General features: G+C 57.6%; 58 protein-coding genes and 1 pseudogene (1 of these 59 running past the window's edge). 24 read left to right on the forward strand and 35 right to left on the reverse strand.

What is annotated here, in order from left to right; genetic code table 11:
- Positions 1-314, forward strand: a pseudogene (locus tag ACR0J0_RS18020) (hypothetical protein); the annotation flags it as partial.
- 556 nt (positions 315-870) lie between these two features.
- Positions 871-1,329 (forward strand): hypothetical protein, encoded by a 459-nt coding sequence (locus ACR0J0_RS18025; protein WP_170337121.1) that lies wholly within the window; start codon positions 871-873, stop codon positions 1,327-1,329.
- Between the two features lie 187 nt (positions 1,330-1,516).
- Here ACR0J0_RS18025 and ACR0J0_RS18030 read toward each other — a convergent pair whose 3' ends face one another.
- Positions 1,517-2,473, reverse strand: coding sequence for a helix-turn-helix domain-containing protein (locus ACR0J0_RS18030; protein ID WP_480665416.1), 957 nt, complete (start codon positions 2,471-2,473; stop codon positions 1,517-1,519).
- Between the two features lie 276 nt (positions 2,474-2,749).
- Between ACR0J0_RS18030 and ACR0J0_RS18035 the strand changes: the two genes are divergently transcribed.
- Positions 2,750-4,423, forward strand: a complete 1,674-nt coding sequence (locus ACR0J0_RS18035) for a sulfatase-like hydrolase/transferase (RefSeq protein WP_170554587.1) — start codon at positions 2,750-2,752, stop codon at positions 4,421-4,423.
- A gap of 95 nt (positions 4,424-4,518) precedes the next feature.
- Complete coding sequence (locus ACR0J0_RS18040; RefSeq protein ID WP_170477049.1) at positions 4,519-5,256, forward strand: hypothetical protein; 738 nt, start codon at positions 4,519-4,521, stop codon at positions 5,254-5,256.
- A gap of 564 nt (positions 5,257-5,820) precedes the next feature.
- Here ACR0J0_RS18040 and gyrB read toward each other — a convergent pair.
- Together gyrB and ACR0J0_RS18050 are read right to left on the reverse strand one after the other, a co-directional pair.
- On the reverse strand, positions 5,821-8,238 hold the full coding sequence (gyrB, locus tag ACR0J0_RS18045; RefSeq protein WP_480665417.1) for a DNA topoisomerase (ATP-hydrolyzing) subunit B: 2,418 nt from the start codon (positions 8,236-8,238) through the stop codon (positions 5,821-5,823).
- Between the two features lie 125 nt (positions 8,239-8,363).
- Positions 8,364-8,936: a TetR/AcrR family transcriptional regulator gene (locus tag ACR0J0_RS18050; protein ID WP_480665418.1), complete on the reverse strand. Its 573-nt coding sequence runs from the start codon at positions 8,934-8,936 to the stop codon at positions 8,364-8,366.
- A 99-nt stretch (positions 8,937-9,035) separates the two neighbouring features.
- Here ACR0J0_RS18050 and ACR0J0_RS18055 point away from each other — a divergent pair, with 99 nt between their 5' ends.
- Entirely contained in the window at positions 9,036-9,602 is a 567-nt protein-coding gene (locus tag ACR0J0_RS18055; RefSeq protein WP_480665419.1) for a carboxymuconolactone decarboxylase family protein, read from the forward strand.
- Here the strand turns inward: ACR0J0_RS18055 and recF are convergent.
- From recF to mutM, 6 genes are all read right to left on the reverse strand, one after another.
- Entirely contained in the window at positions 9,599-10,696 is a 1,098-nt protein-coding gene (recF, locus tag ACR0J0_RS18060) for a DNA replication/repair protein RecF (RefSeq protein ID WP_480665420.1), read from the reverse strand. The two genes, ACR0J0_RS18055 and recF, sit on opposite strands and share 4 nt — an antisense overlap.
- A 59-nt stretch (positions 10,697-10,755) precedes the next feature.
- Positions 10,756-11,877, reverse strand: coding sequence for a DNA polymerase III subunit beta (gene dnaN, locus ACR0J0_RS18065; protein WP_480665421.1), 1,122 nt, complete (start codon positions 11,875-11,877; stop codon positions 10,756-10,758).
- A gap of 228 nt (positions 11,878-12,105) precedes the next feature.
- A complete protein-coding gene (gene dnaA / locus ACR0J0_RS18070) occupies positions 12,106-13,491 on the reverse strand; it encodes a chromosomal replication initiator protein DnaA (protein WP_480665422.1) in 1,386 nt (461 codons plus the stop codon).
- Positions 13,492-14,043: 552 nt separating this feature from the next.
- Complete coding sequence (gene rpsT, locus ACR0J0_RS18075) at positions 14,044-14,307, reverse strand: 30S ribosomal protein S20 (protein ID WP_480665423.1); 264 nt, start codon at positions 14,305-14,307, stop codon at positions 14,044-14,046.
- Positions 14,308-14,537: 230 nt separating this feature from the next.
- Positions 14,538-15,314, reverse strand: coding sequence for an enoyl-CoA hydratase (locus ACR0J0_RS18080; protein WP_480665424.1), 777 nt, complete (start codon positions 15,312-15,314; stop codon positions 14,538-14,540).
- A 66-nt stretch (positions 15,315-15,380) separates the two neighbouring features.
- On the reverse strand, positions 15,381-16,232 hold the full coding sequence (gene mutM / locus ACR0J0_RS18085) for a bifunctional DNA-formamidopyrimidine glycosylase/DNA-(apurinic or apyrimidinic site) lyase (RefSeq protein ID WP_480665425.1): 852 nt from the start codon (positions 16,230-16,232) through the stop codon (positions 15,381-15,383).
- A gap of 86 nt (positions 16,233-16,318) precedes the next feature.
- Here mutM and ubiE point away from each other — a divergent pair, with 86 nt between their 5' ends.
- Together ubiE and ubiB are read left to right on the forward strand one after the other, a co-directional pair.
- Positions 16,319-17,071 (forward strand): bifunctional demethylmenaquinone methyltransferase/2-methoxy-6-polyprenyl-1,4-benzoquinol methylase UbiE, encoded by a 753-nt coding sequence (gene ubiE, locus ACR0J0_RS18090; RefSeq protein ID WP_480665426.1) that lies wholly within the window; start codon positions 16,319-16,321, stop codon positions 17,069-17,071.
- Positions 17,071-18,600, forward strand: coding sequence for a 2-polyprenylphenol 6-hydroxylase (ubiB, locus tag ACR0J0_RS18095; protein WP_480665427.1), 1,530 nt, complete (start codon positions 17,071-17,073; stop codon positions 18,598-18,600). Before ubiE ends, ubiB begins: the two co-directional genes overlap by 1 nt.
- A gap of 97 nt (positions 18,601-18,697) precedes the next feature.
- On the opposite strand, the gene ACR0J0_RS18100 is transcribed toward ubiB, so the two are convergent.
- The gene (locus ACR0J0_RS18100; RefSeq protein ID WP_480665428.1) at positions 18,698-19,873 is read right to left on the reverse strand and encodes an acetyl-CoA C-acyltransferase family protein; all 1,176 of its coding nucleotides are present in this window, start codon (positions 19,871-19,873) and stop codon (positions 18,698-18,700) included.
- 118 nt (positions 19,874-19,991) lie between these two features.
- Here ACR0J0_RS18100 and ACR0J0_RS18105 point away from each other — a divergent pair, with 118 nt between their 5' ends.
- The 5 genes from ACR0J0_RS18105 to ACR0J0_RS18125 all read left to right on the forward strand — a co-directional run bounded on the left by ACR0J0_RS18105 (position 19,992) and on the right by ACR0J0_RS18125 (position 24,671).
- On the forward strand, positions 19,992-20,555 hold the full coding sequence (locus tag ACR0J0_RS18105; RefSeq protein WP_480665429.1) for a helix-turn-helix domain-containing protein: 564 nt from the start codon (positions 19,992-19,994) through the stop codon (positions 20,553-20,555).
- Between the two features lie 110 nt (positions 20,556-20,665).
- Positions 20,666-21,850, forward strand: a complete 1,185-nt coding sequence (locus ACR0J0_RS18110; protein ID WP_480665430.1) for a glycine C-acetyltransferase — start codon at positions 20,666-20,668, stop codon at positions 21,848-21,850.
- Positions 21,851-21,864: 14 nt separating this feature from the next.
- Positions 21,865-22,893, forward strand: a complete 1,029-nt coding sequence (tdh, locus tag ACR0J0_RS18115) for an L-threonine 3-dehydrogenase (protein ID WP_480665530.1) — start codon at positions 21,865-21,867, stop codon at positions 22,891-22,893.
- Between the two features lie 62 nt (positions 22,894-22,955).
- Positions 22,956-23,840 (forward strand): tryptophan 2,3-dioxygenase, encoded by an 885-nt coding sequence (locus tag ACR0J0_RS18120; protein WP_480665431.1) that lies wholly within the window; start codon positions 22,956-22,958, stop codon positions 23,838-23,840.
- 3 nt (positions 23,841-23,843) lie between these two features.
- Complete coding sequence (locus tag ACR0J0_RS18125) at positions 23,844-24,671, forward strand: alpha/beta hydrolase (RefSeq protein WP_480665432.1); 828 nt, start codon at positions 23,844-23,846, stop codon at positions 24,669-24,671.
- Positions 24,672-24,722: 51 nt separating this feature from the next.
- Here the strand turns inward: ACR0J0_RS18125 and ACR0J0_RS18130 are convergent, their stop codons facing one another.
- The 9 genes from ACR0J0_RS18130 to pip form a co-directional block, all read right to left on the reverse strand.
- On the reverse strand, positions 24,723-25,448 hold the full coding sequence (locus ACR0J0_RS18130) for a class I SAM-dependent methyltransferase (RefSeq protein WP_480665433.1): 726 nt from the start codon (positions 25,446-25,448) through the stop codon (positions 24,723-24,725).
- 290 nt (positions 25,449-25,738) lie between these two features.
- Entirely contained in the window at positions 25,739-28,213 is a 2,475-nt protein-coding gene (gene infB, locus ACR0J0_RS18135) for a translation initiation factor IF-2 (RefSeq protein ID WP_480665434.1), read from the reverse strand.
- 8 nt (positions 28,214-28,221) lie between these two features.
- Positions 28,222-28,845, reverse strand: coding sequence for an RNA-binding protein (locus tag ACR0J0_RS18140; protein WP_480665435.1), 624 nt, complete (start codon positions 28,843-28,845; stop codon positions 28,222-28,224).
- A 22-nt stretch (positions 28,846-28,867) separates the two neighbouring features.
- Positions 28,868-30,487 carry a transcription termination factor NusA gene (gene nusA, locus ACR0J0_RS18145; protein ID WP_480665436.1) on the reverse strand — a complete coding sequence of 540 codons (1,620 nt, stop codon included), beginning with the start codon at positions 30,485-30,487 and terminating at the stop codon, positions 28,868-28,870.
- Positions 30,487-31,077, reverse strand: coding sequence for a ribosome maturation factor RimP (gene rimP, locus ACR0J0_RS18150; protein WP_480575208.1), 591 nt, complete (start codon positions 31,075-31,077; stop codon positions 30,487-30,489). The genes nusA and rimP overlap by 1 nt, the downstream gene beginning before the upstream one ends.
- A 164-nt stretch (positions 31,078-31,241) precedes the next feature.
- Entirely contained in the window at positions 31,242-31,412 is a 171-nt protein-coding gene (locus ACR0J0_RS18155) for a hypothetical protein (RefSeq protein WP_480665437.1), read from the reverse strand.
- Between the two features lie 9 nt (positions 31,413-31,421).
- A complete protein-coding gene (locus ACR0J0_RS18160; RefSeq protein ID WP_480665438.1) occupies positions 31,422-32,339 on the reverse strand; it encodes a hypothetical protein in 918 nt (305 codons plus the stop codon).
- A gap of 93 nt (positions 32,340-32,432) precedes the next feature.
- A complete protein-coding gene (locus tag ACR0J0_RS18165; RefSeq protein WP_480665439.1) occupies positions 32,433-33,254 on the reverse strand; it encodes an ABC transporter substrate-binding protein in 822 nt (273 codons plus the stop codon).
- The gene (gene pip / locus ACR0J0_RS18170) at positions 33,251-34,228 is read right to left on the reverse strand and encodes a prolyl aminopeptidase (RefSeq protein WP_480665440.1); all 978 of its coding nucleotides are present in this window, start codon (positions 34,226-34,228) and stop codon (positions 33,251-33,253) included. The genes ACR0J0_RS18165 and pip overlap by 4 nt, the downstream gene beginning before the upstream one ends.
- Before the next feature lie 48 nt (positions 34,229-34,276).
- Between pip and ubiG the strand changes: the two genes are divergently transcribed.
- Positions 34,277-35,023 (forward strand): bifunctional 2-polyprenyl-6-hydroxyphenol methylase/3-demethylubiquinol 3-O-methyltransferase UbiG, encoded by a 747-nt coding sequence (gene ubiG, locus ACR0J0_RS18175; protein WP_480665441.1) that lies wholly within the window; start codon positions 34,277-34,279, stop codon positions 35,021-35,023.
- A gap of 106 nt (positions 35,024-35,129) precedes the next feature.
- Here the strand turns inward: ubiG and ACR0J0_RS18180 are convergent, their stop codons facing one another.
- The 5 genes from ACR0J0_RS18180 to ACR0J0_RS18200 form a co-directional block, all read right to left on the reverse strand.
- The gene (locus ACR0J0_RS18180) at positions 35,130-35,795 is read right to left on the reverse strand and encodes a hypothetical protein (RefSeq protein WP_480665442.1); all 666 of its coding nucleotides are present in this window, start codon (positions 35,793-35,795) and stop codon (positions 35,130-35,132) included.
- Between the two features lie 61 nt (positions 35,796-35,856).
- The gene (locus ACR0J0_RS18185; protein ID WP_239344125.1) at positions 35,857-36,297 is read right to left on the reverse strand and encodes a MarR family winged helix-turn-helix transcriptional regulator; all 441 of its coding nucleotides are present in this window, start codon (positions 36,295-36,297) and stop codon (positions 35,857-35,859) included.
- A gap of 14 nt (positions 36,298-36,311) precedes the next feature.
- Positions 36,312-37,142 (reverse strand): carbon-nitrogen hydrolase family protein, encoded by an 831-nt coding sequence (locus tag ACR0J0_RS18190; RefSeq protein ID WP_480665443.1) that lies wholly within the window; start codon positions 37,140-37,142, stop codon positions 36,312-36,314.
- Positions 37,142-37,399 carry a glutaredoxin 3 gene (gene grxC / locus ACR0J0_RS18195; RefSeq protein ID WP_480665444.1) on the reverse strand — a complete coding sequence of 86 codons (258 nt, stop codon included), beginning with the start codon at positions 37,397-37,399 and terminating at the stop codon, positions 37,142-37,144. The genes ACR0J0_RS18190 and grxC overlap by 1 nt, the downstream gene beginning before the upstream one ends.
- A gap of 37 nt (positions 37,400-37,436) precedes the next feature.
- The gene (locus tag ACR0J0_RS18200; protein WP_480665445.1) at positions 37,437-38,165 is read right to left on the reverse strand and encodes a ComF family protein; all 729 of its coding nucleotides are present in this window, start codon (positions 38,163-38,165) and stop codon (positions 37,437-37,439) included.
- Positions 38,166-38,181: 16 nt separating this feature from the next.
- Between ACR0J0_RS18200 and ACR0J0_RS18205 the strand changes: the two genes are divergently transcribed.
- Positions 38,182-39,012, forward strand: a complete 831-nt coding sequence (locus ACR0J0_RS18205) for a methyltransferase domain-containing protein (RefSeq protein WP_480665446.1) — start codon at positions 38,182-38,184, stop codon at positions 39,010-39,012.
- Between the two features lie 56 nt (positions 39,013-39,068).
- Positions 39,069-40,118, forward strand: a complete 1,050-nt coding sequence (gene hemH / locus ACR0J0_RS18210) for a ferrochelatase (RefSeq protein ID WP_480665447.1) — start codon at positions 39,069-39,071, stop codon at positions 40,116-40,118.
- 75 nt (positions 40,119-40,193) lie between these two features.
- Here hemH and ACR0J0_RS18215 read toward each other — a convergent pair whose 3' ends face one another.
- Positions 40,194-40,376 carry a hypothetical protein gene (locus ACR0J0_RS18215; protein ID WP_170379961.1) on the reverse strand — a complete coding sequence of 61 codons (183 nt, stop codon included), beginning with the start codon at positions 40,374-40,376 and terminating at the stop codon, positions 40,194-40,196.
- A gap of 139 nt (positions 40,377-40,515) precedes the next feature.
- Positions 40,516-41,115 (reverse strand): L,D-transpeptidase, encoded by a 600-nt coding sequence (locus ACR0J0_RS18220; protein WP_480665448.1) that lies wholly within the window; start codon positions 41,113-41,115, stop codon positions 40,516-40,518.
- A gap of 169 nt (positions 41,116-41,284) precedes the next feature.
- On the opposite strand from ACR0J0_RS18220, the gene dalA reads away from it, so the two are divergent.
- Entirely contained in the window at positions 41,285-41,800 is a 516-nt protein-coding gene (gene dalA / locus ACR0J0_RS18225; protein ID WP_480665449.1) for a divisome-associated lipoprotein DalA, read from the forward strand.
- A gap of 61 nt (positions 41,801-41,861) precedes the next feature.
- Here the strand turns inward: dalA and ACR0J0_RS18230 are convergent, their stop codons facing one another.
- From ACR0J0_RS18230 to ACR0J0_RS18260, 7 genes are all read right to left on the reverse strand, one after another.
- Positions 41,862-42,326 carry a PTS sugar transporter subunit IIA gene (locus ACR0J0_RS18230; RefSeq protein ID WP_480665450.1) on the reverse strand — a complete coding sequence of 155 codons (465 nt, stop codon included), beginning with the start codon at positions 42,324-42,326 and terminating at the stop codon, positions 41,862-41,864.
- Positions 42,327-42,386: 60 nt separating this feature from the next.
- Positions 42,387-42,950, reverse strand: coding sequence for a ribosome hibernation-promoting factor, HPF/YfiA family (gene hpf, locus ACR0J0_RS18235; protein ID WP_058273067.1), 564 nt, complete (start codon positions 42,948-42,950; stop codon positions 42,387-42,389).
- 253 nt (positions 42,951-43,203) lie between these two features.
- Entirely contained in the window at positions 43,204-43,962 is a 759-nt protein-coding gene (gene lptB, locus ACR0J0_RS18240; protein ID WP_480665451.1) for an LPS export ABC transporter ATP-binding protein, read from the reverse strand.
- Complete coding sequence (locus ACR0J0_RS18245) at positions 43,962-44,453, reverse strand: LptA/OstA family protein (protein WP_480665452.1); 492 nt, start codon at positions 44,451-44,453, stop codon at positions 43,962-43,964. Before ACR0J0_RS18245 ends, lptB begins: the two co-directional genes overlap by 1 nt.
- Positions 44,454-44,456: 3 nt before the next feature.
- Entirely contained in the window at positions 44,457-45,056 is a 600-nt protein-coding gene (locus tag ACR0J0_RS18250; RefSeq protein ID WP_480665453.1) for an LPS export ABC transporter periplasmic protein LptC, read from the reverse strand.
- 15 nt (positions 45,057-45,071) lie between these two features.
- Positions 45,072-46,034 carry a KpsF/GutQ family sugar-phosphate isomerase gene (locus ACR0J0_RS18255; RefSeq protein ID WP_480665454.1) on the reverse strand — a complete coding sequence of 321 codons (963 nt, stop codon included), beginning with the start codon at positions 46,032-46,034 and terminating at the stop codon, positions 45,072-45,074.
- Positions 46,031-46,645 carry a ribonuclease D gene (locus ACR0J0_RS18260; RefSeq protein WP_480665455.1) on the reverse strand — a complete coding sequence of 205 codons (615 nt, stop codon included), beginning with the start codon at positions 46,643-46,645 and terminating at the stop codon, positions 46,031-46,033. The genes ACR0J0_RS18255 and ACR0J0_RS18260 overlap by 4 nt, the downstream gene beginning before the upstream one ends.
- A gap of 134 nt (positions 46,646-46,779) precedes the next feature.
- Between ACR0J0_RS18260 and ACR0J0_RS18265 the strand changes: the two genes are divergently transcribed.
- From ACR0J0_RS18265 to ACR0J0_RS18300, 8 genes are all read left to right on the forward strand, one after another.
- Entirely contained in the window at positions 46,780-47,043 is a 264-nt protein-coding gene (locus ACR0J0_RS18265; protein ID WP_480665456.1) for a metal-sensing transcriptional repressor, read from the forward strand.
- A gap of 3 nt (positions 47,044-47,046) precedes the next feature.
- Positions 47,047-48,279: an MFS transporter gene (locus ACR0J0_RS18270; RefSeq protein ID WP_480665457.1), complete on the forward strand. Its 1,233-nt coding sequence runs from the start codon at positions 47,047-47,049 to the stop codon at positions 48,277-48,279.
- Between the two features lie 34 nt (positions 48,280-48,313).
- Positions 48,314-48,742, forward strand: a complete 429-nt coding sequence (locus ACR0J0_RS18275; protein WP_480665458.1) for an Lrp/AsnC family transcriptional regulator — start codon at positions 48,314-48,316, stop codon at positions 48,740-48,742.
- 73 nt (positions 48,743-48,815) lie between these two features.
- On the forward strand, positions 48,816-49,502 hold the full coding sequence (locus tag ACR0J0_RS18280; protein WP_480665459.1) for a transglycosylase SLT domain-containing protein: 687 nt from the start codon (positions 48,816-48,818) through the stop codon (positions 49,500-49,502).
- Positions 49,503-49,511: 9 nt separating this feature from the next.
- Positions 49,512-51,599 carry a flagellar biosynthesis protein FlhA gene (gene flhA / locus ACR0J0_RS18285; protein ID WP_480665460.1) on the forward strand — a complete coding sequence of 696 codons (2,088 nt, stop codon included), beginning with the start codon at positions 49,512-49,514 and terminating at the stop codon, positions 51,597-51,599.
- Complete coding sequence (locus tag ACR0J0_RS18290) at positions 51,596-52,369, forward strand: flagellar biosynthetic protein FliR (protein WP_480665461.1); 774 nt, start codon at positions 51,596-51,598, stop codon at positions 52,367-52,369. Before flhA ends, ACR0J0_RS18290 begins: the two co-directional genes overlap by 4 nt.
- Entirely contained in the window at positions 52,366-53,451 is a 1,086-nt protein-coding gene (locus tag ACR0J0_RS18295; protein WP_480665462.1) for an EscU/YscU/HrcU family type III secretion system export apparatus switch protein, read from the forward strand. The genes ACR0J0_RS18290 and ACR0J0_RS18295 overlap by 4 nt, the downstream gene beginning before the upstream one ends.
- Entirely contained in the window at positions 53,451-53,834 is a 384-nt protein-coding gene (locus tag ACR0J0_RS18300) for a hypothetical protein (protein ID WP_480665463.1), read from the forward strand. Before ACR0J0_RS18295 ends, ACR0J0_RS18300 begins: the two co-directional genes overlap by 1 nt.
- Positions 53,835-53,867: 33 nt before the next feature.
- Here ACR0J0_RS18300 and ACR0J0_RS18305 read toward each other — a convergent pair whose 3' ends face one another.
- Positions 53,868-54,407, reverse strand: a complete 540-nt coding sequence (locus ACR0J0_RS18305; protein ID WP_480665465.1) for a flagellar basal body-associated FliL family protein — start codon at positions 54,405-54,407, stop codon at positions 53,868-53,870.
- A gap of 9 nt (positions 54,408-54,416) precedes the next feature.
- A protein-coding gene (gene flgH, locus ACR0J0_RS18310) for a flagellar basal body L-ring protein FlgH (RefSeq protein WP_480665531.1) crosses the window boundary here: on the reverse strand, positions 54,417-54,524 show its 3' end. The gene runs 624 nt beyond the window's last position; only the last 108 of its 732 coding nucleotides appear in the window; the start codon falls outside the window, past its right edge; the stop codon is at positions 54,417-54,419.

Genomic DNA, 54,524 nt, shown 5'->3' on the forward strand with positions numbered 1-54,524 from the left:
GCGAGTCAGATATTAACCAGGGGGCCTCCTACGAAGCGCCCGAAGGCATTGTCTATTGTGGTGGCGGGGCGATAGAGCGCGTGATCGAACCCGTAATTTTGGACAATCCAGAGGGGGAGTGGGACGCGCGAGTAACGGTCAACGGCGAGTCGATCAGAGCCATGACAGCCTACAGCTACTTCGGAAACTCTGAGCCACCGGCCGGATTTGTCGTCGCCCTGCTTGGGGAAGACAGGTCCGAATTTCTGATTTTTAACGAAGGCTCGGCAAACTGGCTGGAATATGGGGACTACAGGTATGAACAATGCAATTGAAGCCACCTTCCAACCGGCTTCCCAATTGGCAAGCTACTTGAAACGTTTGGTATCTGTGATCCTGCTTGGTTCGGGCCTGGTTTGGATCTCACCAGTTGTCGCGGCTGACCGCTTTCAAAACTGTTATTGTTGACGACCGAAAACAGGAATCTGAAAGCGACAAACCAATGCTGCCATATCAGCGAGTAACAGGGGACTTGACGGAAATTGTCTCGGGAGCAGTCGATACCACTTTAAGCGAGAAACCGGCTGCATTCGCTTTCAGAGGGATTTCTTTGGGAGATTACGCAACAGCGGTACTCGCAGTTCGTCGGGCCGCCGAGGTACGAGCTCGGCAAAAGTAGGAATCTTTAGGCTTTCGGCTCAGCGCTGCCATTTTCTGCGATGAGCATGATTGACCGCTCGCAGCCCAAAGCGGACCTTCATCACTAAGCTTTGCAATCTCTGAGATGCGGGACGAAGCTGACTTTTCAGGTCCGGCTATGCGTTCCTTTCCTAGCAATAAATTTCGTAGTCTCTATCATGCTGGTTTTGCCCCACTGTCGAAGGAAACAACATGTTGCGTTCAATGCTTATCCCCGCAGTTCTCTTTGCGCCTCATTGTCTGACTGCTGCAGAGAAAGTGTCGGCAACGAACTTCTATGTCGTCAACCAAGAGCAAATTTCCGCGGGCGAGGACGTGTTCTGGAAAGAGGACAACTATGGGACTTATACCGTTGACGAGGGACCAATCGATCCTGGTTTTGTCCGGTGCGTGGGCTCGGGTTTCGGCGGACCCAGCGGTGTCAGCGGCGGTGGCGTCTGTGTTTATGGTGAAGAAGAGGACACGTTCACCATGAGATGGGAGGTTGTTGCCTTCGGCGTCAACAACTGGCGGATTGTTTCCTCCACCGGCAAATATTCGGGGATGACTGGAAGTGGAACGACCAAAACACGTGTGGCGTCAAAATTCCTGGCGCTACCGCACCGTATTTCTGACTGGGAAGGCGAGGTTGCCTTGCCCGCTAGGGATTGAAACTCGAACTGAAATGGTCGGGGATGATGCTGATTTGAAAGGTTGGCCAAGCCCGCATTGGGCTTGTTGTCGCCTTTCGTTACTTTTCACATTAATGACCGGTGGCAGCCCTAAGCGGACCTTCAAAATCCGACTTTGCAATTCTAGTGTTGCGGACAAGTTAGGCCGCGGACTGCCAAGCTCTGTTTCAGTTCATTTTGCCTGACAACGTTTGTGTCGGCAGTTGTCCAAAGAGTGCTCTGTAGTCTCGCGCGAACTGACCCATGTGCCAAAATCCGTAAGCGTTTGCGATGTCCGATATACTCTCCTCTGGCGAGCAGGATACCAGTTCATGGCGCACAGCACCGAGACGGGCTCTTAGATAAAACTGCTTGGGGCTCACCCCATATGTTTCCTGAAACGCGCGACGAAGAGTGCATGTGGATACCTGAATATCTGCACATACCTCACCGATTGACACGTTATCCATCAAATGGGCCCGCATGAACTCAACGGCTTGTTGTGCTAAACGGGTTCTATTTTTACTGTTTCGCCGATCACTCCATTTTTCGCCTACCACCAGCATTTCCAGAAGCTCTAAGATCATATCACTCTCTTCACTATCAGAGCTTGGTCCGGCCGCTGATCCAATTAGAAAGCGCGCTTTGTTTTTGACTAAGTAATGCAGCTTGCCAGCGTCGCTAACGAAGGATCTTAAAGCGTCATTTCGCACGGTGCTGATATCAAGACCGCAATCGTCGGCGATCCGTTGAGCCCTTCGGATGTCGATGCCAAAGGTCAGGCCTGTGAGCGTTGAATTGCTCACGCCTTCAAAAGGGTCTCCGCTACCAAAATTCATCAGAGCGGTGTCTGAGGGTGAGCCGTTAAGCCAAGTCCGTACACTCCCTTTGTCTGGTAAGCCAAACGCTAGAATGTCAGGGCGAGAAACACCGGTTTGGTACACAGCCTTATCAAACGACAAATCAATCATTTGAAGGTCAAGACCTGCCCAAACGGATACCGAAGAGTTCATAGTTCCCTCTTCAATTTGGCGTAGCTCGACATCCCATTGGGACAGCTTGCGGAATTGCGAAGGGTCCTGCAAAAAAAGTGTGTTTGGGGCGCAGGTTTTTTTGGGGGCTGATCGTTTTTTGATGTCGTCCATTCCGCCCCGCAGGTAGTTTTCATGAAATGTTATTCGAATATGTAGGCGTGGACAATTGCAAGACAAAGCAGACAAATCGAGAGGGAAGAGATTCGGACGCCCATCGTTGCCTGACGATACTGCGCGCACCGAACGCGTCGTAACGCTGCTAACCAAAAGCGAAAAAGAGTTGTTGCGCTCACAGGCTGAAGACAGCGAACTCTCCCTTTCAACCTTTTGCCATCATCTGATCCTTGAAGGTCTGAAAACAAGTAAATCATGAAACAGGGGTATCTCATGAAATCAAAACTGTTCCTCTCCGCGCTGGTCTTTGCCGGCTCCGCTATCACGGCGGCAGCTCAGGACAGCAATATCGTGCATGATGCGGAATACTATGTGCTGAAGCAACAAAACGCAGCCGTTTGGGTCGAGAACGACGCACAGGTTGACCAACTGCTGGCCGATTTTCGTGAGAAAAACGGAGGGAACCCTCCAAACATCTTCTACATCCTTATTGACGATATGGGTTTTGGCGACATGGGTATGCCCGAGATGAACGCGATACGCGGGTATTCGACGCCCAATATCAACGCGCTCGCAGAGGAAAGCATGCGGTTTGCGCGCATGTATACCGAGCCGTCCTGCACACCGTCGCGGGTCGCCTTCATGACGGGTCGCCAGCCGTATCGCAATGGGATGGGCGATACCGCCGTCGATATTTCAGGTTTTGGCCTTGCCGATGAAGAAGTCACAATTGCCGAAGTTCTGAAATCCGTAGGCTACAACACCTCGCATGTTGGCAAATGGCACATGGGCGACATTCAGGAATCCTGGCCTACTTATCAGGGCTTTGACTACGCCGCGTTCCCCATCCATCAGCAGGGCCAGTTGGCCATCTTCAACGAAGATGCAGCCAAGGAAGAAATCACCATGGCCATAGGGGAAGACAACTACAACTCCAAATACACGCTGGATGATTGGTTTCGCCCTGATCCGGGACACATGATTACCGGCCTTGAAGCTGTTATTGGCGGGGAGGTCCGCGAAGTCCATATGGAACCGGGTGAGAAATGGACCCAGGACAAATATAATGAAATGAACATCCGCTATCAGGCACAGGCGATGGAACAGTTGCGCCTGCTAGCAGAACGGGATGAACCGTTCTTCCTGCAATACTGGCCGCTTGTCCCTCTGTCGACAACGCGCACGACGAGAGAGGCGTTCACGACACCCAACGGCGGTACATTCGTTGAAAGCATGGAAGAGCTGGATGAATGGATAGGGGTCATTCTGAACGAAGTCGATGCGCTGGGGCTCAGGGACAATACCCTGATCGTTTTGATGGGCGACAACGGTCACTTCACCAAATATGCCCCCGGCAGTGGGTTTTCGCCGCTGGTCTTCCGCGGCGGCAAGGCCGATACGTCTGAAGGAGGCGTTCGGGTGGACGCGTTTGCCCGCCTGCCCGGCTTGATCGAGGGAGACTCGATTGTATCTGACATTATTCATATCTCTGATTTGTTCACTTCAATTGCGCGTATCGGCGGAGCGATGGATGCCATCCCCCGCGACCGGATCATTGACGGTGTCGATCAGACGTCCCTGATGTTTATTGGCGATACGCATGGGCGCAGGGATCATGTACTGATCTACTCGATCAATTCGCTGAAAGAGGTGGTAAAGGAACACATCAAACTCAAAGTTCCGGCCAAAGGTGAAAATGCTATCGTGGCCAAGTTCTACAACCTGTTCCGCGACCCCCGCGAAGAACAGAGCGTATCGACCGAGATCGGAGCATGGGCTGGACATGAGTTTAACCGCATTATTGCCCGCCACCTGAAATTCAAGGAAATGTACCCCGATCAACCGGCCGCGACTGGACGTCCCTATGAAGGTATCGTGAACCTTCGTCCTGAAACCGTCGCAGCGGTGGATGCCTTTGTCGCCAAGCGGGACATTCAGCCCGACTAAAAGGTGAAGCTGATAAGAGTAATGCAAGCCCCGCATCAGATAATGATATGCTTGATGTGTGGCTTGGCATCCACAACAAAAATTCTGGAAACAATATGAAAATCCAAGCGCTTGTCCTTGCATTGGCGACTGGCATTGTTGCGGCCCCAGCAATCGCCGATGAAAACGCTTCAAACCCTTTGGCCGCAGTCAATAACACGGACATCCGGTATCAGTATTTTGATTTGGGCAACGGTGCTGACAAGCAGGACGCCTTTATAGATGGCGCATACATGCTGCGGCCTGATCTGAAACTGAAATATGAGTTGCACTACAACTCAACGGATGTGACTGGAACTCGGTTCACTGACTTTGAGAAATTGAGCCTCAAAGCGATCTATTTCCCTTCTCAGAGACCGCTCAACGAAACGTGGGCCATCAAGTCGGCCATTGGCCTGGAGTGGATACTGGACTTTGGCGACCCGGAAAAAGGGATCGGAACCGGGTCCGATCAAATTGCGCCTTTTGGCGGGTTCGCCTTTGCAAACACAAAATCAGGGCTGACGCTGATCCCACTGCTCCAGCATTTTGCTTCATACAATGGCCCGACGGACATAAACCAAACCGCGATGCGGTTGATTGCGCTACAACCGTTTGGCGATGGGTACTGGGCCAAGGCTGATATCAAAGCACCATATGACTGGGAGAATGATGCTTGGCCAGCGACCGCTGAGTTCCAGATTGGCAAGAACCTCAGTCCTGGCATCGCAATTTATGCTGATTTCCTCATCGGTATAGGTTCCGACCGCCCCTACGATAAAGGTGCCGGCTTAGGTTTGCGTTTCAACTACTAGTTCACCCACACCCAACCTCGGCGAAGATCATCTATGTCACAGTCCAGAACTCTGTTCAGCCATTTGTTTTCTGCGTCTATCTTGACCCTTCCTGGAACTGCCTTGAGCCAATCCCTGCCCGCTTCGGGTCGGTAGGAAATAAACTGGCGTCACGCCGCATCATTCTATCTGTCTACTTCGCTCTGAACTCGGGGAAGATCAACAGTCTCTGGACGATCCGCTAAGATGGATTTGAACCTTGAAACTGAATCCGTCGTTCGCGCTTCTAATCCCCAGCCAGCGATGCTTAGGCCCAGAGTTCTGAGAAAATAGACTTCTATTACGATCTGTACCCAAGACTTTGCAAAGTCCGCTTTCTGCGCATCGCAGACCTTCGCGAGAATCCAAGTTTCCTTAGGGAGGCCCTTTGCGGGGTTGAGCAATGCAAAGGGCCATAACCGCGACGACTAAGCCATAAACTGATTGAATTCGTCGCTAATGCAGACAAACGCGCAGCGCAAAACTATGGGCGAACTACGTAAACTTATGGGGTGCGCGAAGTGTTATGCGCAAACCTACAAGAGCCTAGAAATCCAAATTCTCGACGCTCAGGGCGTTTTTCTGGATGAATTCGCGGCGCGGTTCGACAACGTCACCCATCAGTTTGGTGAACAGATCATCCGCCTCAACCATGTCGTCCACACGCACCTGCAACAGTGTACGCGCGTCTGGGTCCAGAGTTGTTTCCCACAACTGATCGGGGTTCATTTCGCCCAGACCTTTGTAGCGCTGTAACGACAGGCCTTTTTCACCCTCTTCCAGAATGGCGCGCAATAGGTCCAGCGGACCGTGGATGGCTTGCGAACGGTCGCGGCGGATCAGTGTCGCCGGAGTGTTGTAGATCTCTTGCAAGCTTTGGGTAAAGCTGCCGGTCTTGCGCGCCTCGCCCGAGCGCAGCATTGGGCCATCCAGAGTACGCACCTCTTCAACGCCGCGCAGGATACGGGCAAGACGGATGCCGTGGTCCTGTGTGATCCGGCCATGCCAACCGCGCTCGTATTCCAGCGCGATTAGGTCGAGACGCGCGGCGACTTTATCGGCCACGCCTTGAAGGTCAGCATCCACCGCACCTGGGACAAAGGCTCCTGCAACGGCGGCCTGTTCCAGAATGTGACGCGGATAATGCGTCGGGAAGGCGTCCAGAACGCGTTTCAATTGGCGTGCTTCGTCCACAACGCGTGTCAGGTCCTGACCGATGATTTCTTCACCAGAACCGAGTTTCAGAACCGCCCCTTCGACTCCCTGGTTGACTAGGTATTCATCCATCGCCGCCTGATCTTTCAGATACACTTCAGACTTGCCACGCGACACTTTGTAAAGCGGCGGTTGCGCGATGTAGAGGTATCCGCCTTCGATCAATTCCGGCATCTGTCGATAGAAGAAGGTGAGCAGCAGCGTTCGGATATGCGCACCGTCGACGTCCGCATCCGTCATGATGACGATCTTATGGTAGCGCAGCTTTTCGATGTTGAATTCATCACGCCCAATACCGGTGCCTAGTGCCATGACGAGGTTGCCGATTTCCTGCGAAGACAGCATCCGGTCGAAGCGCGCGCGCTCGACATTCAGAATTTTGCCCTTGAGGGGCAAGATTGCCTGCGTTTGCCGATCGCGGCCAGTTTGTGCGGAGCCGCCAGCGGAGTCCCCCTCGACCAGAAAGACCTCGGTTTTTGTTGGATCTTTTTCCGAACAGTCCTTTAGCTTGCCTGCCAGGAAGTTCACATCCATCGCGGTTTTGCGCCGCGTCAACTCGCGGGCCTTGCGGGCAGCCTCACGGGCCAATGCCGCCTCAATGATCTTGCCAACGATGGTCTTAGCCTCATTCGGGTTCTCTTCGAACCATTCGGCCAGTTTTTCGTTCATCAGACCCTCAACCGCCGGTCGCACCTCGGAGCTGACCAGCTTGTCCTTGGTCTGGGATGAGAATTTCGGATCGGGCACTTTGACCGACAACACGCAGGTCAGACCTTCGCGCGCATCATCACCGGTAAAGCTGACCTTTTCTTTTTTTGCGATCCCACTGGACTGCGCATAGTTGTTGATCGTTCGGGTCAGCGCGCCGCGGAAGCCTGCCACATGCGTACCGCCATCCCGCTGAGGGATGTTATTGGTAAAGGGCAAGACCGTCTCGTGATAGCTGTCATTCCACCACATGGCGATTTCGACGCCGATATCATCCCGCTCACCCTTGATATAGATCGGCTCAGGCATGGCCGGGGTCTTGGATCGGTCAAGATATTTGACGAACTCCTTGACGCCGCCTTCGTAGAACAGTTCGGTCTCAAGCCGTTCAGCGGGGCGTTCGTCGATCAGGATGATCCTCACGCCCGAGTTCAGGAAGGCCAGTTCACGGAGACGCTTTTCCAGCGTCTCAAACGAGTATTCCAGGTTCGAAAAGGTATCGGTCGAGGCCAGAAAGCGCACCTCGGTTCCGGTCCGGTCACCGCATTCCGCGACAACTTTCAGATGCTCTGTTGTCTCGCCGCCTTCGAACCGTGCGACATGTTCTTTCCCATTACGCCAGACGCGCAATTCCAGCCAGTTCGACAGGGCATTCACCACCGAAACGCCCACGCCATGCAGACCACCGGATACTTTGTACGAGTTGCTGTCGAACTTACCGCCCGCGTGCAGCTGGGTCATGATGACTTCGGCGGCCGAGACACCTTCTTCGGGGTGGATATCCACCGGAATCCCGCGCCCGTTGTCGCTGACCGAAACGCTGGAATCGGCATGGATTTTGACCGTCACATGGTCGGCGTGACCAGCCAGCGCCTCGTCAATTCCGTTGTCGACAACCTCATACACCATGTGGTGCAGACCCGAGCCATCGTCGGTGTCACCGATATACATACCGGGGCGCTTGCGAACAGCCTCCAAGCCCTTGAGAACCTTGATGGAATCCGCGCCATATTCTTGTGGTGCCTGTGCGTCGTCGGACATGCCGTTAGTACCTATATTATTTTGGTAACTTATACGTTTTCTGGGGGGGAATGTCACGCGCTCCCCCCACATTTTGTGGTGGGCATGCGTGATTTTACCGGACTCGGCAGCTGACTGCCGAATCCTCACAACCGGTCGAGATCAGCAGCTATGTCCGCCGCAATCTCCTGCGCGTTTACATCGCTGCGTTCCGCAGACAATCGCAGACCTAAAAGATCGGATTGATAGCGTGTGGCCAACCGGTTCGGGTCGTGGTCTGGGGCTATGTCGCCCTGATCCTGCGCGCGTCGAAACAGGTCAGCGAAACAGGCCTTCATTTGGGCCATGTGCGCCCCGGCCTTTTTGGCCAGTGCGTGATCCTTTGCCTGAAGCTCCGCGTATGTTTTTGCCAGCATGCAGGCTTTTGCCGGGGCATTGCTGGCCTCGACGACCAAACGCGGCTGCGCCTTCAAGGCCTCGAGCGGACCCAATTGATCGGCAAGCGCACTCAGCCGCGCGACCCCTTCCTGTGCGTAGCGTTCCAAAGCTAAACCATACAGTGCGTCCTTAGACCCGAAAGCCGCATAAAAACTGCCGGGTTTCAGTTTCAGCTCGCGCTCCAGGTCCTTCAGCGACGTCCCGGCCCACCCCTGACGCCAAAAGATATCCCTGGCCTGGGCGATCAGAGCATCACGGTCATATTCGGGTTTGCGTGGCATTGTCTTCACCAATTCTTGAACGGTTGCTCAAATATATACTTGAGCGATCACTCAAGAAAGACTATTTCTGCCTCAATGCGCCAGAAAAGGAGTTTTCAAATGGCCAACTTCCCGTCCCACGATCTCGAATCCGCCCCTGAGGGATCCAAACCACTGCTGGAAAAATCGCAGGCCGCATTTGGCCGCCTGCCTGGCCTGCACAAGGTGATGGCGGAAAGCCCCCAGCACCTGGAAGGCTATCAGGTGCTGCACGGCCTGTTCATGCAGACCGATTTTGACAATGATGAGAAAACCGTCGTCTGGCAAACCATCAACGTGGAAAACGAGTGCCACTACTGCGTCCCTGCTCACACCGGTATCGCCAAGATGATGAAGGTTTCGGGCGACATCACCGAAGCACTGCGCAATGAAACCCCGCTGCCCAACGCAAAGCTGGAAGCGCTGCGCACATTTACGCTGCAAGTCATGGAATCTCGCGGCAACCCGACCGAAGAGCAGCTGCAGGCGTTCTTCGACGCAGGGTATGCGCACCGTGCGGTTCTGGATGTGGTTCTAGGCCTCGCGCAGAAAACCATGTCGAACTACGTCAACCACATGGCGAAAACGCCAGTCGACGAAGTTATGCGCGGCTTCCTTTGGGAACGTAAGGTAAGCGAACCTGCCTAAGAGCTTACGACCGAGCCCTCTTCGCCTTCGGAAACGATCAGCGTTTGGGCTCGGTCCCCCAGTTCCGCAAACAGTTCAGGCCCGGTGCCCGTCATCCAGGCCTGAGCACCCAAAGCACAAATCTCGTCATACAGCGCCGCGCGCCGCCCCGCGTCCAGATGCGCTGCAACCTCATCCAACAGCACAATCGGTGGCGCCCCCGCCATCCCGGCTAACGCCCTCGCGCTGGAGAGAATCAGAGAAACCAGCAGCGCCTTCTGTTCACCAGTCGAACAATCCCTTGCGGGCACGCCCTTGGCCGCAAACACCCCGTACAGATCCGACCGATGCGGACCAACCAAAGTCCTGCCCGCCGCCAGATCGCGAAAACGACTTTCACTCAAAGCCTCGCGCAGATCGTCCGCCGTTTCCGGCATCACACCTTCGGTTTGAACCAGTTCCAGATCTGCTGACGGAAAGGCGGTTTCGGCCTGATCCTGTGCGCTTCGCAGATAATCCAGCGCTGCCAACCGAGCCGAATGAATCCGATGGCCCATATCCGCCATCTGCCCTTCCAGAGCCGCGTACCAATGGGCATCGCGCACCTGTTCTTTCAACAGACGATTGCGTTCCCGCATTGATTTTTCGTAGGTCAGCGAGGCCTCGGCATGCGTTGGATCAAAACTCAGCGCGATCCGATCAAGGAACCGCCGCCGCCCTTCGGCGCCTTCGATCCACAACCGATCCATGGATGGGATTAACCAGACAACCCGCGCCAGCTTCCCAAGGTCAATCTGGCTGGACGTCTTGCCGTCAACCCGCACCAGACGAGCCGCGCCACCCTCGGACCATGTCTCGATCTCGTAATGCTTTTCCTGCGCCTGCAACAAGCCGGACAGTTTCCACCCCAGCGCCTCGGGCCGCCTCGTCATCTCGGCGGCGCTGGCGCGCCGCATCCCGCGACCGGGGGAAAACAGCGATACGGCTTCAAGGATGTTGGTCTTGCCCGCCCCGTTCGGACCATGAATGACCACCGGGCGGCCGTCCAATGACAACCGCGCCAGCTTGTGGGACCGGAAATGCGAGACCGTCAGTTCGGTCAGGGCCAAAGCCATGACCCCTCCCTTCGTCTTTTCAAAAATACTCCCGCCGGAGGCATCGCGCGTCAGCGCGATCAGACGCGCATCGGCATGACCACGTAAACCGCGCTCTGATCGTTACCTTCACGCATCAGCGTCGGATCACCGGCCGAATTGAATAGGAATACCGCGTTCTCGCGATCCACCTGCGACGCAATCTCCAGCAGATACTTGGCGTTGAACCCAATCTCCAGCCGCTCGTCATTATACGCCACAGCCAGTTCTTCTTCAGCCGCGCCGCTGTCAGGTGCATTCACCGAAAGCACCAACTTGTCAGCATCCAGCTGCAGCTTCACAGCGCGTGACCGCTCGGAAGACACTGTCGCAACGCGATCCACGGCCTGTGCGAATTCCGCGGCGTCCACTTCCAGCTGCCGCGTGTTGCCCTGTGGGATAACGCGCGTGTAGTCGGGGAAGGTGCCGTCGATGACTTTGGAGGTCAGCGTAATATCGGGCGTTGCAAAACGGACCTTGGTTTCGCTGACCGAGACGGCGATATCCATCTCGTCATCGTCCAGCAGTTTGCGCAGTTCACCCACGGTTTTGCGCGGCACGATCACGCCAGGCATGTCCGCCGCACCATCGGGCAGGTCCGCATCGATACGGGCCAGACGGTGACCATCGGTCGCTACACAGCGCAGGACCTTACCGCCTTCGGATCCGTCGGCGACATGCATGTAGACACCGTTCAGGTAGTACCGCGTCTCTTCGGTCGAAATGGCGAATTTCGATTTGTCGAACAGTCGGCGAAGCAGTGCGGCCGAGGCGGTGAAGTTCGACTGGTATTCCGAGGACGCCATCACCGGGAAATCTTCTTTCGGTAGGGTCGCCAGAGAGAAATTCGACCGGCCCGCTTCAACCGTCAAACGACCGGCCGCGCTGTCGGCGGTCAGCGTAACAAGCGCTCCGTCCGGCAGTTTGCGGACGATTTCGTGCAGCGTCGTTGCGGCAACCGTTGTAGCCCCTGCCTTTTCGACCTGAGCAGGCGCCTTGTCGACAACCTCGATATCTAGATCGGTCGCGCGAAACAGCGCCTGGTCGCCTTCGGCCTCAATTAACACGTTGGCAAGTATGGGAATGGTGTTGCGACGTTCGACAACAGATTGGGCCTGGGAAACGGCCTTGAGAAGGGTGCCGCGTTCGATGCTGATCTTCATACCCTTAATTCCTCTGACTTGCGTGCCGAAATGGGTGGGGACTGGCACGTTAGCGGTTCCACCCTGAGGCACAAGGATTTTTTATGGTTTTCTGGGTCGGAATGCCCAAAGGGTCAAGGGGCGCGTGGCCAGTCGAGCACAGTTCCTGTGCAACCGTGGACAATAGCGCACAAAAAACGCCCCGGGCGTGAGGGTCCGGGGCGTTTCCTGAGTGGTAGGGGATGAAACTCAGGCTTCCAGCGACCGACGCAGCATTTCCACGTCCTCCGCGATCTGACCATCCGTGGTCTTCAGTTCTTCGATGCGCTTGACGCCATGCATGACGGTGGTGTGGTCGCGACCACCAAAGCGGCGACCAATCTCGGGCAAGGACCGGCTGGTCAGCTGTTTGCACAGATACATCGCAACCTGACGCGGACGGGCATAAGATCGCAGACGCTTGGGACCGATGATGTCCGACAGCCGGATGTTGTAATAGTCCGAAACCTTGCGCTGAATCTCTTCGACGGTGATCTTGCGCTCGGACGCGCGCAGCACATCGGCCAGACAATCCTGCGTCAGCTCCATGTCGATCTCGCGACCCACCAGCGAAGCAAAAGCGAACAGCCGGGTCAGCGCACCCTCAAGGACACGGACGTTGGTCGAGATGCGATGGGCCAGGAATTCCAGGACGCCATCTGCAATAGTCAGGTCAGGATACGTGCTGCTGTATTGCTGTACCTTGTTCTGCAGGATGCCCAGACGCAGTTCGTAGTCGGTCGGATGCAGGTCAACGACCAGACCGCATTGCAGGCGGGATTTTACACGATCCTCAAGATCCTTGATCTCACCGGGCGCGCGGTCGGCCGAGATGATGATCTGTTTGTTCTGATCCACCAGCGCGTTGAACGTGTGGAAGAATTCTTCCTGAGTCGAATCCTTGCCTGCGATGAACTGCACGTCATCGACCATCAGAACATCGACCGAGCGGAACAGGTGTTTGAAATCCATCATCCGACGTTCGCGCAGGGCCTGTACGAACCGGTACATGAATTGTTCCGCCGACAGGTAGAGCACATTCAGCTCAGGGCGCTTGGTTTTCAGTTCCCAGGCGATCGCATGCATCAGGTGTGTCTTACCCAGACCAACACCGCCATACAGAACCAGCGGATTGAACGTCACCGGACCGCCCTCGGATACGCGGCGCGCAGCAGCATGGGCCAGTTCGTTAGGTTTGCCGACAACAAAGCTGTCAAAGGTAAAGCGGGCATCCAGAGGTGCCGCTTGCAGGGATTCCAGCGCATCATTGGCAGAATCGACCTGCGGCGCTGGGGCTGCATCCGGCGTCACGGTTGGCTCGGGCACGGATTCGACCTTGGGACGCGCCGGTGAGTTGGCGGCGACGCGAAAGGCCAGGCGCTGCACCGATTCCCCTGCGGTGTTCATCTCATACAGGATGAGATCCGCAAAGTTTTGACTAACATAGTTGCCCATGAAATTGGTCGGTACCGAAAACACTGCCACCCCGTCCTGCAACTCTTGGAATTCAAGAGGCTCGATCCAGGTCGTGTAGTTGTTTCGGCCGATCGCTTTGAGCAACTTGTTACGTAGTAGTCCCCATTTCTCTTGTGTCATTAAGCGCCTCACGCATCCCATTCTTTATTGGCCTGTCGGCCTTATTACTATGTTCCGGTCGCCCGGTTTGAGCACTCAAACGCACAGGGATACCCTTCACCAAACTGCAAAAGTTTGGCGGGTTTTTTTGTCGAATGCCTGCACTGCCAAGTCCGCCGGCATTCCATATCAGGAACGCCCTTGAATCAGGGTTGCGCATCGCAATCTCATTTTCGACAGGGCTTGGTTCCTTGGTTACCCAAAGACCATAGCAGATCAGCAAACTAAATTCGTCCAGTTGCCAACATTCGTCCCTGACCTCCCTGATGCCCGTCAGTTCGGTCGCTGGAACAGCCTGTCCCCCCAAGCGAGTGAATCGCTGTATCAGTGGTAACAAGAGGCTGCGGTTCCCGGCAACGAAACTCTGATGTTGACTCGCGTCTTTGGCCGAAAGAATCTCTCAGATTTGTGAAGGCGCGGCATTCAGGCAACAGCAAAAAAAAAGCGCCACGAATTGTGACGCTTTTTTGGCAATTGAGCTTTAGATAGTTGACCCAAGGTCAACTCGGAGTCTTAGCCCAGCGCTTTTACACGAGCCGACAAGCGCGACATTTTACGCGACGCGGTGTTCTTGTGGAAAACGCCTTTTCTAACGCCGCGCATCAGTTCGGGCTGAGCTACGCGTAGAGCTGCGGTTGCAGCGTCTTTGTCGCCGGATGCGATCGCTTCTTCTACTTTACGCAGGTAGGTACGGATGCGCGAACGACGTGCTTTGTTGATTGCGAAACGCTTCTCGTTCTGACGAGCGCGCTTTTTAGCCTGGGGCGAATTTGCCATGTGTCTCTGACCTTTGGTTCGGTACGTTATCTAGGGTAGCGCGCCACGGAATATCCGCACCGGATCAGAAATCACGAGTGTGAGTCGGGCCAAGCGGGCCGCACGCGCATGTATAGCGGCGCTTACTACCCAAGTTGGCCAGATTTGCCAAGCCGATTCTTTTGAGACACATGGCAGGTATTAAAAAGGCGGGCAAAGACCCGCCTGTTCCTATCCGATCAGGGCACCGCTTATTTGTCGCGGAACTGAGCAGCCCGTTTTTCCAGGAACGCGGCCATGCCTTCCTTCTGATCCTCGGTCGCAAACATCGAGTGGAACACGCGACGTTCAAACAGCATCCCTTCGCTGAGCGGCAGCTCATAGCTGCGGTTCACGGCCTCTTTGGCCGCCATTGTGCTCAGCTGGGACTTCTCGGCGATCTTCTGGGCCGCACCCATCGCCTCGTCCATCAGCTTTTTGGCGGGAACGACGCGGCTGACAAGGCCAGAACGCTCCGCCTCTTCGGCGTCCATGAAGCGGCCGGTCAGGTTCATGTCCATGGATTTGGACTTACCGACAAAGCGGGTCAGACGCTGGCTGCCGCCCAGCCCTGCAATAACGCCAAGGTTGATCTCGGGTTGACCGAACTTGGCCGTATCGGCAGCGATGATGAAGTCGCACAGCATCGCCAACTCGCACCCGCCACCCAGCGCATAGCCTGCAACGGCCGCGATGATCGGCTTGCGGATCGCGCAGACACGGTCATTCAGATCACCAAACAGGTTCGAGCTGTAGACGTCCACAAAGCTCATCTCGGACATTTCCTTGATGTCCGCACCTGCCGCGAACGCCTTGTCCGAACCGGTAATGACAATGCAGCGCACTTTGTCATTGGTATCCGCATCTTCCAATGCGGTGCACAGTTCCTGAGCCAGCTGTGAATTCAGCGCATTCAGCGCGTCGGGTCTGTCGAGCTTGATAAGGGCGACGTGGTCTTCGATTTCGACGATGATCGTCTCAAAAGCCATGAGGTGAAAGCTTCCGGTTGTTCCGTTCAGGTACGATTCCTTATCACGCGAATTCGCTGGATCAAGTTATCTTTGGCATTGCGCACAATAGAAGGATGAGCGACCGGACTGGGTGATTCTCTTGATCGGGGCACCGCAGCCCTCGGTCCGGCACGGCTCATCCTCGCGGCCATACACGTCGAAGCTGTGCTGAAAATATCCAAGTTCTCCATCGGCTTGGCGGAAATCGCGCAGGGATGAGCCACCCGCTTCGATGGCGTCCTGCAGCACTTTTCTGATGATGGGAACCAAAGCTGCAACGCGCGTTGAAGAAATCTGCCCGGCTTTGCGACGTGGCGACACTCGGCCGCGATAAAGCGCCTCACAGACGTAGATATTCCCTAATCCAGCAACGATTCCCTGATCCAGAAGCGCAGATTTGACCGGAGTGTTCTTGCCGCGAAACGCATCAATCAGGTGTTGCTCGTGAAAATCGTTACCCAGGGGCTCGGGCCCAAGAACCGAAAGCAGCTTGTGATCATCCGCCGTGGCCGTTTGCAACAGGTCCATTGCACCGAACCGGCGTGGATCATTGAATGTAACCCGCGCGCCATTGGCCATGTGAAAGACCACATGGTCATGTTTTTCCGGCATCGGATGTTCATGCACGAATTGCCCCAGCGGATCTCCGGATACGGTCATCCGGCCTGACATCCCGAGGTGAATCAGCAATGTTTCACCGCTGCTGAGATCGGCAAGAATGTACTTCGACCGCCGGCGCAATCGCTGAACCGTCTGCCCGGTCAACCGCTCGGCCATCCGATCAGGGAAGGGCCAGCGCAGATCGGGGCGATTCACGTCGGCACGTTCGATCACCACACCCTCCATCGCGGGGCTCAGGCCGCGTCTTACTGTCTCGACCTCGGGCAATTCGGGCATTTGAGGGCTCCTAATTCAAAGGGCCGCATTGTGCCCCGGTTCCAGAGCCCTATAACAGAGGCGAAATTCGACAAACGGCAAGGCAAATGTCCGACAACAGCGACAAGACCACTCATTTCGGGTTTGAAACCGTGCGCGAGGCAGAAAAGGCCGGGCGCGTGCAGGGCGTGTTCAACTCGGTCGCCTCGAAATACGACGTGATGAACGATGTCATGTCGATGGGCATTCACCGGGTCTGGAAAGACGCGATGATGGACTGGCTTGCGCCGCGCCCCGGTCAACGCCTGCTGGATGTGGCGGGTGGCACCGGAGACATCTCGTTCCGGTTCCTGAAACGCGCAGGCTATGGCCATGCCACGGTTCTGGACCTGACCGAACCCATGCTGATCGAAGGCCGCCAACGCGCCGAAGCCGACCAGATGGTCGACAGCCTAAACTGGGTGGTTGGCGATGCCATGTCGCTGCCCTTCGACGACAACACGTTTGACGTCTACACGATTTCATTCGGCATCCGGAACGTGACTCGCCCGCAAGAGGCACTGAATGAGGCATTTCGAGTCCTGAAACCCGGTGGCCGCCTGATGGTGTTGGAGTTCAGCCAGCTGCCCAATGACGGGTTGCAAAAGCTCTATGACCTCTACAGCTTCAACGTCATCCCGCGCATGGGCAAGTTGATCGCCAATGACTATGACAGCTATCAGTACCTGGTCGAATCGATCCGTAAGTTCCCCGATCAGGAAACTTTCCTGGGAATGGTGCGGGCCGCAGGTTTTGAAAACGCCAAGTACCGCAACCTGAGCATGGGCATCGCCGCGCTGCATTCCGGCTGGAAAATCTGATGCGCGGCCCTCACAACATCATTCGCCTGATCCGGACAGGCGCCACTCTCGAGCGCACAGGCGCCATGAACGTTGTGCTGGACGCGTTCGAGGCTCCTCGCACGATACGTTTTTTGGCGCATGCCTTGGGCAAGCCGTTCCAATGGCTGGGCTATAAAGGCGATCCCGACATGCCGCCCGCCACTCGGGCACTGACGGCGCTGGGACCTGCCTATATTAAGTTTGGCCAAGTTCTGTCGACCCGGCCCGACGTGGTCGGCAATGAACTGGCCGAACAGCTGCGCGTGTTGCAGGACAAACTGCCTCCATTCTCACGGGCCGAAGCGATGGCCGAAGTCGAAAAGGAACTGGGCCAGCCGGTTTCCGAGATGTTCAGCGAGTTCAGCGACCCCATCGCTGCGGCCTCGATTGCTCAGGTCCATAAGGCCAAACTGGTCAGCACCGGCGAGGACGTGGCCGTCAAGGTCCTGCGTCCGGGAATCGAGCGCGCCTTCCGCAAGGATGTCGACGCGTTCTATTTCGCCGCCCGCATCGTTCAGTTGTTCGCGCCCGGCGCGCGTCGCTTGCGGCCGATGGAGGTAATTGAACATTTCGACGGGGTCGTACGTGGCGAATTGGACCTTCGTCTGGAAAGCGCTGCCGCGTCTGAATATGCGGCCAACACAAAGAATGATACCGGGTTCTGGCTGCCGCCTGTGGTCTGGTCCCTGTCGGCCCGCCGCGTGATGACGCTTAGCTGGGCCGACGGTATTCCGCTGGGTGACAACGCCGCGTTGGACGCTGCCGGGCATAATCGCCCCGACTTGGCGGAACGCGTCCTGCGCCTGTTCCTGTTGCACGCGCTGCGCGATGGGTTTTTCCACGCCGACATGCATCAGGGGAACCTGAAGGTCGCGGCAAACGGTGACATCATTGCCTACGACTACGGCATCATGGGCCATATCGACGAATACACCCGCCGCGTTTACGCCGAGATCCTCTTTGGCTTTATCCGTCGCGACTACAAACGCGTGGCCGAGGTGCATTTCGAAGCGGGCTACGTCCCGGCAAATCAGGATGTCGATGAATTCGCCCGCGCTCTGCGCGCGGTCGGTGAGCCCATCTTTGGCATGGACGCGACCCATATCTCAATGGGCCGCCTGCTGAACTACCTGTTCGAAGTGACCGAACGGTTTGGCATGGAAACCCGGACCGAGTTGATCCTGCTGCAACGCACAATGGTGGTTGTCGAAGGTGTCGCGCGGTCACTGGATTCGCACATCAACATCTGGGAAGTCGCCCGACCGGTTGTCGAGGATTACATCAAGCAATCCATCGGCCCCCGCGCGGCTCTGCGGGATTTTGGCAAAACGGCCATGGTATTGGCCCGCTTTGGCCCCCGCTTGCCTGCTTTGGTGGAGAATGCGCTGATCGCTCAGACGCAGAAAGACGATGCCCAGAACAAAGGAATTTCGGCAACCATTCTGCCCGCAACCATCGGGGCCGCCGCCGGAGCCGCAATTGTTCTGATCCTGGCAGCCTTCACCTAAACCCTATTCGTCAGCTTCATCTGGCTAAAAATATCCTCGGGGGGAATCGCGCCCAAGGCGCGATGGGGGGCAGACAGCCCCCCTGCTCCGGTGGGGATCAGAGCCGCTCGAACGCGATGGCAATACCCTGTCCGCCGCCGATGCACATGGTGACCAACCCTTTGGATCCACCAATGCGCTCCAACTCATACAGCGCCTTCAATGTGATGATCGCGCCCGTCGCTCCGACCGGATGACCCAAGGCGATCGCGCCACCGTTCGGATTCACCTTGCCGGCGTCCAAACCCAGCTCTTTGTTCACAGCCAATGCCTGAGAAGCGAAGGCTTCGTTGCTTTCAATCACGTCAAAGTCGTCCACGGTCAGGCCAGTACGCGCCATAAGGTTCTGCACGGCGGGCACCGGTCCGATCCCCATGACCTCGGGGCGGACACCTGCGTGGCCATAACCCAGAATGCGCGCCTTGGGTTTAAGACCCGCTTTTTCCGCAGCCTCCGCCGTAGCGAGTACCATCGCTGCCGCACCGTCATTGATCCCCGACGCGTTACCGGCAGTCACGCGTCCGTCTTTCTTGAATGCCGGACGCAGACCAGCCAGAGCCTCAACCGAGGTCTTTTTCGGGTGCTCGTCGACCATGAAATCGACCATGTCGCGCTTTACTTTGACCTGAACCGGGGCGATCTGGCTTTGGAAATAGCCCGACTCGATGGCCGCTGCTGCGCGGGTCTGGCTGGTCAGGGCAAACTCGTCCATCTGTTCGCGAGTGACCTGATGTTCGTCAGCCACGTTTTCAGCCGTCACCCCCATATGGCCGGTGCCAAAGGGGCAGTTCAGCGCGCCCAGCATCATGTCCAAAGACGTGACATCGCCCATTTTGGCACCCCAGCGCGCCTGAGGAACGATGTACGGGCTGCGCGACATGCTTTCCGCGCCGCCAGCCACGGCGAACTCTGCATCGCCCAGCATTAGTGACTGCACGGCGGAAACAATCGCCTGAGCCCCCGACCCGCACAACCGGTTTACGTTCATCGCTGGAGTCTCGTTCGGAATGCCCGCCTGTTTTGCGGCTGCACGGGACAAATACATGTCACGCGGTTCGGTGTTAATGACATGACCAAAAACCACGTTGCCGATCTGGGCCGCCTCGACCCCGGACTTCTCCATCGCCGCCTCGGTCACGACGGTTGCAAGATCAATCGGTGCGGTTGACGCCAGCGCCCCGCCAAACGTGCCGATCGCGGTGCGGGCACCATCAAGAATCACGATGTCTTTCATGTCTCTTCTCCTCTGGGGTTTGGCGGAACTATGCATCTGCGGCATCAGGCTGTCCCATGGAACGTACCGTCACAAGCAGAATTGACATCCGCAGGTCAAAAGCGCATGAGATTCCGTCATGACGGAAAACTCAGACGATATCCTGACACGCCTGCCTGCTCGCCTGAAAGAGGCACGCCGCGCCAAGGGCCTGTCGCTTGAAGCCGTTGCAAACCTCAGCGGTGTATCCCGATCCATGGTCAGCCAGATCGAACGGGGCGAAAGCAGCCCGACGATTTCGACCCTGTGGAACCTGACCCGCGCCTTGCAGGTCGATTTCGCCGGGCTGCTGGAAGAAGCGAACAGCGCGGACCAGATCGAGGTTCTCAGGAAATCCGAAGTGCCCAGCATCGACAACATGGGCCAGAATTGCCGGATTCGCATTCTGTCGCCACCCGAAGAGGCGGGTGGTCACGAGGTCTACGACATTGAATTCGACAAAGACGGCGCCCTGAACAGCCAGCCCCATGCTCGTGGAGCAAGAGAGCAACTGACTGTGCTGGAAGGCGCCGTACGCGTGACCTCTGGAACTGCTGTCAGTGACATGCAGCAGGGTGACACCGCACGCTATGCGGCAGATGTCGCGCATTCGATCATCGCCAATGGGCCTGCGCGGGTCTTCCTGATTGTAAAAAACGCCTGACGCCGGCAAAAATCCGCCTTCACGGATTTTTTTCTCGTATATTGTAATTCCCCCATTTGGGAATTACGTCCGTTATGTTAGATATGCGACTCAGACAAACGGAGACCGCCATGGCTGATGCATTCCTGTCCCACATCACGGACACCCTCGCGCAGATCGAATCTGAGGGTCTGTATAAACGCGAACGAATGATCACCTCGCCTCAGGGCGGTGAGATTACGGTGGGCGACAAACAGGTGATCAACCTGTGCGCCAACAACTATCTGGGTCTGGCCGACCACCCTGCCCTGATAGACGCCGCCAAAGGCGCGATGGAGCCCAAGGGGTTCGGCATGGCCTCGGTCCGCTTCATCTGCGGCACGCAGGACATTCACCGTGAGCTTGAGCAGAGGTTGGCAGGGTTCCTGAACAAGGACGATTCGATCCTGTTCGCCGCCTGTTTCGATGCCAATGGCGGACTGTTTGAGCCCTTGTTAGGGCCGGAAGACGCCATCATCTCGGACAGTCTGAACCACGCCTCGATCATCGACGGGGTGCGGTTGTGCAAGGCGAAACGCTATCGCTATCTGAACAATGACATGAACGACCTCGAAGCCTGGTTGAAACAGGCGCGCGAGGATGGCGCACGGCACATCATGATCGCCACCGATGGTGTATTCTCGATGGACGGCTATCTGGCCAACCTGCCCAAAATCCGGGAACTGGCCGACAAATACGACGCCATCGTCATGGTGGATGACTGCCACGCCACAGGCTTCATGGGGCCAAACGGCGCGGGCACACCGGATCATTTCGGTGTCGATGTGGACATCCTGACAGGGACTTTGGGCAAGGCACTTGGGGGGGCAATCGGCGGTTATATCGCCGGGCCGCAGCCAGTGATCGATCTGCTGCGGCAGCGGGCGCGGCCCTATCTGTTCTCAAACTCGCTGCCGCCATCCATCGTCGCCGCAGGTATTGAGGCGATCCGTTTGGTCGAAGAGGGCGATATGCTGCGCGCCCAACTGTTCGGTAATGCCAAATACTGGCGCGCGGGGCTTGAGAAGCTGGGCTTCGACCTGCTGCCGGGTGAACATCCGATCATCCCTGTCATGCTGGGTGAAGCAACGCTGGCGCAGGAGATGGCATCCCGTCTGTTCGATGAGGGTGTCTATGTTTCGGGCTTCTTCTTCCCCGTCGTCCCGCGCGGGCAAGCGCGGATCAGAACGCAGATGAATGCGGCTCTAACAAAAGGCGAATTGGACCGTGCACTGGCGGCCTTTGGGAAGGTCGGCAAGGAACTGGGAGTGATCTGATGCGACCCAACACGATGAAAGCCCTTGAGAAATCCAAGCCTGAGGAAGGCCTGTGGATGGTCCAGGCCCCGGTGCCTGATATCAACGCGGACGAAGTTCTGATCCGCATCAACAAAACCGGCATCTGCGGGACGGATATTCATATCTGGAACTGGGATGAGTGGGCCGCAGCCACGGTGCCAATCCCGATGATCACCGGCCACGAATTCGCAGGTGAGATCGTCGAGATTGGCCGCAACGTGTCCGGTCTTGAGATCGGTCAGCGCTGTTCAGGCGAGGGTCATCTGATCACCACCGACAGCCGCCAGAGCCGCGCCGGGAAGTTCCACCTCGACCCCGGCACTCGCGGGATCGGCGTGAACGAACAGGGCGCTTTTGCCCAGTACCTGAAACTGCCCGCTTTCAACGTAGTACCATTGCCTGATGATGTGCCTGATGAGATCGGCGCGATACTCGACCCGTTGGGCAACGCCGTTCACACCGCGCTCAGCTTTGATCTGCTGGGCGAAGACGTTCTGATAACCGGCGCAGGCCCTATCGGGATCATGGCCGCCGCCGTTGCGCGCCATGCCGGCGCCCGGCATGTGGTAATAACGGATATCAACCCCGATCGCCTGACGCTTGCCGAACATGTGGTACCAACGGTACGGACGGTCGATGTCAGCAAAGAAGACCTGCAGGACGTGATCGCGGAACTGGGCATGAAAGAAGGCTTTGACGTTGGCCTTGAAATGTCCGGTTCGCAAATCGCGCTGGACCAGATGGTCGAGGCGCTTGTGATGGGCGGCAAGATCGCTTTGCTGGGCATTCCGCCCGGAAAATCTCCGGTCGATTGGTCCCGTATCGTGTTCAAGGCAATCACCATCAAAGGCGTTTACGGCCGAGAGATGTTTGAGACCTGGTACAAGATGATCGCCATGCTGCAGAACGGTCTGGACGTGAGCCGGGTGATCACTCACCGCTTCGGTGTCGATGATTTTGCCGAAGGCTTTGCGGCTATGAAATCGGGTCAATCCGGCAAGGTCGTTCTGGACTGGACCTGATGCTCTGGAACTGCGCCGGTTCAGCCCCTAAACAGGGGTGAACTCAGGCGTTGGAGGGGCAAATGGGTGACAAAAAAGAAGACAGGTTTCAGGAGCGCGGGATCGAGGACTCGCTGGTTACCGATTTCGCAGAAGCCCATCGCAACAGCTATGGCGATTTCCTTCAGCTTAAGACCCTGCTGAACCTGCAAAAGACCTTTCAGGACCCGGCTCAACCGGATGAGATGTTGTTCATCATCATCCATCAGGTCAGTGAGCTGTGGCTGAAACTGATGCACCACCAATTGCTCGAGGTGCGCCGGTTCCTGCAACAGGACGATTTTGGTCAGGCGATGAAAAATCTCGACCGGATCAAGGCGATCCAGCGGCAATTGATCGCCGCGTGGGAAACGTTGCTGACCATGACCCCCGCCGACTACATGACCTTTCGGCAGGCCTTGGGCAGTTCCTCTGGCTTTCAGAGCTATGGCTATCGCCAGATTGAGTTCATTCTGGGCAACAAGGACGCCTCGACCCTGAAGGTTCATGAACATGATCCCGAGGTCATGGAGATGCTGAACGCCGCCCTGACCAAACCATCGCTGTATGACGAGGTGCTGTTCATGCTGGCCCGCCAAGGGTTTGACGTGCCGCGGGAACTACTCGATCGCGACTTTGCGCAGCCCTATTCCGGCGATCCGCGCATCGTGAAAATATGGGTTCAGGTGTTCCAAAACACCGAGAAACACTGGGATTTTTATGCGCTGGCAGAAAAGCTTATGGACGTAGAATCGCTGTTCCAGCGTTGGCGCTTTGATCACGTCACGGCGGTGGAACGCGTGATCGGCAACCAGCCGGGCACCGGCGGTTCCAGTGGCGTGTCCGTCTTACGTAAAGCCTTGGATTTGCGATTCTTCCATGATCTCTACGACATGCGCACCGAACTGATGTATGCCGAACAGGAGTAAGTGATGCTGTACCGTGGATTTTCTCAGGACGAGTTGGAACGGGAATACGCGCCCAGTTCGATGATCGGCGGCGACTTGACCCCATATCTGGAAAGCTACGCCGCACTCAGCGCGCAACATCGGGCACAGATGGAGGTGATCGGGAACGTCTCGTACGGTGAGCCTACGGCGCAGGTATTGGATTTCTTTCCTGCGAAAGGTGCGGGCGCGCCGCTGCATGTCTTTATTCACGGCGGCTATTGGCAGGCTCTAAGTCAGCGAGAATCGGCGATTATGGCCCCGGCATTGGTTGAGGCCGAACAGTCCTTTGCGACCCTGAATTACACGCTGGCCCCGGATGCACGGATTGGCGACATGATCGATGAATGCCGCGACGCCTTACTGTGGTTGGCAGCCAACGCGCCTGATCTGGGGTTCGATCCATCCCGCGTCACACTGTCGGGACACAGCGCCGGGGCGCATCTGGCGGCAATGGTCATGGCGACCTCGGCCGATGCATTGGCCCGCGCAGGATTACGCGTGCGCGATGTGATTCTGATCAGTGGTATCTATGACTTAGAGCCTATCAGCCAGACATCGGTAAACGACCCTCTGCAACTGACCCCAGTCGAAGTGCATGATCTGTCCCCAATCCTGCATCTGCCCACCCCCGGCTCGCGCTATCACGTGACAGTGGCCGAGCGTGACACGCCCGAATTCATCCGTCAAAGCCGGGACTATGCGGAATTGCTGCGCAAGGGCGGACACTCGGTCAGTTTCGACCTGAAAAAGGGCATGCATCATTTCGATATCATCCTGCATCCCGGCACCTTCCTACCCGCGTCGCAGTAATTCTTTACCGCACGAAAGACCCGCAACCGTGTTTCAGTGTTCTCTGAGCGGCTAGGCCGCCACGGCCTTCGTCACGACGGAAGGGATCGGCACATCCCAGATTGGCCCGGTTCCATGCTTTTCCAGCACCCGGTCAATGACAGACTTGCGGATTGCAGAGGCGTATTCTTCCGGCTGCGGGCGCAACAAGCCCCCCCCCGCGCGCGGTGCCTTCGCGAAAAACTCAAAGGGCGCACCAGGGTCGTCCACGCGCCACATCGAATCGACCGTTACAATTGAGAAATCCTCAAACCCGGCGGTAGACAGGGCCGGAAAGGACAGCGCAGGGTCTGCGTAGTCGTTCGCACCAGGCACGGGCGGTAATGTGATATCAGGGTGGCCGTGCTCTGCAATTGCATCAAAGACATACCCGAGCGCGGAATCTACCTCGGGTCCACACCAGACTGAGAAAGCCAGTTTTCCCCCGGGGCGCAAAACGCGACGGGCCTCTTCAAAGACCGCCAGAGGATCGGGGACATGCGGAATGCCGAACCCGATGGTAACGGTGTCAAATTCTTCATCATCGAAATCCAGGCCCATCGCGTCGCCCTCTACAAATCGCGCCCCGGGCACCGCGTCCCGCGCCATTGCGAGCATAGCTGGCGAGAAATCGACACCAATTGCGTTTGCCCCGTCGCGAACCAGTCCAGCGGTCACATTGCCATGTCCGCAGCACAGGTCGAGCGATTTGGTGCCCGGTCCGGATGCAACTGCCGCGATGAGATGGGGAACCACCATGTTGGCGGCCCGGGCGAAAGTCTGAGCGTAGGATCGCGCAACATGCGCATCCGATCACTCGCGCTTTTCAAGCGCCGCGAAACTATCTGCTTCCGCCATCGGCTGTCCTTTCCGGCACCATTTGCAAGCTTAGCACATTTCTCGGCTATTCTCGCCCCGCGCAGGTCAGGCGTCGCCCGTTGGTCAACACCCTGAATGTTTGAAGGATTCGGACTGCCGGGGCATGTAGGTATCCCACAAAAAAAGCGGCCCCGAAGAGCCGCTTATTTCTGTTTCCATGCTGTACCAAATCAGTCCAGCGTACGTGTGACCTCTTCGCGCTCGAAGATTTCGATTACGTCGCCGGCGCGGATATCGTCGTAGTTTTCGAACGCCATACCGCATTCCTGACCCGACTGAACCTCGGCCACTTCGTCCTTGAAGCGCTTCAGCGTCTTCAGCGTGCCTTCGTGGATCACCACGTTGTCGCGCAGCAGACGGACGCCTGCGGAACGGCGGGCAACGCCTTCGGTAACCAGGCAGCCGGCAACCTTGCCAACGCCAGTGACCTTGAAGACTTCTCGGATCTCTGCGTAACCGATGAACTTCTCACGGATCTCGGCGCTCAGCAGGCCGGAAGCGGCGGCTTTCACGTCGTCCACGAGGTCATAGATCACTGAGTAGTAGCGAATCTCGACGCCCTTCTGGTTCGCGGTATTCCGCGCCGACGCGTTGGCACGGACGTTGAACCCGAAGATCGGCGCGCCTGAGGCTTCGGCAAGACCAACGTCTGTCTCAGTAATCGCACCAACACCCGAGTGCAGAACGCGCACGCGCACTTCGTCATTGCCGATCTTCTCCATCGCCTGAACGATGGCTTCGGCGGACCCTTGCACGTCCGCTTTCATCAGAATCGGCAGCTCGGTGACGTTTTCATCTTCCTTGGCCTTCTGCATCAGTTGCTCAAGTGTGGTCGCGGCACCGGCGGCGGCGCGTTTGTCCTTGGCGGCCTGTTCGCGATATTCGGCGATCTCGCGGGCTTGCGCTTCGGTCTCGGTCACGTTCAGAACGTCACCGGCCTCGGGCGTGCCGTTCAGACCCAGAACCTCGACCGGAACCGAGGGGCCAGCTTCCTTGACGCGTTCGCCTTTGTCGTTGATCAGCGCACGAACCTTACCGTACTGCTCACCCACAACGAAGATGTCACCCTGATGCAGCGTGCCGTTCTGAACCAGAACGGTGGCCACAGGACCACGACCCACATCCAGCTGTGCTTCGATCACAGCACCTTGGGCGGCGCGGTTCGGGTTGGCTTTCAGTTCAAGGATTTCGGCCTGCAGCGCGATGGCTTCCAGCAACTCGTCCAGACCCTGGCCGGTGATGGCGGACACTTCGACGTCCTGAACCTCACCCGACATTTTCTCAACGATCACTTCGTGTTGCAGAAGATCGGTGCGGACCTTGTCCGGGTTTGCATCCGGCTTGTCGACCTTGTTGATCGCCACGATCATCGGCACACCGGCCGCTTTCGCGTGGTTGATCGCCTCGATCGTCTGCGGCATCACCGCGTCGTCTGCGGCAACAACCAGAACCACGATATCCGTGACCTGAGCACCGCGCGAACGCATCGACGTAAAGGCCGCGTGGCCCGGCGTGTCCAGGAAGGTCAGCGTGGTGCCGCCATCGGTTTTCACCTGATAGGCGCCGATATGCTGGGTGATGCCACCGGCCTCCCCCGCCACAACGCGCGCGTCGCGGATCGCATCCAGTAGCGAGGTCTTACCGTGGTCAACGTGGCCCATGATGGTGATGACCGGCGGACGCGGCTGCAGATCGCCTTCGTCGTCTTCGACCTCTTTGATGACGTCTTCCACGTCCGAATCAGAGACGCGAGTCACCTTGTGGCCAAATTCTTCGATGATCAGCTCGGCAGTATCGGCGTCGATGGTCTGGTTCTGCGTGACCATCATGCCCATCTGCATCAGCGATTTGACAACGTCAGCCACACGCTCGGCCATACGGTTGGCCAGCTCCGAGACCATGATCGCCTCGGGCAGTTGAACGTCGCGGATCACCTTTTCCCGCTCGACCGGGCCGCCCATGGCCTTCTGACGCGCGCGCTCCTGCTTGCGCTTCATCGACGCCATCGAGCGTTGACGGTTGCCTTCGCCACCGGTCGCCTGACCAAGTGTCAGCTTGCCCGAGCGACGGTTGTCGTCACGACCCTTGCCACGACCACGCTGTTCGCGTTCGCGGTCCTGTTTGCGCGGAGTTGCAGCCGGTGCAGGTTTACTTGCCGGGGTGCGGGCCGCTTTGGGCTCTTCCGGTGCAGGCGCTGCAGCAGCGTGTTTGGCGGCTTCTTCCGCTTCTTTGCGCTTGCGTTCTTCTTCTTCGGCCTTGGCGCGTGCACGTTCTTCGGCCTCACGCTGTTCGCGTTCCTTGGCCTCTTGTTCCGCACGGCGGCGGGCGCGCTCTTCTTCACGCGCCTTTTCCGCGGCTTCGCGCGCAGCGGCCTCTTCGGCCTCGCGGGCCTTGGCGGCCTGCAACGCCTTCATCCGGCGTGCCATTTCCGCGTCAGAGATACCCGCAGGGCGACGCGACGGATCACCCGAGGGCGTTGCTCCGCCACCCGGTTTGCCGGCGCCCGGCTTGGGAACCACCACGCGTTTGCGTTTGGTTTCCACCACGACATTCTTGGTGCGTCCGTGGCTGAAACTCTGTTTCACATTTCCGGGACGTGCCCCGCCACGAAGACCCAATGTCTTTTTGCCGTCATTATCGCTCATAAAGCTTCTTACCCTTCCGCGCGGCCCCTGCCGCCGTCATCCGTTTCGCGCAAGCCACGCAGGCGCTGCGCTTCCTCTACAACACGTTTGGCGAGTCCACCAGAGGCCAAGGCCGCATGAATCACCGTTTGGCGCCCAAATGCCTGTCCTAACTCGTCCGCAGTCAGCCAACCGATGTATTTTCCGAAATGCGGCGTACTCAGTTTCGACTTGCCGCGTCCCGATCCATCAGAGGCCTGTATCAGCACCTGGGCCTCTTCCCGGTCCAGCCACGTTTTGACCTTTTCATATCCGGCGACCGCATCGCCGGACTTGCGCGCAAGGCTCAGCAACTCGATCACACGGCGCGCAACCTGACGTTCCACTTCATCCGCCAGATCCCTTGGCACGCTTACTTGCGCCTTAAAACCTCGCGCAAACAGCTTCTTACCAACGGCCTTGTCCAAGGCGCTGCGATCCGCAGCAACATAGACACCACGCCCCGGCAGCTTCGCCGCGACATCCGGAAAGACCTGACCGTCCGGTCCCGTCACAAAGCGGATCAACCCAAATTTCGGTTGAACTTCGCCCGTGGCGATGCACTTGCGTTCAGGTCCTTCGGACCGATCCTTATGGATACCACCGCGACCCATATGCGCCACCCGAGGCCTGAAATCAGGCCTCGGCCTCCTCTTCGGCAACTTCACCGTCAACGTCTTCTTCGGCCTGTTCCAGCTCAGCCGGATCGACCCAGCCCAGCATGACACGGGCGGTCATGACCAAATCCTGCGCTTCTTCCAGCGAAACGCCGAATGGTTCGAGTACACCGTCATCCTTGATTCGCTGGCCGTCGACCGTGGTCCAACCACCGGCCAGTTCCCAGTCGGCGCAGGTGGCGAAGTCTTCCAGAGTCTTTACATCGTCCTTGGCCAGTGCCTCAACCATCTGGGGTGTCAGGCCTTCGAATTCAATAAGGCTGTCTTCGGCACCCAGTGAACGGGCGCTTTCCAGTGCGGCCTTGGCCTGAGCCTCAAGGAACTCGCGTGCACGAGTTTGCAGCTCTTGCGCGGTGCCTTCGTCGACGCCGTCGATGACCAGAAGTTCGTCAATCTCGACATAGGCAACCTCTTCGAGGTTGGTGAACCCTTCCGAGACCAGCAGCTGCGCGAAGAACTCGTCCAGATCCAGACTGTCCATGAACAGCTTGGTACGGGCTTCGAATTCCTTCTGACGACGTGCTGATTCTTCGGCTTCGGTCATGATGTCGATATCCAGACCGGTCAACTGGCTGGCCAGACGCACGTTCTGGCCGCGGCGACCGATGGCCAGCGAAAGCTGCTCTTCCGGAACAACCACTTCGATCTTGCCGGCTTCTTCGTCCAGAACCACCTTGGAGACCTCGGCGGGCTGCAGCGCGTTCACCAGGAAGGTCGGCTGATCTTCGTTCCACGGGATGATGTCGATCTTTTCACCCTGCAGCTCGTTCACAACGGCCTGCACGCGGCTACCGCGCATACCTACACAGGCACCGACGGGGTCGATCGAGCCATCATAAGAAATTACAGCGATCTTCGCGCGCGAGCCGGGGTCACGGGCCACAGCTTTGACCTCAATGATGCCGTCATAAATTTCCGGCACTTCCATCTTGAACAGCTCGGCCATGAATTCCGGCGCGGTGCGCGACAGGAAGATCTGGTGGCCACGCACTTCGCGGCGGACTTCCTTGATGTACGCACGCACGCGGTCATTCGGGCGATAGCTTTCGCGACCGATCTTGTCATTGCGGCGCAGAACAGCCTCGGCACCGCCCAGGTCGACGATGACATTACCAAATTCTTCGCGCTTGACCGCACCGTTGATGATGGTGCCCGCGCGATCCTTGAATTCTTCGTATTGACGATCACGCTCGGCTTCGCGAACCTTCTGCAGGATCACCTGCTTGGCGGATTGAGCAGCAATACGGCCCATTTCAACCGGCGGAACCTCTTCGACGAAGACATCGCCAACTTCGGGAGCTTCCATGTACTGCTTGGCTTGCTCGACGGTCATCTCGGACTGATAGTTCTCCAGCTCTTCATCCTCAACCACGGTGCGGACGCGGGTGAAGGTCGCCTTTCCGGTCTTGCGGTCGATGGAAACGCGGATGTCCATTTCCGCGCCGTAGCGGCTCTTGGCGGCGCGGGCGAGCGATTCCTCCATCGCTTCGACAACCAGACCGGGGTCGATCATCTTTTCGCGGGCCACGGCCTCGGCGGTCTGCAGCAGCTCCAGCTGGTTGGCTGAGGTGATTGCCATCAGTTCGTCTCCTCTTCGGACCCTTCGGTCTCAATCTCGTCGAAAGCGTTTTCGTTCAGGGCACCGGCGTCTTTGCGCTGGCGCAGCATTTCCTTGATCAGGTCATCGGTCAGGACCAGCTTGGCATCACTCAGCCAGTCGAATTGAAGACCGATGGTAATCGTCTCGTCCCCTTCCGGGATATTGATCAGAACCTCATCCCCTTCGATCCCGGCCAGTTCGCCTTTGAAGCGGCGGCGGCCATCGATCAGTTCAGCCGTTTCAACCTTGGCCTCATACCCCTCAAAGGTCTCGAAGTCTTTGAGGCGCGTCAAAGGACGGTCGATACCGGGGCTGGATACCTCAAGCGTATAGGCGTCGAGGATCGGGTCCTCGACATCCAGCGTGGCGCTGACTGCGTTCGAGATTTCGGCGCAATCATCCACTTCGATGCCGCCATCGGGCTTGTCTGCCATGATCTGCAGCGTGGTCTGCTTGCCGCTCATCAGGCGGATACGGACCAGCTCATACCCCAGATCCTCGATCACGGGGGTGATGATCTCGGCCAGTCGCCGATCAATGGCCGCTTTGGCTATCAGGTCGTTTGTCATCTGGTACTCTACCCTTCAACCGGGCACAAAAAAACGGGCGCGCGGCCCGTCGATCTTTTCCGGTGGTGCCCCGGACCGTAGCCCGACACGCCGCTGTTAACGGCCATATAGCCGCGCAAATGCGAGATTGCAAGCCCACAGCACCCGCTTTGGCAATCACAATATCATTCCGAGATTATCCACTCGCCATCGTCACAGACATAAGGGCCAACGCGATCCCCGTCTTCGTAAACTTCGCCGTCAAAAAGGCATTGCCTGCTCTGTGCCATTGCGGCACTGGTCGGGGCGACAGTTAACACTGAGATGGCAGCGGCCAGAACAACGAATCCCTTCATTCCAAGCTCCTATTCCGCCGATGACGCAAAAAGCGCCGGTTGCGTGTTGCGCGGGTAGATGATCACGGACAACGTCCCCCTACCCAATAATTGTTCGGACTGCGCCAACCTGGGTGGGAACAACTGATCGAAGGCGGCACGGTTCAACCCCAGCTTCATTTCCGACCCCGAAAGAAACTCGAACGGAGTCCGGGCGGCACAGGAATGAAAAACCGCGTTTTGGTTCAAAGTGAACTGGCGCATGATGTTGGATGAACCACCTGTCGATTTGACCAGAACGGTGATCCCCTGTTTCAGAAAGCTGTCCGGACAGGTGAACACCATCGGTTTGCCGCTTCCATCCGTCTGAGACAGCAATACGCCTTCGGCCGTCACCTCATGCTTGAAAGGGCTGAATACGGTCTCCTGTTCGATGAAGTTGGTGTAGAGCGTCGCAAACAGCTGGCTGTCGTCATGCGGTTCGGCCTTTAGCCCGTCATACAGGTCGGCAATTGCTTGCCACATCCGGGAATCAGCCCCGCGCAAGGTTCCCGGCAGAGAGAATGGGCCCTCCAGATCATATAACACGTCGCGGAGCCGGACCGACAAAGGATGATCTTTCTCCAGATCTCGTATCCGGTCAGCCAACGCCGTATCGTCCACCGAATAGTAGCCGTGCGACTGCAATGTCCGCGTCAAAGCCCGCATATCCGAGGCCTTTTGAGCGATGCTTTCGCTGTCGTCGCCAGGCGTTGGCTCAACAGCTTCAAACCCGATATCCAGCAGTTGGGTCAGTGACTGCCCATCGCGGGCATCGAAGACGATTGTGCCGTCTTTGCTGACTTTTACCGTCACGTCTTTGCCCGTTTCCAAGGCAAACAGAGCGACATAGGCAAGAACGCCCGATAAAACGATTATTGTTATGTTCTTTAATACTTCGACCTTCATGGGACTTCTCCCATTCGCGAAACATTTAAACTAATGAAGTGTACACAATAGCAAATATTTGCACAAAGTTGAAGTCAGGCGAGTTGTCGGCGATTAAATCAACCACCACCGTTCAGCGACTCGCCCATCGTCCAGTGGTCGGTCCGTTCCGACCTGACGCGGCATGCCGACATGCCCGGCAACGGCCAGCGCCATGTCCGTTTCGCTTGGGAAAAAGCGCAATCCGCGTTGACCGTTCAACCCCTGACCATGCGGCAGCGCTGCGATATCCACATAACCGTCGCGCAAGGCTTCGGCGCGGACGCGCGCGTCGGGAATCACGATGATCTCCAAGGTTTCAGCCCAGCCTGCCGAACCGTCCTTGTAGTGACCCGCGATCCGACGCCCAAAGAAGTGGCGATCGTCTTCCGCGCGCTCGACGCGATAGCATCCCGTGCCATTTGCATTCTGCAAGGGCGTCACACCCTGCCCGTCTTGGGTAATGACAAATCGGCTGTCGGCAAGCAGGAACGGCAGGCCCGGATTGGCCTCGGTCAACTCCAGCCGCACGCGGTTGTCAGCCAATGCTTCGACCCGTCCGACATCGCCCAGCACCGCCATCACATCTTGTAAATCCAGACGGGCACCATCGTGGAACACAGCGTTATCACGCAGGTCAAAGGTCCAGACACGGGCCTGCGCGTCGGTCTGCCAGCCGGTGGCCAGCTCACCCCGCAGGGTTCCGTCGGGCGCAATTTCGGTGAGTGTATCGAACACTGCGCCACGGGCGACCTGCTCAAGGCTGTCATCGCGCGGCACCGCCAGACGCAGCGATCCGCCGACCTTGGGTGTATCCGCCAGCGAAGCACCCGTTGCGGCAAGCAGGGCAGCAGCGGCACCAGATGCAAACAAAGCTCGGCGGTCGATCCGGGTCATGATGCGCCCTCTACCACACGGTCCATGATGCGGACAAGTTCAGCGCTGATTCCGGGTTCGGACAGGGCGTGGCCTGCCTGACGAACCATCTTCAGCTCGGCATTCGGCCAGCGCTCGGCCAGGTTCCAAGCGGCCTGAGGCGGACAGATCATGTCATACCGTCCTTGCACGATGTGGCCGGGAATATGCGCGATCCGGTCCATCTGATCCAGAATCTGACCGTCCCATTCCAGAAACGCCTTGTTGATGAAATAGTGATTCTCAAGCCGCGCAAAGGCCCGCGCATATTCACCCGGACTTTCACCGGTCGCACCGTGCGAATGGATCGAAGCCAGCGCGTTTTCCCAGCTGGACCAGGCCCGCGCATACAGAATCTCCGTGGCGCGATCGCCCGAGAACAGACGTTTGTTATAAGCGCTGATGGCATCACTCAGCTCATTTTCGGACAGCAGAGCTGTGAACTTGGACCATTGCTCCGGCCAGAACTTGCCTGCGCCACCTCCGTAGAACCAGTCCAGCTCGGCTTGCGTCGCCAGAAATACACCGCGCAGCACCAGCCTGTTCACCCGGTCCGGGTGAGATTGGGCGTAGACCAGCGCCAGAGTCGCCCCCCAGCTGCCGCCGAAAACGGTCCAGTCTTCGATGTCCAGCAAGGTCCGCAACCGTTCGATATCGGCCACCAGATGCCAGGTGGTGTTGTCCGTGACCGAGGCGTGCGGGCGCGATCGTCCACATCCGCGCTGATCAAACAGAATCACCCGATAGACGTTCGGATCGAAATAGCGCCGCATGGCAGGGCTGCAGCCGCCGCCCGGTCCCCCGTGCAGAATCACCACCGGAATGCCGTTGGGATTTCCGCATTGCTCCATATAAATGCGATGGCCTTCGCCCACATCCACCATGCGCTGATCAAAAGGATCGATCGGCGGGTACAGATATTGAACTGCGCGCTTTTGGTCCGGGTACTTGTCCATTATGGCCCTATATAGTCCTTAAACGTAAAAGAGCATACGGAGACAGGAATGCAAGCGCATCCGAACACGGTGGACCCATCCGAGATCGCAAAATTCGAAGCGATGGCGGCCGAGTGGTGGGACCCGCATGGGAAATTCAAACCGCTGCACATGCTCAACCCCTGTCGTCTGGATTATATCACACAGCAGATCGCAGGCGAATTTGATCGCGATTTGAAGTCGCCAAAGCCCTTCGAAGGTCTTCGTTTACTGGATATCGGCTGCGGCGGCGGGTTGCTGAGCGAACCAATGGCGCGGTTGGGGGCCGAGGTCGTGGGAGCCGATGCCGCCGAGGGCAACCTTCCCGTCGCCCGCATTCACGCGGAACAGTCCGGGTTGGACATTGACTATCGCCACACCACTGCCGAGGACATGGCCGCTGCGGGTGAGCAGTTTGACGTGGTTTTGAACATGGAGGTGGTCGAACACGTGGCCGACCCCCTTGGCTTTCTGACCGCATCGCAAGACTTGCTGAAACCGGGCGGATTGCTGATCTGTTCGACCATCAACCGCAATCCGAAATCCTATGCGATGGCCATCTTCGGGGCCGAGGTCGTCATGCGTTGGCTGCCGCGCGGCACGCATGAATGGAACAAGTTCATCACCCCCGATGAGTTGTTCGACCTATTGCGCCAAGCTGGGTTGGAGCCGGTGGACCGCAAGGGATTCGTGTTCAACCCGATCTTGTGGAGCTGGTCGATCTCGGACCGGGATTTGAGCGTGAATTATGTGACGGCGAGTGTGAAGCCGGGGTAAGATGTGTTTTCAACCCATCTTGCAAGCTTTTTTGATCTTGAGCGATGGGTTAAAAGCCCATCCTAGGCTTGCCGGGCTTTTCTAAAGTTTAATCGGCAAGCTCTGTTTATTCCTCCCTAATAAACTTGTTTCGAGTCAACTCTGCCGCAAGCGAATCAAAGAATTTGTCATTGGAACCACGGGCCAAGGCCGCTTTTCTCATTGCGGCTCCGTCTCTGAAGAAGTCACTATTCAACACCGCCTCAACACGCCCTTTAGTCAAAGGTTCTTCCGTCACCTGAATTGTAACGCTGCTAAGCGAATAACCATTGTCAAAGCCTGCGGCGATATTAGCGGGGTCAACAAGTTCAACCGAAGTTGGATTCTTAACATCTTTGTAAGTGACCAATCGTGGCCAAAGCTTCATGGGCAAATCTAAGGGCTCGGTCTGTTTTTTGATCCAGCGAATAGAGCTTTTAAATGACTGCCCCTTTTTGTCTGGAGGTAGCGCACGCACAATCATCCTGCCTGCGTCTTCTTCTATCAACGCAAACAAATACCGTCCGCCGAGATCAGCGATCACTGCTTCACCTGTCAGGTCAGTGTGATCATGATCCAGATCACCAGCCCATTCCATAGCACCGGTGAAATCCACCCGGATCACGCTCGACGCGGTCATGGGACCGTCGGGTGTGTCGAAATACAGCACCATTTTCTGATGCCAGTCCGCCTTTTTGGTGCAACCTGTCAACAAAGCGGCCATGATAGCGAACAAGGCTATGTAATATCTCAATCCACTTCTTCCCGCCCGGGTTGATACGCAGCCTGAACAGCTCAATCAGTGGGAAGAAACTCTACTCCCCCTCCAACTGCAACCGCAAATCCCGCAGCACCGGCAAGGTGCTGCGCACGCGCTCCAGTCCCAGCTCTCCGACAACCTGGTTGATCAGCGGCGCGATGGAGGAGATCGCCTGATCGCGCGCCCTCCGGCCAGCCGGACTGATCGCCACCATCTTGCGGCGGGCGTCGTCCCAGTCGGGGCGGATGTGGATGTATCCGGCCCATTCCAGCTTGGCCAAAGTGTTGGTCATCGCCCCTCGGGTCACGTGGAACGTATTGGCCAGTTGTGCCGGGCTACGTTCATCCCCGACGAATACCAGATGATTCAACACCGAGAAGTGCGAGATTTCCATGCCCTTGGGCAGCACCCGGCTCAGCCGGTTGCGCAATAGCTGGTCTGCGGTCAAAATCTCGCTGAACAGCGTAACCGCGAGGGCATTGGTGTCGTCTGTCATAGTCCGGTTCTGGGTCAGGGCCCATCGAAGGGCCGCACGTGAGTCAGTGAGGGCACGCGACTGCGCACCTCTGTCACAGAACTATCATCCAAATCGAAAAAGTGAATGCCCGGATCGGTGCCTGCGTCGATGACGACGTCCCCCCAAGGCGCCACAACCATGCTGTGGCCGTAGGTATAGCGCGTTTTTCCGCGGGTTTTGGGATGTTCCCCGGTTTGGGCCGGGGCCAGTACCCAGCAGCCGTTCTCGATCGCGCGCGCGCGCAGCAGGGATTCCCAGTGTGCAGCACCCGTCACCGGCGAAAAGGCTGCCGGGACCGTCAGAATGCGCGCTCCGGCTTTTGCCAATGCTGAATAGAGATGCGGGAACCGGACATCGTAGCAGACCGTCATCCCGACTTTGCCGAAATCGGTGTCGGCAATCACGGCCTTGTTGCCGGGTCGGTAGTTTTTTGATTCGCGGAAGGTCTCGGATTCGGTGACCTGTACGTCGAACATGTGAATCTTGTCGTACCGCGCCACGATCTGCCCCTGCGGGTCGATCATGAAGGATCGATTGGCAAAGCGGCCATCCGCGTCATGGGTCTTGATCGCAAGAGAGCCAATCAGCAACCAGACACCCAGCGCGGCGGCCCGTTCCCGCAGGCCCGCCAGCGTCTGGTCATCTTCTTCGTGCTGCAGGACTTCGTGCTGCCGCGTGATGCTGGTGGACACGCAGTTCGTCACCTCGGGCGTGAGGATGAACCGCGCGCCTTGCTCCGCTGCCTCGGCCATCATGGCGCGAACCCTGTCCATATTTTCGGCCGGATCGTCCGACGAGGTGATCTGCAGCAGCGCGGTTTTCATCAGGCTGCGAGCAGGCTGTCCAGCTTGCCCTGGCGCTCCAACTCATACAGGTCGTCGCAACCACCTACATGCTGCGTACCAATAAAGATCTGCGGCACGGTCCGCTTGCCACCGGCGCGCTGGATCATCTCGGGCTTGCGCTTGGGATGCATCAGCACGTCGACTTCCTTAAATTCGACGCCTTTCTGCTTCAGCAAGCGCTTGGCCGCGTGACAAAAGCCGCAGAGCGGTGAGGTGTAGATTTCTACCGGTTTCATATTCCGTACCTTCGCGTTTCGCATAACCTTGGGCGAATTAGGCATCCTTGGCAACGCGCGCTAGGGTCAACACGAAAATATGATTTGCCCCGGATGCAAGACAGACACGCGCACAGGCGGCCAAGGTTGCGCCAGAGGTCATCACGTCGTCGACCAGAAGAACATCGCGCCCCTGCATCCGATGTACCCGCTTTGGGTGGGCTGTAATGGCATTCCCAAGAGTCTCTGCCCGCTCAGCCGCTGTCTTGCCGTCCAAAACAGGTGTCCGAACACGGCGAAGCAGAAGGTCCGGACATACCTCAAGCCCAACCTCTTTCCCCAGATGCTGCGCCAGCAAGGCAGATTGGTTGTAGCGGCGCTTAAGCAGCCGGGACCAATGCAGAGGCACCGGCGCGAACAGCATACCTTCCCGGAACAACTCTCGCCCGGCCCGGGCCATCCAGCGGGCGGCAGGACGCGCCAGTTCCGGCCTGTCACCGTGTTTCAGCGCCAGAATCAACGACCGCGCCTTGCGGTCGTACAAAAGGGCCGAACGACCATCCCGCCACGGGCGCGGCGCGGCCATGCAATCGTCACACTCGATCCGATGCCCATCCGAAGACCCCGGCAGCGGCACGCCGCAACTTTCGCAGACGACCCCACCGATGAAAGGTGTATCGCGCCAACAGAACCCGCAGAGGCCAAAATCTGCTTCGGTCAGATCCCCACATCCCAGACAACGCGGGGGGTAGATCAGCGCGACAGCGGTTTGAATTCGCTGCCACATGCGATAATTGCGCCCTATGAAACTGCCTGAGTCCAAAGCACCCTCATTGTTTGATCGCCCGACACTTGCCCGGCACCGCGCCCGCGCGCAGGACGATGCGCTGTTCCTGCACCGCGCTGCTGTGGACGAGGTGGAGGATCGGCTCTCCATGGTTAACAAAACCTTTACGGCTCCGGCGATCGTGACGCCGTTTGCCCCTATCTGGCGTGATTTTCTGCCGGGTGCCGAAGTCGTTGCGGATGATGACGTGCTGGCCCTGACCCCGGGCGCGCATGATCTGGTGATCCACGCCATGGGGTTGCATTGGGCCAACGATCCGGTGGGGCAGCTGATCCAGTGCCACCGCGCCCTGCGACCCGATGGCTTGCTGCTGGCGGTATGTCTAGGCGGTGAAACCCTGCACGAGCTGCGCGCAGCCCTCGGGCAGGCCGAGATCGAGGTGTCCGGAGGCCTTAGCCCCCGCATCGCCCCCATGGCCGAGCTGCGTGATCTGGGAGGATTGCTGCAAAGGGCGGGCTTGGCCCTGCCGGTAGCGGACTCCGCGCGCCTTACGGCGGAATATCGCGATCTGACCCACCTGATGCACGATCTGCGTGCGATGGGTGAAACCAACAGCTTGTCCGGGCGTATCAAACAGCCGACCCGACGGCAGATCTTTGCCCGGGCACAGCAAGTATACGCCGACCATTTCACAACACCTCAGGGGCGTCTGGCAGCCACTTTTGAACTGATATGCCTGACGGGCTGGTCGCCCGACGACAGCCAGCAAAAACCGTTGCGCCCCGGATCAGCTCAGGCGCGCCTTGCAGACGCGCTTGGGACAAATGAAGGCAAACTGTCCAATTGACGATTGGACGATTCCGGTTATCTCAGCCGGAACAGAGAAATCTCAGGAAGCATCAAATGTTTGACGCCACTCGCCCCGAACATGCCCCCGCCGATCACCCCAAGGTCAAAATGGGTCGCGTCGGCATTTTGCTGGCCAATCTCGGCACACCGGATGACTACAGCTACTGGCCGATGCGCCGCTACCTGAACGAGTTCCTGTCGGATCAGCGGGTGATCGACTATCCCAAGTGGAAATGGCAGCCGATTCTGCAGGGGATCATCCTGACCAAACGCCCATTCAGCTCGGGCGAGGCCTACAAGTCGATCTGGAACCATGACAAGGGCGAGAGCCCGCTGATGACGATTACAAAGGATCAGACGGCCAAGCTGCGGGACGCAGTGCAGGAACGCTATGGCGATCAGGTGATCGTCGATTTTTGCATGCGCTACGGCAACCCGTCCACCAAATCCAAAGTGCGCGAGATGGTTGCTGCAGGCTGCGACCGCATTCTTTTCTTCCCGCTCTACCCACAATATGCGGGCGCCACGACTGCCACGGCAAACGATCAGTTCTTCCGGGCGCTGATGGAGGAAGCTTGGCAACCGGCCGCCCGCACTGTTCCTGCTTATTTCGACGAACCCGCCTATATCGACGCTTTGGCAGAATCTGTTGAAAAAGCCTATGCAGCGATGGAGACCAAACCGGACATTCTGGTGTGCTCCTATCACGGCATGCCCGAGCGGTACTTGCAGCAGGGCGACCCCTATCACTGCCAATGTGCGAAGACGTCCCGGCTGTTGAAAGAACGGCTGGGGTGGTCAGACGAGCAGCTTGTCTCGACCTTCCAATCGCGATTCGGGCCCGAGGAATGGCTGAAACCCTATACGGTTGATCACGTGGCCGATCTGGCGCGGCAGGGAAAGAAAAACATAGCCGTCATCGCACCGGCATTTTCCGCCGATTGCATCGAAACGCTGGAAGAGATCAACGAAGAGATCAAGGAGAGCTTTGAGGAAGCGGGCGGTGAAAGCTTCACCTATATCCCCTGCCTCAATGACGATGATTCGCACATCGCAGCGTTGGGCAAAGTGATTCAGGACAATCTGCGCGGCTGGCTGGATTGACCGGCCCGATCATCCGGACGTGAAAAAAGGCGGTGGAGCGATCCACCGCCTTTTCTCTAGATTGTGCTCGTCAAATTAGCTTGCTGCAACAGCTGCGGCAACGACGACCAGCAGGATCAGCGGCAGGATGATGCCCTGCGACGTACCCTGAGTTTCCTCAACAACAACCGGTGCTTCAACAACCGGCTCTTCCAGGTTGCCAGCATATGCGGTCGAAGCAGCAGCAGTCAGTGCAGCGGCGAGAACGAGTTTCTTCATATTAACCTCCAGAATTTGCACGATTCCATATAGCGAAACCGCACACTCAAGACTTACCTCGTGGTTTTTTCTAATCAGCTATCCGGCTGGAATGCAATTGGAACTTAAACCGCAAGCGGGTTCGTGCGCGGAAATGTCGTCAAATTAGCAACACTTGCGTGCCGACCTTCGCCATTGAGAACAGTTCGGCAATGTCCTCGTTAAACAGACCAATACAGCCGTTTGACGAACGGCGCCCGATTTTGCGCGTATCGTGCGTTCCGTGAATGCGATAATACTTCCAGCTGAGGTACAAAGCGTGTGTTCCCAACGGGTTATCCGGACCCGGCGGAATATAGTCCGGCCATTCAGGATTTCTTTTCTTCATTGACGGCGTCGGCGACCAGCTTGGGCCTTCGACCTTGCGAATGACGCTGGTGCGTCCGCGACGAGTCAGTTCTTCGGTCAGTGGAACTGAAGAAGGATAGAGTTTGTAAACCGATTGGTCGTCAGACCAATAATGCAGCGCCCGCGACACCGTATCGACCAGAATGGCCCCATTTCTTGTGTTCGAAAAATAAGGCTGCCAGTCGAGCGCTCTGAAACCCGACACATTGCGGCGGACTTGTGGTTCGGGTTCGGGCGCGGGACGCAGCGGATCTCCGGGGATATATTGTGCGATCGCCGGCGAGGCCAACAAAGCCGAGGCACCGGCCAGAAATCCGCGGCGGCTTGACGAGGGAATGGTTTTCTTGACCATCACGAGCGGTCCTTTGCTAAAGCTGACTTGAAATTTTCACGCATTTTATTGCCAGAATGCGTCAATCGCAAATCAAACCGGCAGATTCACGCAAGAATCAGCCATTGCAGGTTTGCCCAAGCCCGCATGGCGCGCTATGCCGTATGTCGACACAATAATCAGGTCGATCATGACGCGTATCTTTTCTTTACTGCTCCTTTGCTTTGTTGCGCTGGCTGCATGTACCCCAAGCAGCACCCCAACATACGGCTCGGACGGCCGCCCTTTGCCGACGGTCTATAAAATCCGAGGCAACCCGGAAAAACTCCAATTCCGCATGCTGGACTCCGTGAATGCGCTGCGCCAGGCGCAGGGTCTGCAAGCGGTTCAACTCAATTCTCAACTGAACGCCGCTGCGGCCACACATTCCAAAGACATGGCCCGGCAAAACCGCCCCTGGCATTTCGGTTCAGACGGATCGTCGCCATTGGACCGCGCACAACGCGTCGGCTACTACGGATCGTTCCTGGGCGAAGCGATTTCGGAAACCTACGAGACCGAAACCGAAACACTGGCCGCCTGGATGCAGGAGCCCGGTCCGCGCGCGGTGATTATGGATCCCAGAGCGACCCAGATGGGGTTCGCGTGGCATCAGGAAAACGGTGGCAAAATCTGGTGGACATTGGAAATGGGCACAGGCGGTTAACCACAGCCCATATCAAACAAAAAAGCCCCCGAAATTCGGGGGCTTTTTTGTGTTCGATACTTCAGGCAGCCTGCATGGACTGCGCCTCGGTCAGAATTGCATAGAGCTTGACCGGATCGGGATTGGCCCGCAGCTTTGTGCACACGGATGTGTCGCGCAGCGTCCGGGAAACCAACGCAAGGGCTTTGAGGTGATCCACGCCCGCCTCTTCCGGAGCGAAAAGCGCAAACGCGATATCAACGGGCTGCCGGTCTACCGATCCGAAATCAATCGGCTTCTCCAGCATGACAAACACACCGGCGACAGCCTCCAGATCAGTAAGCCGGGCGTGCGGCAATGCCACGCCATGCCCAACGCCGGTTGGTCCCAGGCTTTCACGTTCCAACAAACAATCGACGATTGCCTGCGCGTCCATACCCAGGGTACCGGCCGCAACGTCGCCGATCTCCTGAAACAACCGCTTCTTACTGGAAGCGGCGGACAACACACGTACTGCTTCGGGCTTTAGAATGCTCGAAAGCTCCATGATCACGCTCCACGGCGATGCCCCCGCCAAAGCAGGGGCGCGCCTTGCTACTCTTGCCTGTTACGGATCGATCCAGCCAATATTCCCGTCTTCCCGACGGTACACGACATTCAATCCGTCCTTGTTCTCATTCCGGAACACCAGCACCGGGGCGCCGGCAAGTTCCATCTGCATTACGGCTTCGCCAACACTCAGCGATGGGATCTTGGTTTCCATCTCAGCCACAATCATGGGCTGCAGTGTGTCCGGTTCGTCAGCCGTTTCCGATTCGTCAGAAGCGAGGATATAAGACGACGCCCCGAAGAGTTCAACAGGCTCAGACCGATCCTTGTGATGGTCTTTCAGGCGGCGTTTATACCGGCGCAGTTGTGTTTCCATCTTATCGCAGCATCCCTCAAACGCCGCGTAAATTTCGGTTGCGTGTGCCTTGGCCTGAGCCGTCAGGCCAGTGGAAAGATGCACTGTTGTTTCGCATACATATTCATGCGCTGAACGGGAAAAGACGACGTTGGCATCCGTAGGACGTTGGGCATATTTGCCCACGACCTCGCCCAGTTCGGTCTGCACGTGAGTCTGCAAGGCCGCACCGATGTCGATCTGTTTTCCGCTGATTTGGTAACGCATGTGATCTCCTTCACAATTCACACCCATTTCTGACGTCACGTTACACGACGCACTTGTTTTTATCGGGTGGGGGATATCGGCATTACCTGCGGTAGCCGCACCGGTTCCCCTTCCAGGAAGGGGCGTCGTGATCCAGTCGGGAACCGAGGAAATGCCATGTGCCAATTGAGGCAAGAGACGGCGGAAGAGTCAATCAAAACAGGCGTGTATATACGTGATTTCCGCCATGCACTCGGCGCAAATCTGCGCAAACCTATGAAATACGGAAATTTTCGCCCAGATAGACGCGACGCACGTTTTCGTTTTCGACCACCTCGTCGGGCGTTCCGGACATCAGGACCTGACCGTCGTGAAGGATATAGGCGCGATCGACAATTTCCAGCGTTTCCCGGACGTTGTGGTCCGTGATCAGAACACCGATTCCGCGCTTTTTCAGATCCGCAACCAGATGGCGGATATCACCAACGCTGATCGGGTCGACCCCTGCAAAAGGTTCATCCAGCAGCAAATATTTCGGATCAGCGGCCAGACAGCGCGCGATTTCGACTCGACGGCGTTCACCACCCGACAAAGCCAACGCCGGTGCGCGGCGCAGGTGCTCGATCGAGAAATCGGACAGCAGCTCTTCCAGTCGCTCTTTGCGGCGGTGGGCATGTTTGACGGTGATATCCAGAACGGCGGCAATGTTATCCTCGACGCTCATACCGCGGAAAATCGACATCTCCTGAGGCAGGTAGCCAATCCCCAAACGCGCCCGGCGATACATCGGCAATGTCGTGACCGTCTGCCCGTCAATCGTAACAGTGCCGGCCTCGGGGAACACCAAACCCGCGACCGAGTAGAAGGTCGTGGTCTTGCCCGACCCGTTCGGCCCCAGCAGCGCAACGACTTCGGACCGGCCCAGCGTCATGGACACGTCGCGGATCACCGTCTTTTTGCGATAGGACTTGCGGAGTTTTTCGATTTTCAGGCCGGAGGCACCTTCAGCCACGGTCAGATTTGGTTGGGCCATCAGTTGGCCCCCTGCTGCAGGATCGTCTTCACGTTGCCCGTCATCGTCGCCTTGCCCGTGGTCAGGTTGGCGTTCATCTGGTCGCCGCTGATCGTGCTTGGCCCCTGCAACAGCAGAACGTTGCCCTTCATGACGATCTCGCCCGAGTCGATGGTGTATTCCGCCCAATCACCTTCGGCTGCATCCGGTGGGCTGACCAGGACGACATCCTCGGTCGCTTCCATCCGCTCGATGCCCGAACGTTCTTCGTTGTAGATGACAAGCACGCGTTCTGCGGTCAGACGCATTTCACCCTGAATCACGATCACGTTGCCCAAAAACTCGGCCGAGCCATCTTCCTGATTTACGTTCAGCTTTTCCGATGTCACCTCGACCGGCAGGCTGGGATCAGCATTCGCGGATCCAAAGGCGATCTGTGTTTCCTGTGCGGATACAGAGAACGCGCCGGTTACCAGAGCACAGCTTGCAAGGGCTAAACGAAAATAGAACACAGGTTATCTTTCTGCTTTTTTTGGCTCATACACCAACTTCACACCGTCTGTAAAAATAATATGGACCGGGCCGTCTTTTTTTTCCGTTCCAAATGTCATTCTTCCAGCGGTGAAATCACCGATAATACCGGTTCCGTCGACCTGACCGGGCGTGTCGCCGCGAATTTCGTCCAGCGCAGTGTTCAACAGATCGGTCGTAACGACGATACCGTCCGTTGTTGTTATAACCACATCACCTACAAAGGTAGCCGTATTCTTGTCCGGACGGATCAATCCTGAGTTGGAATCCAGCGTAATTACACCGCCGCTCAAAAGGCCCAGACGGCCGCGGAATTCGGCGGCGGTTGGCGCTTCGCCCTCGGTCCCCTGGGTGGCCCTGGTGGCTTCGATCTGAACGTCCTCTCCCTTTCGAGTGGTGCCGCGATAGTCGGGTTGCGTGACCACCTGGTCCGCCAAGCGCTTATCAATGTCCTGTTGCGTGAAGGGAACGCTCACGTTGGTTTCGATGCTGCGTGACAGCAGGAAGACGGTCGACAGCATTCCAATGGCCACCAGCGGCAGCACCACCTTAAGGAATTGCACCATGCGTGAATGTCCGTCCACCGGTCCGTCCTCCGCCTAGCCCAGCCCAACGCGCAGGCAGTCGTGGATGTGCAACAGCCCTTCGGCCGGGCCCCGCGTCTCGGGATCGACCACGAACAGCGAGGTGATCTTTCGGTCGTTCATAATCGCCACGGCCTCCTCCGCCATTGCGTTCGGGGCAATGGTCAGCGGGTTCGTGGTCATGACCTCTTTGGCGGTCTTGTCCAGAAGCCCATCCATATTCCGGCGCAAGTCACCGTCCGTCACGATCCCCACCAGACGGCCGGAGTCATCGGTTACGCCAACAACGCCAAAGCTTTTCTGGCTCATCACCAGCAACGCCTCGCTCATCGGGGTTCCATTGGGCACCAGCGGTAGATCGGAGTGCATCAGGTCACGCACCGTGGAAAGCTGCGCGCCCAGCTTGCCTCCGGGGTGGAAGGCGCGGAAGTCCTCGGGTTGGAAATCGCGGTACTTCATCAGCGCGATAGCCAGCGCATCGCCCATAGCCAGCGTTAAGGTGGTCGAAATCGACGGTACCATGCCAAAACCGCAGGCCTCGCCCATCGACGGGATCAGCAGGTGAACATCCGCCTGCTTCATCAATGTGCTTTCCGGCTTGCTGGAAAGCCCGATCAGCGGAATGCCGAACCGGCGCGTAAACGCCAGAAGATTAGCCAGTTCCGGCGCTTCGCCCGAATTGGAAATGGCCAGAACCACATCACCCTTCGACACCATGCCCAGATCGCCATGGCTGGCCTCGGCCGGGTGCACAAAATACGCGGGCGTTCCGGTACTGGCCAAAGTGGCAGCGATTTTGTGGCCGATATGGCCAGACTTGCCGATGCCACTGATGATGATGCGGCCCGGAGCCTGCAGGATCAGCTGAACGGCCTCGGCAAAGTGTTCGTCCAAACTTTCCGCCAGAACGTCCAGCGCGCGGGCTTCATCGGTGACAACCTGTCGGGCGGTTCTCAGGAATGCTTCGGTATCGGTCATGAGTGCGCAAAGATATCCGTTTCGGGCCAACCGGCGAGATCCAGTTTCGCACGCATCGGCAGGAAGTCAAAACAGGCTTGCGCCATCTCGGTGCGGCCTTCACGGGCAAGACGCCTGTCCAGAGCGTCTCGAAGCTGGTGCAGGTACAGCACGTCCGAGGCGGCGTATTCCAGTTGGGCGTCGGTCAGGGACTCAGCCCCCCAGTCGCTCATCTGTTGCTGTTTCGAGATATCGACGCCAATCAGCTCCTGGCACAAGTTCTTCAAACCGTGCCGGTCGGTATAGGTGCGCACCAATCGACTGGCGATCTTGGTGCAGTATACCGGGGCGGCCAATGCCCCAAACGCGTGATACATCGCAGCGATATCGAACCGACCAAAGTGGAACAGTTTCAATACGTCCGGGTTTTCCAACATGGCGCACAGGTTTGGAGCCTGCACCTGCCCCTTTTCCACCTGAACGATATGGCTGTCGCCGTCGCCACCCGACATCTGGATCACACACAGGCGATCCCGATGCGGGTTCAAACCCATGGTTTCACAGTCAATGGCCACAACAGGGCCCAGATCCAACCCGTCCGGCAGGTCGTTTTTATAGAGGTGGTTCGCCACGGGGCTTGTCCTTTGTCCGGTATCGCCCCCGAGATAGGGGGTTTGGTCCGCAAACTCAACGGCATCAATGCGATTGCAGCGGGTCGGCGCAGGCCGCATTGACTATATCCCCATGGGGAGGATAGGGATATTGCATGACGCAACACAAACACGCTTCCCATCCGCAGATCACAGCGCGCCTCAAAAGGGCAAACGGGCATCTGGCCAAGGTCATCGCCATGCTGGAGGATCAGGCCCCCTGTACCGATATAGCCCAACAGTTGTTTGCGGTCGAAAAGGCGATCTCCAACGCCAAACGGGTCTTGATACATGACCATATCGATCACTGCCTGTCGCCAGCGGACGACAACAATGAGCCAGACGTGGACGATTTCAAAGCCATCACAAAGTACCTGTAACCAATGCTGAGCGTCCTGAAAAACCGCGTCTACCGCCATTTACTGGCAGCACAGGTTGTCGCCCTTGCAGGAACCGGCCTGGCGACGGTTGCTATGGGGCTGCTGGCGTTTGATCTGGCCGGTGACGCGGCGGGGATGGTTTTGGGAACGGCCCTGACCATCAAGATGGTGGCTTATGTGATCATCGCCCCGCTGGCGGCGGCCTTTGCCGAGCGGTGGGACCGGCGCAAAATGCTGGTCGTGCTGGACCTCGTGCGGGCGGCGGTTGCCATGTGCCTGCCATTCGTAAACGAAATCTGGCAGATCTATGTGCTGATCTTTGTTCTGCAATCGGCCTCTGCCGGTTTCACGCCAGCCTTTCAGGCAACGATCCCGGACGTTCTGACGGACGAACAGGACTATACCAAAGCGCTGTCGCTATCCCGGTTGGCTTATGATCTCGAAAGTCTACTCAGCCCGGCCCTGGCTGCAGCGCTTTTGTTGCTCGTTAGCTTTGACAGCCTGTTCTGGGGAACAAGCCTGGGGTTCATTGCCTCTGCCATCCTAGTTGTATCGGTCGCTCTGCCCTCACCCAAACCAGCGAAACGCCGGGGGATTTATGACCGTACGACACGCGGAATTCGCATTTACCTGGGTACGATGCGGTTGCGTGGCTTGCTGGCGCTGACGTGGACCGCTGCGGCACTCAGCGCGATGGTTATCGTCAATACAGTTGTCATCGTGCGTGCCGATCTTGGACTTTCAGAAAGTGCGGTGGCCGTCGTCCTGGCAGGGTACGGCAGCGGATCCATGCTGGCGGCCTTCGTGCTGCCCTCACTTCTGAACAGTTTCGAGGACCGCAGCGTTATGCTCGCCGGCGCAACGTTCGGGACATTTATGATGGCCGTTGCGGGCAGCCTGTTCGCCTTGGTCCCCATGAACCTGTTGGGCTTAACCGTTCTATGGGCCGGCGTGGGCTTTGGGTATTCGGCGACCCTGACACCCTCTGGCCGCCTGCTGACACGCTCGGCCAACCCCGAAGATCGCCCGGCGGTTTTTGCAGCCCAATTCACCCTGTCCCATGCCTGCTGGCTGGTTCTGTACCCGCTGGCCGGTTGGCTCATGACCTCGCAAGGCGCGGAACAAGCTTTGCTCTGGATGACCTGCGCGGCAATTCTCGGACTGGGCACCGCGTTGTTCATCTGGCCCCGCACCGACCGGAAGCTTGTGTCCGGGGAACACACTGACAAACCTTGAGCTTCCCGAGCGCTTTGCACTACACCTTGACCTCATGGATCAGCTCGACCGCCGCATCATCTCGGCCCTGCAACATAACGCCCGCGAGTCCACGACCAAGATCGCGGCAAAGCTGGGCGTGGCCCGAACCACCGTGCATGAACGCATTCAGCGGATGGAAGAACGCGGCGTGATAGCCGGATATTCGGTGGTTTTGAATGCCCCCGAAGATGCCCCGCGCGTTCAGGTCGTTGTGCTACTGGAAGTTCAGCAGAAAGAGACGACACGCATCATCAAGCGGCTGGAGGCCTACCCGGAGGTCAAGCTTTGTCTGTCCATCAATGGCGAGTTTGACCTGCTCTTGTCCGCTGAGGCCCCGAGGATCGAGGATCTGGATATTCTGGTCGACGATCTGGCCAAAATACCCGGCGTTTTGCGCACCAATACCAGCGTCGTCTTCGGTCGCCGGATCGACCGAAACTGAGCCGTCAATAACCCTCTGTAAACCTTGGCGCGGCTAGCTTGGCACGGACTGATCAGAATCCCGGACCGGCAGAATGCCCCATCGAACGATCTTAGGACTGACCCTGACGGCGTTGTTGATTGCGCAACAGGGTTTCGCGATGTCCGATGCACGAATAGCCAGCGTGTGCGACCACGCCGCCCAGCGCGCGGCCCGGTCCGAAGGTGTGCCGCTGGACGTCATGCGTGCGATAACCCGTGTTGAGACAGGCCGCACGGTGGACGGTGCCTTGCAGCCCTGGCCCTGGACCATCAATGTTGAGGGGAAGGGCACTTGGTTCACCTCTGAATTCGAAGCGAAGTCCTATGTGTTCAACATCTTCAAAGCAGGTAAGCGCAGCTTTGATGTCGGCTGTTTCCAGATCAATTACCGCTGGCACGGCAAGGCGTTTCGGTCGATTGATGCAATGTTCGACCCTAACGAGAACGCCACCTACGCGGCGCGGTTCCTGAAAGAACTCTATTCGGAACTGGGGTCATGGCCCGCCGCCGCCGGGGCGTATCACTCACGCACGCCTACTCTGGCAAACGCCTATATGGAGCGGTTTAAATCCATTTTGGCACAGCTGGATCACAAAGCCCCGACCGCATTGGCTTCGCGCGATCCTTTCACTGGAGCCGCAGGCCCGCTGATCCCGCTGCAAATGCCCGCCAACAACGGCGCGATGGGTTCTCTGGTGCCGGTGACCGGCGCCTCCACCGCCTTTATCTCGTTCAACTAGGAGCCCCGCGTGCCCAAGATCGACGCCCGTTCCCTGTTCTCTCCGACCGTGCTGCTGGCGCTGGCACTGATGACGGTCATAGTGATGATGATCCTGCCCATGCCCGCTTGGGTGCTGGATGTCGGCTTGTCGGCCTCGTTTGCGCTCGCCATCCTGATCTTCACACTGACGCTGTTTATCGAGCGGCCTCTGGATTTCTCGTCTTTCCCAACAATTCTGCTGGCCTCGCTGATGCTGAGACTCTCGCTGAACGTATCGTCGACCAAGTTGATCATCGGTCAGGGGCACACTGGCCCCAACGCCGCAGGCGACGTGATCGAAGGTTTCGCGAATTTCGTCATGGGCGGCAGCATTTTTCTGGGGCTGGTCGTGTTTGGCGTTCTGTTGATCGTGAACTTCATGGTCATCACCAAAGGGGCCGCCCGCATGGCCGAGGTCGGTGCCCGTTTTGCGCTGGACGGTATGCCCGGCAAACAGCTGGCCATCGACAGCGACATGTCCGCCGGGGCTATCGACCACCAGCAGGCCAAGGAACGGCGCGAGCGTGAACAGCAGGAAACGACGTTCTTCGGCTCGCTCGACGGCGCTTCGAAATTCGTCAAGGGCGACGCGATTGCAGGGCTCCTGATCACGCTTCTGAACCTTGTTATGGGTCTGATCATGGGCGTGGTCGTACATGGCATGCCGATCACATCGGCATTTGAAACCTACGCAATCCTGACCGTCGGCGACGGGTTGGTGTCACAGATTCCGGCCGTGATCATCTCGATTGCCTCTGCTCTTTTGCTGGCGCGAGGCGGGACGCAGGGCGCGACGGACAACGCGATCTTTTCGCAACTGGGACGGCATCCCGCCGCGCTGGGAACGGTCGCGGTATTGATGGTGCTGTTTGCACTGGTGCCCGGCCTGCCGTTTTTGCCCTTTATCCTGGGTGCGGGTGTTCTGGGTTATGCGGCTTACGCTGTTCAAAGGAAACAAAAGGCCGAGGCCGACGCGGACCAGACCTCAACATCTGAAGTCGAAGCCCCTGTTTCCCAGGCGATCGGAGACATTCTGGATCTGGATGATGTTCATCTGGAATTCGCCCCGGACCTGGTCAGCATGGTCCTCAACCCCGGCACCGGACTAGATGCGCGGATTGCCAACATGCGGACCTATGTGGCCTCAAGCTTTGGTCTCATCCTGCCGGACATACGCCTGACCGACCGCGCGGAACTGCCGCTGGGAACCTATGTGATCAAGGTACAGGGCGTCGAACAGGCGCGCGGTGTGCTGAACCCCGATCTGGTTCTTGCGCTGGTGCAGGACGGCCATGACATGCTGCCCGACGGCAATGACGTGACCGAACCCGTCTATGGTGCGCCCGCCCGTTGGATTCTGCCAAAGGATCAGGAAGCCGCGGCGCTGAGCGGGGCAACGATTGTGTCTCCGCCGGAAATTCTGGCAACACATCTGCTGGAGATCATAAAGCAGAACTTTGCGCGGCTTCTGACGCTGAAATCCCTGCGCCGTTTGCTGTCCGAGATGACGCGGCTCAGCGATCCGACTCGGGCCGAAGCCAACCGCAAACTGCTGGACGAATTGATCCCCGACAAGGTGCCGATTGACACTCTGCATTCCGTGCTGCGCCTGTTGCTTGAGGAAAAGGTCTCGATCCGCAACATGGCCCTGATCCTGGAAAGCGTGGCCGAAGCGCGCCTGACCACCACCCAGCCCGAGGGGATTTGCGAACTGGTCCGGCAAAAACTGGGCTTCCAGCTTGTCGCAGATATGAAACGCAGCGATGGGTCCATCCCCCTGATCCAGCTTGCGCCCGAGTGGGAGGACACCTTTGCCTCGTATCAAATCGACGCACCTGGTACCGGTCTGGATGTCGCGCTGCCACCGAACCTGTTCAACAAACTGGCGGATGGTGTGGTCGACTCGGTAACGCAATCCGCTGATCACGGGCTATTCCCGGCGGTGGTGACGTCGACGCGCCGGCGCCGGCTGTTGCGCACGATCATGCAGGCGCGCGGTGTGTCGAACCCTGTTCTGTCCTTCGAGGAAATCGGGCTCGAGGCCCGCCCGGCGCTGGTTGGAACGGTGTCCGCATGATCGGTCTGCCCCCCGCCTTGCTACCGCAGCTTGGGGAAGGTTTGTGGCATGTTTTCGCTGTTTTCCTGCGCGTGTCAGCCATGGCTTCCCTTTTGCCCGCATTCGGGGAACGCAGCATTCCAACCCGGGTGAAACTTGGAATCGCTGTCGCGTTTACCTTCGTGATCACACCCGCCGTGCAAGCCCCCAATTCTGATCCCGCATTGCTGGCCTTGGTTCAAATAATCGGAACCGAGGTTCTGATCGGAATCGCACTTGGCGTGGGTCTGCGCCTGTTCGTGCTGGCACTGCAAACGGCGGGATCCATTGCAGCGCAGTCAACGTCCCTGTCGCAAATCCTCGGCGGCGCAGCGACCGACCCGGTCCCGGCGATGGGATATTTGTTGACCTTTGCAGGTCTTGCTCTGGCCGTTTTGCTGGGCTTGCACATCCGCGTCGCCCAGTTCCTGATCCACAGTTACGCTTTGTTTCCCATGGGTGTTGCCCCGCTGGCACCGGATTTGTCACAATGGGGCGTGCAGCAAATCGCACGCAGTTTCAGTCTGGCATTCAGTCTAGCCATGCCCTTCGTCATTGCGTCATTGATCTACAACCTCGCACTAGGGGTCATCAACCGGGCGATGCCGCAGTTGATGGTCGCATTTGTCGGCGCTCCGGCGATCGCCTTTGCCGGTCTGTTTTTGCTGTTTGCAGGCGCGCCCTTGATCCTGTCGGTGTGGTCCGACGCATTGTTTGCTTTCTTCCTGAACCCGCTTGAGGCCACCAGATGAGCGGGCAGGACGATGATAGTGACAAGTCGTTTGAACCGACGCCGCAAAAGCTTCAGAAAGCGCGCGATAAAGGCGAGGTCGCCAAGTCAAACGACCTTTCCGTTGTCGCAGCTTATGTCGGCCTGCTGATCGCGTTACTGGCTGCAGGTCAATTCGCAGTGCAGCGCATGGGGTCCATGTTTGTCGTTTTCATCGACCAATCGGATGAGTTCGCCCAATTGCTTTCCACAGGCCCGGCGTCCGGCCTTGTGGGCGGGATGCTCCGGTCGGCCTTAATATCCGCATCCATCTTGTTTGCTTTGCCCGCCGCGGCCGTTCTTCTCAGCCTTATTGCGCAGCGCGCGTTAGTCTTTGCCCCCAGTAAACTGAAACCCAAACTGTCGCGTATTTCGATCCCATCCAACGCAAAGAACAAGTTTGGTCGCAGCGGCCTGTTCGAGTTTGCCAAAAGTTTCGCAAAACTGGTGATTTACTGCACCTGTCTGGCCCTGTTCCTGCGCGCCAACCTCAACGAACTACTCTCCGCCAGCGCCGCACCGGCGCGGTCTTCGGTCATGCTGATGATGAACCTTCTGTTTCGCTTTTTGTTCATCGTCATAGCAGTCGCGCTGGCCATCGGCGTAGTCGATTACCTTTGGCAATACGCCGAACACATGCGCAAGAACCGCATGTCGCGCAAAGAAATTCAGGATGAGACCAAAGATGCCGAGGGCGACCCGCATATGAAACAGCAGCGCCGCCAGCGTGCTCAGGAAATTGCGACCAATCAGATGATGGCGGATGTGCCACAGGCTGACGTGGTCATAGTTAACCCAACCCATTTTTCCGTCGCCTTGAAGTGGTCCAGAACAGCCGGATCTGCGCCGGTCTGCGTCGCCAAGGGGGTGGATGAAGTCGCCGCGGCAATTCGTGAGGCGGCAGGACAGGCGGGTGTTCCGATCCACTCGGACCCGCCGACGGCGCGCGCGCTGCATGCAACCGTGGAGATCGGTCAGGAGATTTCAGAAGAGCATTACCGCCCCGTGGCAGCGGCGATCCGGTTCGCAGAGGCGATGCGCAAACGGGCAAAGGAGCAAATTTAATGAAACGCAAACAGTTGACGGATCTGGAAAAGGTAACCGACGCCGTGTTTCAGCGGGAGTACCAATCCCTGCGCCCTGTTCTGGAGGCCGAGGCGCGCGTTCAACACCAGTTGGCCCGGCTCGACGCCCAGGTACAACAGTCCAGGCAAGAGATTGAACTGGCAGAAGGGTATCAGGTCACTGGTACGGACGTGCTCTGGAACGGTTGGGAATCCGCGACCCGTCGGCGGTTGAACATCCAACTCTCCGGCCTTCGGGCGCAAAAACTGGCGGCCCTGGAAAGTTTGCGCATCGCATTCGGGCGCAAGCAGGCCGTGGCTAAGCTGGCTGAAAAAAGTTCATCGGCACGTCGGGCTTCGCATGGTTGCAGTTCAAAACTCTAAACAAGACCGGCGCGCAGCAAATCGTTCAGTACGTCAGGTATCCTGACGGCTGACACTCATAATCAGAACCTTTGAAACGTCGTCGCCCAAGTCCTTGCGGGCCTCGTCCAGCAGTGCCTTGCGCAGAACATCAAGATTACCGGAGTGGGTGAAGTTCCCATTAAACCCGCCGGTATTGGCGTGGTCGAAAAGCACCTGCAGAAAACGGTCACGCAGCTTGGGCTCTACGGCGTAGAGAGACTCGGTCATTCCTGGTGTGACCTCAAGGCTGAGGGACATGGTGACCAGGGCGGCAATTCGGTCTGACTCCACGACCGGAACCACGAATTGCTTTGTCAGTTTCAGATACTCATACGCGCCCGAACCTTCCTTTTTCTCTCCCTCACCGGACTTGTTGGCCTTTTTAGTCTCTGATTTGGCAGTTTTTTTCGTCGATTTCTCTTCGCTAAGGTCCGAGGTCGTTTTCTCGCCAGCGTCTACCTCTTTCTCGGAAGGGGCCAGGACCAGGCCCGCCGCAACTCCGCCTCCGAGGCCAACCAACAGAAAGATAAACGGGGTCAATTTCTTTATCACGGTCACACCTCAGAACGGCAAAATTGAGTCCAGGATTTGCTGTCCATATCGGGGCTGCTGAACATCGGTGATCTGACCGCGGCCACCGTATGACACACGCGCCGAAGCAATCTTGTC

The sequence above is a fragment of the Ruegeria sp. BF12 genome, assembly GCF_056538705.1.

Excerpts from the sequence above, each read along its gene's own strand:
- ACR0J0_RS18025 (WP_170337121.1), top strand. The coding sequence starts at position 871 with ATGTTGCGTTCAATGCTTATCCCCGCAGTTCTCTTTGCGCCTCATTGT.
- ACR0J0_RS18030 (WP_480665416.1), bottom strand. The coding sequence starts at position 2,473 with ATGGACGACATCAAAAAACGATCAGCCCCCAAAAAAACCTGCGCCCCA.
- ACR0J0_RS18035 (WP_170554587.1), top strand. The coding sequence starts at position 2,750 with ATGAAATCAAAACTGTTCCTCTCCGCGCTGGTCTTTGCCGGCTCCGCT.
- ACR0J0_RS18040 (WP_170477049.1), top strand. The coding sequence starts at position 4,519 with ATGAAAATCCAAGCGCTTGTCCTTGCATTGGCGACTGGCATTGTTGCG.
- gyrB (WP_480665417.1), bottom strand. The coding sequence starts at position 8,238 with ATGTCCGACGACGCACAGGCACCACAAGAATATGGCGCGGATTCCATC.
- ACR0J0_RS18050 (WP_480665418.1), bottom strand. The coding sequence starts at position 8,936 with ATGCCACGCAAACCCGAATATGACCGTGATGCTCTGATCGCCCAGGCC.
- ACR0J0_RS18055 (WP_480665419.1), top strand. The coding sequence starts at position 9,036 with ATGGCCAACTTCCCGTCCCACGATCTCGAATCCGCCCCTGAGGGATCC.
- recF (WP_480665420.1), bottom strand. The coding sequence starts at position 10,696 with ATGGCTTTGGCCCTGACCGAACTGACGGTCTCGCATTTCCGGTCCCAC.
- dnaN (WP_480665421.1), bottom strand. The coding sequence starts at position 11,877 with ATGAAGATCAGCATCGAACGCGGCACCCTTCTCAAGGCCGTTTCCCAG.
- dnaA (WP_480665422.1), bottom strand. The coding sequence starts at position 13,491 with ATGACACAAGAGAAATGGGGACTACTACGTAACAAGTTGCTCAAAGCG.
- rpsT (WP_480665423.1), bottom strand. The coding sequence starts at position 14,307 with ATGGCAAATTCGCCCCAGGCTAAAAAGCGCGCTCGTCAGAACGAGAAG.
- ACR0J0_RS18080 (WP_480665424.1), bottom strand. The coding sequence starts at position 15,314 with ATGGCTTTTGAGACGATCATCGTCGAAATCGAAGACCACGTCGCCCTT.
- mutM (WP_480665425.1), bottom strand. The coding sequence starts at position 16,232 with ATGCCCGAATTGCCCGAGGTCGAGACAGTAAGACGCGGCCTGAGCCCC.
- ubiE (WP_480665426.1), top strand. The coding sequence starts at position 16,319 with ATGTCCGACAACAGCGACAAGACCACTCATTTCGGGTTTGAAACCGTG.
- ubiB (WP_480665427.1), top strand. The coding sequence starts at position 17,071 with ATGCGCGGCCCTCACAACATCATTCGCCTGATCCGGACAGGCGCCACT.
- ACR0J0_RS18100 (WP_480665428.1), bottom strand. The coding sequence starts at position 19,873 with ATGAAAGACATCGTGATTCTTGATGGTGCCCGCACCGCGATCGGCACG.
- ACR0J0_RS18105 (WP_480665429.1), top strand. The coding sequence starts at position 19,992 with ATGACGGAAAACTCAGACGATATCCTGACACGCCTGCCTGCTCGCCTG.
- ACR0J0_RS18110 (WP_480665430.1), top strand. The coding sequence starts at position 20,666 with ATGGCTGATGCATTCCTGTCCCACATCACGGACACCCTCGCGCAGATC.
- tdh (WP_480665530.1), top strand. The coding sequence starts at position 21,865 with ATGAAAGCCCTTGAGAAATCCAAGCCTGAGGAAGGCCTGTGGATGGTC.
- ACR0J0_RS18120 (WP_480665431.1), top strand. The coding sequence starts at position 22,956 with ATGGGTGACAAAAAAGAAGACAGGTTTCAGGAGCGCGGGATCGAGGAC.
- ACR0J0_RS18125 (WP_480665432.1), top strand. The coding sequence starts at position 23,844 with ATGCTGTACCGTGGATTTTCTCAGGACGAGTTGGAACGGGAATACGCG.
- ACR0J0_RS18130 (WP_480665433.1), bottom strand. The coding sequence starts at position 25,448 with ATGGTGGTTCCCCATCTCATCGCGGCAGTTGCATCCGGACCGGGCACC.
- infB (WP_480665434.1), bottom strand. The coding sequence starts at position 28,213 with ATGAGCGATAATGACGGCAAAAAGACATTGGGTCTTCGTGGCGGGGCA.
- ACR0J0_RS18140 (WP_480665435.1), bottom strand. The coding sequence starts at position 28,845 with ATGGGTCGCGGTGGTATCCATAAGGATCGGTCCGAAGGACCTGAACGC.
- nusA (WP_480665436.1), bottom strand. The coding sequence starts at position 30,487 with ATGGCAATCACCTCAGCCAACCAGCTGGAGCTGCTGCAGACCGCCGAG.
- rimP (WP_480575208.1), bottom strand. The coding sequence starts at position 31,077 with ATGACAAACGACCTGATAGCCAAAGCGGCCATTGATCGGCGACTGGCC.
- ACR0J0_RS18155 (WP_480665437.1), bottom strand. The coding sequence starts at position 31,412 with ATGAAGGGATTCGTTGTTCTGGCCGCTGCCATCTCAGTGTTAACTGTC.
- ACR0J0_RS18160 (WP_480665438.1), bottom strand. The coding sequence starts at position 32,339 with ATGAAGGTCGAAGTATTAAAGAACATAACAATAATCGTTTTATCGGGC.
- ACR0J0_RS18165 (WP_480665439.1), bottom strand. The coding sequence starts at position 33,254 with ATGACCCGGATCGACCGCCGAGCTTTGTTTGCATCTGGTGCCGCTGCT.
- pip (WP_480665440.1), bottom strand. The coding sequence starts at position 34,228 with ATGGACAAGTACCCGGACCAAAAGCGCGCAGTTCAATATCTGTACCCG.
- ubiG (WP_480665441.1), top strand. The coding sequence starts at position 34,277 with ATGCAAGCGCATCCGAACACGGTGGACCCATCCGAGATCGCAAAATTC.
- ACR0J0_RS18185 (WP_239344125.1), bottom strand. The coding sequence starts at position 36,297 with ATGACAGACGACACCAATGCCCTCGCGGTTACGCTGTTCAGCGAGATT.
- ACR0J0_RS18190 (WP_480665443.1), bottom strand. The coding sequence starts at position 37,142 with ATGAAAACCGCGCTGCTGCAGATCACCTCGTCGGACGATCCGGCCGAA.
- grxC (WP_480665444.1), bottom strand. The coding sequence starts at position 37,399 with ATGAAACCGGTAGAAATCTACACCTCACCGCTCTGCGGCTTTTGTCAC.
- ACR0J0_RS18200 (WP_480665445.1), bottom strand. The coding sequence starts at position 38,165 with ATGTGGCAGCGAATTCAAACCGCTGTCGCGCTGATCTACCCCCCGCGT.
- ACR0J0_RS18205 (WP_480665446.1), top strand. The coding sequence starts at position 38,182 with ATGAAACTGCCTGAGTCCAAAGCACCCTCATTGTTTGATCGCCCGACA.
- hemH (WP_480665447.1), top strand. The coding sequence starts at position 39,069 with ATGTTTGACGCCACTCGCCCCGAACATGCCCCCGCCGATCACCCCAAG.
- ACR0J0_RS18215 (WP_170379961.1), bottom strand. The coding sequence starts at position 40,376 with ATGAAGAAACTCGTTCTCGCCGCTGCACTGACTGCTGCTGCTTCGACC.
- ACR0J0_RS18220 (WP_480665448.1), bottom strand. The coding sequence starts at position 41,115 with ATGGTCAAGAAAACCATTCCCTCGTCAAGCCGCCGCGGATTTCTGGCC.
- dalA (WP_480665449.1), top strand. The coding sequence starts at position 41,285 with ATGACGCGTATCTTTTCTTTACTGCTCCTTTGCTTTGTTGCGCTGGCT.
- ACR0J0_RS18230 (WP_480665450.1), bottom strand. The coding sequence starts at position 42,326 with ATGGAGCTTTCGAGCATTCTAAAGCCCGAAGCAGTACGTGTGTTGTCC.
- hpf (WP_058273067.1), bottom strand. The coding sequence starts at position 42,950 with ATGCGTTACCAAATCAGCGGAAAACAGATCGACATCGGTGCGGCCTTG.
- lptB (WP_480665451.1), bottom strand. The coding sequence starts at position 43,962 with ATGGCCCAACCAAATCTGACCGTGGCTGAAGGTGCCTCCGGCCTGAAA.
- ACR0J0_RS18255 (WP_480665454.1), bottom strand. The coding sequence starts at position 46,034 with ATGACCGATACCGAAGCATTCCTGAGAACCGCCCGACAGGTTGTCACC.
- ACR0J0_RS18265 (WP_480665456.1), top strand. The coding sequence starts at position 46,780 with ATGACGCAACACAAACACGCTTCCCATCCGCAGATCACAGCGCGCCTC.
- ACR0J0_RS18270 (WP_480665457.1), top strand. The coding sequence starts at position 47,047 with ATGCTGAGCGTCCTGAAAAACCGCGTCTACCGCCATTTACTGGCAGCA.
- ACR0J0_RS18275 (WP_480665458.1), top strand. The coding sequence starts at position 48,314 with ATGGATCAGCTCGACCGCCGCATCATCTCGGCCCTGCAACATAACGCC.
- ACR0J0_RS18280 (WP_480665459.1), top strand. The coding sequence starts at position 48,816 with ATGCCCCATCGAACGATCTTAGGACTGACCCTGACGGCGTTGTTGATT.
- ACR0J0_RS18290 (WP_480665461.1), top strand. The coding sequence starts at position 51,596 with ATGATCGGTCTGCCCCCCGCCTTGCTACCGCAGCTTGGGGAAGGTTTG.
- ACR0J0_RS18295 (WP_480665462.1), top strand. The coding sequence starts at position 52,366 with ATGAGCGGGCAGGACGATGATAGTGACAAGTCGTTTGAACCGACGCCG.
- ACR0J0_RS18300 (WP_480665463.1), top strand. The coding sequence starts at position 53,451 with ATGAAACGCAAACAGTTGACGGATCTGGAAAAGGTAACCGACGCCGTG.